This window comes from Variovorax sp. P4_B11, from assembly GCF_056402355.1.
The window spans coordinates 1-56,465 of record NZ_JBFUHO010000047.1 but is presented as its reverse complement, the minus strand read 5'-3'; the positions used below and the strand labels follow the sequence as shown (position 1 = coordinate 56,465).

Annotated in this window: 46 protein-coding genes; 26 read left to right on the top strand and 20 right to left on the bottom strand. The window is 69.4% G+C overall.

Annotation, left to right across the window (positions count from 1 at the left end):
* Positions 1-931, top strand: a 931-nt coding sequence (locus tag AC1DYD_RS30385) for an MBL fold metallo-hydrolase (RefSeq protein WP_478176467.1), incomplete at its 5' end; no start/stop codon positions are given.
* Here AC1DYD_RS30385 and alkB read toward each other — a convergent pair.
* Genes alkB through ada form a run of 3 tightly spaced genes read right to left on the bottom strand, consistent with a single transcriptional unit; the run spans position 909 to position 3,340 of the window.
* Positions 909-1,553 carry a DNA oxidative demethylase AlkB gene (gene alkB, locus AC1DYD_RS30380; RefSeq protein ID WP_478176466.1) on the bottom strand — a complete coding sequence of 215 codons (645 nt, stop codon included), beginning with the start codon at positions 1,551-1,553 and terminating at the stop codon, positions 909-911. The genes AC1DYD_RS30385 and alkB overlap by 23 nt on opposite strands.
* A 3-nt stretch (positions 1,554-1,556) precedes the next feature.
* Positions 1,557-2,261, bottom strand: a complete 705-nt coding sequence (locus AC1DYD_RS30375; RefSeq protein WP_478176465.1) for a 2OG-Fe(II) oxygenase — start codon at positions 2,259-2,261, stop codon at positions 1,557-1,559.
* Positions 2,258-3,340 carry a bifunctional DNA-binding transcriptional regulator/O6-methylguanine-DNA methyltransferase Ada gene (gene ada, locus AC1DYD_RS30370; RefSeq protein WP_478176464.1) on the bottom strand — a complete coding sequence of 361 codons (1,083 nt, stop codon included), beginning with the start codon at positions 3,338-3,340 and terminating at the stop codon, positions 2,258-2,260. The genes AC1DYD_RS30375 and ada overlap by 4 nt, the downstream gene beginning before the upstream one ends.
* A 171-nt stretch (positions 3,341-3,511) precedes the next feature.
* Here ada and AC1DYD_RS30365 point away from each other — a divergent pair, with 171 nt between their 5' ends.
* On the top strand, positions 3,512-5,107 hold the full coding sequence (locus AC1DYD_RS30365) for an OpgD/OpgG family glucan biosynthesis protein (protein ID WP_478176463.1): 1,596 nt from the start codon (positions 3,512-3,514) through the stop codon (positions 5,105-5,107).
* Between the two features lie 483 nt (positions 5,108-5,590).
* On the opposite strand, the gene AC1DYD_RS30360 is transcribed toward AC1DYD_RS30365, so the two are convergent.
* Positions 5,591-6,001 (bottom strand): FKBP-type peptidyl-prolyl cis-trans isomerase, encoded by a 411-nt coding sequence (locus AC1DYD_RS30360; protein ID WP_478176462.1) that lies wholly within the window; start codon positions 5,999-6,001, stop codon positions 5,591-5,593.
* Positions 6,002-6,114: 113 nt separating this feature from the next.
* On the opposite strand from AC1DYD_RS30360, the gene AC1DYD_RS30355 reads away from it, so the two are divergent.
* The 4 genes from AC1DYD_RS30355 (at position 6,115) to AC1DYD_RS30340 (ending at position 10,518) form a co-directional block, all read left to right on the top strand.
* Positions 6,115-7,509: an ethanolamine ammonia-lyase subunit EutB gene (locus tag AC1DYD_RS30355; RefSeq protein WP_478176461.1), complete on the top strand. Its 1,395-nt coding sequence runs from the start codon at positions 6,115-6,117 to the stop codon at positions 7,507-7,509.
* Positions 7,506-8,264: an ethanolamine ammonia-lyase subunit EutC gene (gene eutC / locus AC1DYD_RS30350; protein WP_478176460.1), complete on the top strand. Its 759-nt coding sequence runs from the start codon at positions 7,506-7,508 to the stop codon at positions 8,262-8,264. Before AC1DYD_RS30355 ends, eutC begins: the two co-directional genes overlap by 4 nt.
* A 209-nt stretch (positions 8,265-8,473) precedes the next feature.
* A complete protein-coding gene (locus AC1DYD_RS30345; protein WP_478176459.1) occupies positions 8,474-9,151 on the top strand; it encodes a response regulator in 678 nt (225 codons plus the stop codon).
* Positions 9,148-10,518 carry a sensor histidine kinase gene (locus tag AC1DYD_RS30340; protein WP_478176458.1) on the top strand — a complete coding sequence of 457 codons (1,371 nt, stop codon included), beginning with the start codon at positions 9,148-9,150 and terminating at the stop codon, positions 10,516-10,518. Before AC1DYD_RS30345 ends, AC1DYD_RS30340 begins: the two co-directional genes overlap by 4 nt.
* 67 nt (positions 10,519-10,585) lie before the next feature.
* On the opposite strand, the gene AC1DYD_RS30335 is transcribed toward AC1DYD_RS30340, so the two are convergent.
* Entirely contained in the window at positions 10,586-11,503 is a 918-nt protein-coding gene (locus AC1DYD_RS30335; protein ID WP_478176469.1) for a LysR family transcriptional regulator, read from the bottom strand.
* Positions 11,504-11,693: 190 nt separating this feature from the next.
* On the opposite strand from AC1DYD_RS30335, the gene AC1DYD_RS30330 reads away from it, so the two are divergent.
* From AC1DYD_RS30330 to AC1DYD_RS30305, 6 genes are read left to right on the top strand one after another with little or no spacing between them, the layout of a single operon-like run.
* The gene (locus tag AC1DYD_RS30330; protein ID WP_478176457.1) at positions 11,694-12,827 is read left to right on the top strand and encodes a C45 family autoproteolytic acyltransferase/hydolase; all 1,134 of its coding nucleotides are present in this window, start codon (positions 11,694-11,696) and stop codon (positions 12,825-12,827) included.
* 23 nt (positions 12,828-12,850) lie between these two features.
* Positions 12,851-13,732, top strand: a complete 882-nt coding sequence (locus AC1DYD_RS30325) for an alpha/beta hydrolase family protein (protein ID WP_478176456.1) — start codon at positions 12,851-12,853, stop codon at positions 13,730-13,732.
* Positions 13,733-13,758: 26 nt separating this feature from the next.
* Positions 13,759-14,703: an ABC transporter permease gene (locus tag AC1DYD_RS30320; protein WP_478176455.1), complete on the top strand. Its 945-nt coding sequence runs from the start codon at positions 13,759-13,761 to the stop codon at positions 14,701-14,703.
* Between the two features lie 5 nt (positions 14,704-14,708).
* Positions 14,709-15,536 carry an ABC transporter permease gene (locus AC1DYD_RS30315; protein ID WP_478176454.1) on the top strand — a complete coding sequence of 276 codons (828 nt, stop codon included), beginning with the start codon at positions 14,709-14,711 and terminating at the stop codon, positions 15,534-15,536.
* Positions 15,533-17,242, top strand: a complete 1,710-nt coding sequence (locus AC1DYD_RS30310; protein ID WP_478176453.1) for an ABC transporter ATP-binding protein — start codon at positions 15,533-15,535, stop codon at positions 17,240-17,242. The genes AC1DYD_RS30315 and AC1DYD_RS30310 overlap by 4 nt, the downstream gene beginning before the upstream one ends.
* Positions 17,243-17,278: 36 nt before the next feature.
* On the top strand, positions 17,279-18,838 hold the full coding sequence (locus AC1DYD_RS30305; protein ID WP_478176452.1) for an ABC transporter substrate-binding protein: 1,560 nt from the start codon (positions 17,279-17,281) through the stop codon (positions 18,836-18,838).
* Between the two features lie 80 nt (positions 18,839-18,918).
* Here AC1DYD_RS30305 and AC1DYD_RS30300 read toward each other — a convergent pair whose 3' ends face one another.
* The gene (locus AC1DYD_RS30300; RefSeq protein WP_478176451.1) at positions 18,919-19,701 is read right to left on the bottom strand and encodes an SDR family oxidoreductase; all 783 of its coding nucleotides are present in this window, start codon (positions 19,699-19,701) and stop codon (positions 18,919-18,921) included.
* A gap of 118 nt (positions 19,702-19,819) precedes the next feature.
* Here AC1DYD_RS30300 and AC1DYD_RS30295 point away from each other — a divergent pair, with 118 nt between their 5' ends.
* A complete protein-coding gene (locus tag AC1DYD_RS30295) occupies positions 19,820-21,514 on the top strand; it encodes an electron transfer flavoprotein-ubiquinone oxidoreductase (protein ID WP_478176450.1) in 1,695 nt (564 codons plus the stop codon).
* A gap of 213 nt (positions 21,515-21,727) precedes the next feature.
* Here the strand turns inward: AC1DYD_RS30295 and cysE are convergent, their stop codons facing one another.
* Together cysE and AC1DYD_RS30285 are read right to left on the bottom strand one after the other, a co-directional pair.
* On the bottom strand, positions 21,728-22,504 hold the full coding sequence (cysE, locus tag AC1DYD_RS30290; protein WP_478176449.1) for a serine O-acetyltransferase: 777 nt from the start codon (positions 22,502-22,504) through the stop codon (positions 21,728-21,730).
* Positions 22,505-22,539: 35 nt separating this feature from the next.
* Positions 22,540-23,310 carry an RNA methyltransferase gene (locus AC1DYD_RS30285; protein WP_478176448.1) on the bottom strand — a complete coding sequence of 257 codons (771 nt, stop codon included), beginning with the start codon at positions 23,308-23,310 and terminating at the stop codon, positions 22,540-22,542.
* Positions 23,311-23,451: 141 nt separating this feature from the next.
* On the opposite strand from AC1DYD_RS30285, the gene AC1DYD_RS30280 reads away from it, so the two are divergent.
* From AC1DYD_RS30280 to AC1DYD_RS30270, 3 genes are read left to right on the top strand one after another with little or no spacing between them, the layout of a single operon-like run.
* The gene (locus tag AC1DYD_RS30280; RefSeq protein ID WP_478176447.1) at positions 23,452-24,480 is read left to right on the top strand and encodes an inositol monophosphatase family protein; all 1,029 of its coding nucleotides are present in this window, start codon (positions 23,452-23,454) and stop codon (positions 24,478-24,480) included.
* The gene (locus tag AC1DYD_RS30275; protein ID WP_478176446.1) at positions 24,480-26,723 is read left to right on the top strand and encodes an FUSC family protein; all 2,244 of its coding nucleotides are present in this window, start codon (positions 24,480-24,482) and stop codon (positions 26,721-26,723) included. Before AC1DYD_RS30280 ends, AC1DYD_RS30275 begins: the two co-directional genes overlap by 1 nt.
* A complete protein-coding gene (locus tag AC1DYD_RS30270) occupies positions 26,720-27,796 on the top strand; it encodes a mechanosensitive ion channel family protein (protein WP_478176445.1) in 1,077 nt (358 codons plus the stop codon). Before AC1DYD_RS30275 ends, AC1DYD_RS30270 begins: the two co-directional genes overlap by 4 nt.
* A gap of 4 nt (positions 27,797-27,800) precedes the next feature.
* Here AC1DYD_RS30270 and AC1DYD_RS30265 read toward each other — a convergent pair whose 3' ends face one another.
* Positions 27,801-28,292: a MarR family winged helix-turn-helix transcriptional regulator gene (locus AC1DYD_RS30265; RefSeq protein WP_478176444.1), complete on the bottom strand. Its 492-nt coding sequence runs from the start codon at positions 28,290-28,292 to the stop codon at positions 27,801-27,803.
* Positions 28,293-28,373: 81 nt separating this feature from the next.
* Between AC1DYD_RS30265 and AC1DYD_RS30260 the strand changes: the two genes are divergently transcribed.
* The 3 genes from AC1DYD_RS30260 to AC1DYD_RS30250 are packed head-to-tail and all read left to right on the top strand — an operon-like array spanning position 28,374 to position 31,671.
* Positions 28,374-29,354, top strand: coding sequence for a Bug family tripartite tricarboxylate transporter substrate binding protein (locus tag AC1DYD_RS30260; RefSeq protein ID WP_478176443.1), 981 nt, complete (start codon positions 28,374-28,376; stop codon positions 29,352-29,354).
* A gap of 23 nt (positions 29,355-29,377) precedes the next feature.
* A complete protein-coding gene (locus tag AC1DYD_RS30255) occupies positions 29,378-30,349 on the top strand; it encodes a Bug family tripartite tricarboxylate transporter substrate binding protein (RefSeq protein ID WP_478176442.1) in 972 nt (323 codons plus the stop codon).
* A gap of 5 nt (positions 30,350-30,354) precedes the next feature.
* Entirely contained in the window at positions 30,355-31,671 is a 1,317-nt protein-coding gene (locus AC1DYD_RS30250) for a sulfatase family protein (RefSeq protein ID WP_478176441.1), read from the top strand.
* 368 nt (positions 31,672-32,039) lie between these two features.
* On the opposite strand, the gene AC1DYD_RS30245 is transcribed toward AC1DYD_RS30250, so the two are convergent.
* Positions 32,040-32,261, bottom strand: a complete 222-nt coding sequence (locus AC1DYD_RS30245; protein ID WP_478176440.1) for a hypothetical protein — start codon at positions 32,259-32,261, stop codon at positions 32,040-32,042.
* A gap of 224 nt (positions 32,262-32,485) precedes the next feature.
* Between AC1DYD_RS30245 and AC1DYD_RS30240 the strand changes: the two genes are divergently transcribed.
* The 3 genes from AC1DYD_RS30240 (at position 32,486) to AC1DYD_RS30230 (ending at position 34,544) form a co-directional block, all read left to right on the top strand.
* Positions 32,486-33,067: a PadR family transcriptional regulator gene (locus tag AC1DYD_RS30240; protein WP_478176439.1), complete on the top strand. Its 582-nt coding sequence runs from the start codon at positions 32,486-32,488 to the stop codon at positions 33,065-33,067.
* A gap of 4 nt (positions 33,068-33,071) precedes the next feature.
* The gene (locus AC1DYD_RS30235; RefSeq protein WP_478176438.1) at positions 33,072-33,905 is read left to right on the top strand and encodes a siderophore-interacting protein; all 834 of its coding nucleotides are present in this window, start codon (positions 33,072-33,074) and stop codon (positions 33,903-33,905) included.
* Positions 33,906-34,031: 126 nt separating this feature from the next.
* Positions 34,032-34,544, top strand: a complete 513-nt coding sequence (locus tag AC1DYD_RS30230; RefSeq protein ID WP_478176437.1) for a hypothetical protein — start codon at positions 34,032-34,034, stop codon at positions 34,542-34,544.
* A gap of 18 nt (positions 34,545-34,562) precedes the next feature.
* On the opposite strand, the gene AC1DYD_RS30225 is transcribed toward AC1DYD_RS30230, so the two are convergent.
* The gene (locus AC1DYD_RS30225) at positions 34,563-36,650 is read right to left on the bottom strand and encodes a tetratricopeptide repeat protein (RefSeq protein ID WP_478176436.1); all 2,088 of its coding nucleotides are present in this window, start codon (positions 36,648-36,650) and stop codon (positions 34,563-34,565) included.
* 352 nt (positions 36,651-37,002) lie between these two features.
* Positions 37,003-37,488, bottom strand: a complete 486-nt coding sequence (locus AC1DYD_RS30220) for a hypothetical protein (RefSeq protein WP_478176435.1) — start codon at positions 37,486-37,488, stop codon at positions 37,003-37,005.
* Between the two features lie 536 nt (positions 37,489-38,024).
* Here AC1DYD_RS30220 and mutS point away from each other — a divergent pair.
* The 3 genes from mutS to AC1DYD_RS30205 are packed head-to-tail and all read left to right on the top strand — an operon-like array spanning position 38,025 to position 42,317.
* Complete coding sequence (gene mutS / locus AC1DYD_RS30215) at positions 38,025-40,616, top strand: DNA mismatch repair protein MutS (RefSeq protein WP_478176434.1); 2,592 nt, start codon at positions 38,025-38,027, stop codon at positions 40,614-40,616.
* A 26-nt stretch (positions 40,617-40,642) separates the two neighbouring features.
* Complete coding sequence (locus tag AC1DYD_RS30210; RefSeq protein ID WP_478176468.1) at positions 40,643-41,482, top strand: proteasome-type protease; 840 nt, start codon at positions 40,643-40,645, stop codon at positions 41,480-41,482.
* 28 nt (positions 41,483-41,510) lie between these two features.
* The gene (locus AC1DYD_RS30205) at positions 41,511-42,317 is read left to right on the top strand and encodes an alpha/beta hydrolase (protein WP_478176433.1); all 807 of its coding nucleotides are present in this window, start codon (positions 41,511-41,513) and stop codon (positions 42,315-42,317) included.
* 37 nt (positions 42,318-42,354) lie between these two features.
* Here AC1DYD_RS30205 and AC1DYD_RS30200 read toward each other — a convergent pair whose 3' ends face one another.
* The 5 genes from AC1DYD_RS30200 to AC1DYD_RS30180 form a co-directional block, all read right to left on the bottom strand.
* The gene (locus tag AC1DYD_RS30200) at positions 42,355-43,179 is read right to left on the bottom strand and encodes an undecaprenyl-diphosphate phosphatase (RefSeq protein WP_478176432.1); all 825 of its coding nucleotides are present in this window, start codon (positions 43,177-43,179) and stop codon (positions 42,355-42,357) included.
* Positions 43,180-43,237: 58 nt separating this feature from the next.
* On the bottom strand, positions 43,238-43,915 hold the full coding sequence (locus AC1DYD_RS30195; RefSeq protein ID WP_478176431.1) for a GNAT family N-acetyltransferase: 678 nt from the start codon (positions 43,913-43,915) through the stop codon (positions 43,238-43,240).
* A gap of 64 nt (positions 43,916-43,979) precedes the next feature.
* Positions 43,980-44,621 carry an aspartate/glutamate racemase family protein gene (locus AC1DYD_RS30190; protein WP_478176430.1) on the bottom strand — a complete coding sequence of 214 codons (642 nt, stop codon included), beginning with the start codon at positions 44,619-44,621 and terminating at the stop codon, positions 43,980-43,982.
* Positions 44,622-44,629: 8 nt separating this feature from the next.
* Entirely contained in the window at positions 44,630-45,538 is a 909-nt protein-coding gene (locus AC1DYD_RS30185) for a transporter substrate-binding domain-containing protein (protein ID WP_478176429.1), read from the bottom strand.
* A gap of 57 nt (positions 45,539-45,595) precedes the next feature.
* Positions 45,596-46,942 (bottom strand): aspartate aminotransferase family protein, encoded by a 1,347-nt coding sequence (locus AC1DYD_RS30180; RefSeq protein WP_478176428.1) that lies wholly within the window; start codon positions 46,940-46,942, stop codon positions 45,596-45,598.
* Positions 46,943-47,066: 124 nt separating this feature from the next.
* Between AC1DYD_RS30180 and AC1DYD_RS30175 the strand changes: the two genes are divergently transcribed.
* Positions 47,067-47,933, top strand: coding sequence for a MurR/RpiR family transcriptional regulator (locus AC1DYD_RS30175; RefSeq protein WP_478176427.1), 867 nt, complete (start codon positions 47,067-47,069; stop codon positions 47,931-47,933).
* Between the two features lies 1 nt (position 47,934).
* On the opposite strand, the gene AC1DYD_RS30170 is transcribed toward AC1DYD_RS30175, so the two are convergent.
* From AC1DYD_RS30170 to AC1DYD_RS30160, 3 genes are all read right to left on the bottom strand, one after another.
* Entirely contained in the window at positions 47,935-49,383 is a 1,449-nt protein-coding gene (locus AC1DYD_RS30170) for an efflux transporter outer membrane subunit (protein ID WP_478176426.1), read from the bottom strand.
* The gene (locus AC1DYD_RS30165; protein ID WP_478176425.1) at positions 49,380-52,670 is read right to left on the bottom strand and encodes an efflux RND transporter permease subunit; all 3,291 of its coding nucleotides are present in this window, start codon (positions 52,668-52,670) and stop codon (positions 49,380-49,382) included. Before AC1DYD_RS30165 ends, AC1DYD_RS30170 begins: the two co-directional genes overlap by 4 nt.
* 502 nt (positions 52,671-53,172) lie before the next feature.
* Complete coding sequence (locus AC1DYD_RS30160) at positions 53,173-56,379, bottom strand: efflux RND transporter permease subunit (protein WP_478176424.1); 3,207 nt, start codon at positions 56,377-56,379, stop codon at positions 53,173-53,175.
* Positions 56,380-56,465: the final 86 nt, after the last annotated feature.

Here is a 56,465-nt window from a genome sequence, read left to right as displayed (position 1 = left end):
GCTGGCACCGACGCCCCGRGTCGCGCCCGAGCTGGCCTGGCTGCGCGCCAACGCCGCCGCCGGCGCCGCGATGCAGCCGGCCGTCACCTGGATCGGCCACGCCACGACGATGGTGCAGCTCGGCGGCCTCACGGTGCTGACCGACCCGATGTTCTCGCATCGGGCCTCGCCGCTGCCGCTGCTCGGCCCGCGGCGCCATGCGGCCCCGGGGCTGTCGCTGGCCGAACTGCCGCGCGTGGACCTGGTGCTGGTCTCGCACAACCACTACGACCATCTCGATGTGGCCTCCGTGCTCGCGTTGAACCGCCAGCCCGGCGGCCCGCCGCTGTTCGTGGTGCCGCTCGGGCTCAAGACCTGGCTGGCGGCGCGCGGCATCACGCGCACGATCGAGCTGGACTGGTGGGACCGGCAGCGCCTCCAAGGCCCGAACGGTGCCGTCGAGGTGGCGCTGGTGCCGGCACAGCACTGGTCCTCGCGCAGCCCGCGCGACGCCCTGGCCACGCTGTGGGGCGGCTTCGCCGTGCTGGCGCCGGACTGCCACCTGCTGTTCACGGGCGACACCGGCTATTCGCGCGACTTCAGCGACATCCGCGCGCACTTCGCCGACCGGCAGAGCGACGAACTGGGCGGCGGCTTCGACATCGCCCTGATCCCGATCGGCTCCTACGCGCCGCGCTGGTTCATGCGCGACCAGCACGTGGATGTCGAGGAAGCGCTGCGCATCCATGTCGATCTCGGCGCCAAGCGCTCCCTCGGCATCCACTGGGGCGTGTTCCAGCTGACCGACGAGGCGCTCGACGAGCCGCCGCGCAGGCTCGCGGAACTGCGCGCCGCGCAGGGCATGGCGGAGGCGCAGTTCTTCGTGACGGCGATCGGCGAGACGCGCCGGTTGCCGCCGCGCGAGCCGATCATCCGGCCTTCCGGAACGTGAGGTTGATGCGACAGTCACCCAGCAGCGGATGCTGCGCGTCCTTCAGCGGCAGCACGCCATGGAAGTTGAGCCGCGCCGGGCCACCCCACACGACCACGTCGCCGTGGGCCAGCGGCACGCGCTGCAGCTTGTCCGTGCGCCGCGTGCCGCCGAACTGGAACATGGCCGGGACGCCGAGCGATACCGAGACGATCGGCTGGCCGTGGTCGCGCTCGTCGCGGTCCTGGTGCAATGACAGCCGCGTGCCGGGCTGGTAGCGGTTGACCAGGCACGCGTCGGGCGCGAAGCCCTCGAAGCCGGCTTCGGCCGCGGCTTCGGCCGCCAGTTGCGAGAACTCGGCCGGCATGCGCGGCCAGGGCCGCCCGCTGTCGGGATCGTTGGCGTCGTAACGGTAGCCGCGGCGGTCGCTGACCCAGCCCAGCGCGCCGCAGTTGGTCATCGCCACCTGCATCCGGAAACCGCCCGGCGTGACCAGGTGGCGAAACGGCGCCGCCTCGACCACCCGTTGCACGGCCGCCAGCAAGGCGGCGTCGCGGCCGATCGCGAATCGCCGCAACACCACCGCGCCTGGCGCGAGCGGCTCGCGCCAGGGGGCTTCGGCCTCGAACAGGTCCAGCGTCATGGTTCAGGTCGCGTCGTGGAAGATGATGCCGAGCGTATGCCGGCGGCCCGAGCGCACCTGGCTCACGCCATGCCGCAGGTTGACCCGGTAGACGCCGCGCGTGCCCTGCACCGGCCGCTGGTGCACCGCGATCACCGCCGCGTCGCCCTGGCGCAGCGGCAGCACCATCGGCCGCGACTGCATGCGCGGCCGCTGCTCGGTCAGGACGAATTCTCCGCCCGTGAAATCGCGGTCGGGCTCGGACAGCAGCAGCACCAGCTGCAGCGGAAAGACATGCTCGCCGTACAGGTCCTGGTGCAGGCAGTTGTAGTCGCCCGGGCCGTACTGCAGCAGCAGCGGCGTCGGCCGCAGCTGCCCTGCCGCATGGCAGCGCGCGATGAACTCGGCATGCTGCGGCGGAAAGCGCACGTCGATGCCCATGGCCTGGTTCCAGCGGTTGGCGATGGGCACGAGCTGCGGGTAGACCGACTCGCGCAGGCCCGCGACCAGCGCCGGCAGCGGATGGTCGAAGTACTTGTACTCGCCGCGGCCGAAGCCGTGGCGCTCCATCACGACGCGGCTGCGAAACGCCGCCGATTCGGCATACAGCGCGGCCATCGAGCGGCATTGGTCGGGCGTCAGCAGGCCCTGGATCACGGCGCTCCCCTGCGCATCGAGATCGTTGTCCACCTGCGCCCAGTCGACGCCATCCAGGTCCCGCGCACTCATGACGGCTGCGCCTCCCGACGCAGCAGCGCACCCTTGCGCTCCACGCCCCAGCGGTAGCCCGAGAGGCTGCCGTCGCTGCGCACCACGCGGTGGCAGGGGATCGCCACCGCCAGGGTGTTGGCTCCGCAGGCCTGGGCCACGGCGCGCGTCGACTTCGGCGCGCCGATGCGCTCGGCGATCTCGCTGTAGCTCGCGGTGGTGCCGGCGGGGATTTCGCGCAGCGCCTGCCAGACGCGCAGCTGGAAGGCCGTGCCGCGCAGGTCCAGCGGCAGGTCGAGCCCGAGGGCCGGGGCCTCGACGAAGCCGACCACCCGGGCGACCAGGGCCTCGAAGCCGGCATCGCCGCCGAGCAGCCGGGCCTTCGGGAACCGGTCCTGCAGCTCGCGCGCCAGCGCATCGGGATCGTCGCCCAGCGCGATCGCGCAGACCCCGCGATCGCTCTGCGCCACCAGGATCGAACCGAGCGCGCACTCGCCGATGGCGAAGCGGATCTCGGTGTCGGCCCCGCCGGCCCGCCAGGCCGTCGGCGTCATGCCGAGCGTCCGGTCGGCATCCTCGTAGAAGCGGCCATTGGAGTTGTAGCCGGCGTTGTAGATCGCGCTCGTCACCGAGTCGCTGCGCACCAGCGCCTCGCGCACACGATGGGCCCGATGCGCCGCTGCGTAGGCCTTCGGGGTGAATCCCGTGATTTCCTTGAAGAGCCGGTGGAGATGGGAGGCGCTGAGGCCGGCGCGCGCCGCCAGTTCGTCGAGCGTGGGCGCCTGCTCGGCCTCTTCGATGAAGCGGCACAGCGCGGCGACCTGGGCGGCCCGCCGTTCGGGCCGCGCCGGCTGGTCGGGCTTGCAGCGCAGACAGGGCCGGAAGCCGGCGCGCTCCGCAGCGGCCGCCGTGGCGTGGAAGTCGACGTTCTCGGGCCGCGCCGCCCGCGCCCCGCACGAAGGCCGGCAGTACACGCCGGTGGTGCGGACCGAATAGAAGAAGCGGCCGTCGGCCGCCGGGTCGCGCGCGGCCACCGCCGCCCAGCGCGGATCGCTGGCCGTGGCGAGGGCCCGCATTTCATTGGCGTTGCTCATGTTCATGTTCGTCCTCTGCGTCGGTGTTGATCGGTGGATCCACTGTAGGAAAGGACGATCCGCTGCGCACTCCGTGTCTTGCTTTCGAATTCGACTGTAGGACCATGCCGGCAAGACGGTTTCTTCCGGCTTCGGCCTACGGCGCCAGTCCTGTCGCTTCGCTAGATTGGAGGCCACATGATGGATCGTCGTTCACTCCTTGCCGCCGGTGGCGCCTCGCTCGCGCTCGCCGCCCTCGGACTGCCCGCGGAGGCCCTGACGGCCAATGGGCTCCAGCTCAGCCAGCCGGCGCCCTTCTCCTTCGAACGTCTTGTTGCACTGTCGAAGTCGCTGGCCGCCAAGCCCTACGCGGCCGACAGCTCGCTGCCGCCCGACGTGCTGCAGCGCATCGACTACGACGCCCACGGCAAGATCAGGTTCGACACCGGCAACGCGCTGTTCCGCGACGGGCCGGGCCCGTTCCCCGTGACCTTCTTCCACCTGGGCCGCTACTTTCCGGCGCCGGTCCACATGTACGTGCTCGAGAACGCTGGCAGCGACGCCTTCGCGCGCGAGATTCTCTACGACCCCGCCTATTTCACGATGCCGGCCGACAGCCCGGCCAGGCAGTTGCCGGGGGGCGCCGGCTTTGCGGGCTTCCGGCTGCAGGAAAGCCGCCTCGGCGATCAAGGCAAGCGGCCCTGGCAGAAGAACGACTGGGTGGCCTTCCTCGGCGCCTCCTACTTCCGCGCCATCGGCGAGCTCTACCAGTACGGCCTGTCGGCGCGCGGCATCGCGCTCGATGCCGCGGTGCCCGACCGGGCCGAGGAATTCCCGAACTTCACGCGCTTCTACTTCGAGCCGCCGGCCCCGGGCTCGGACGCCATGACGGTCTACGCCCTGCTCGAGGGCCCCGGCATCACGGGCGCCTACACCTTCGTCCTGCAGCGTGGCAAAGGCGTGCTGATGGACATCGACTGCCGCCTGTTCCTGCGCCGCGACGTCGCCCGCTTCGGCCTCGCGCCGCTGACCACGATGTACTGGTTCTCCGAGACCGTGAAGCCCACCGGCATCGACTGGCGCCCCGAGGTGCACGATTCGGACGGCCTGGCGATGTGGAGCGGCGGCGGCGAGCGCATCTGGCGGCCGCTCAACAACCCGGCACAGACCCGGGCCTCCGCTTTCACCGACAACAACCCGAAGGGCTTCGGACTGCTGCAGCGCGACCGCGGCTTCGACCACTACCAGGACGGCGTCTACTACGAGAAGCGCCCGAGCCTCTGGGTCGAGCCGATCGGCGCCTGGGGCGAGGGTGCGGTACAGCTGATCGAGATCCCGACCGACGACGAGATCCACGACAACGTGCTGGCCTGCTGGGTGCCCAAGGCACCGGCCGCCGCCGGATCGAGCGTGGCGCTCAAGTACCGGCTCCACTGGAGCGCCGAGGAACCCTTCCCGTCGCCGCTGGCACGCTGTGTCGCCACCCGCATGGGGCGCGGCGGCCAGCCCGGCCAGCCGCGGCCGCGGGGCGTGCGCAAGTTCATGGTCGAGTTCATCGGCAAGCCGCTCGAATCGCTGCCCTTCGGCGTCAAGCCCGAACTGGTGCTGACCGCCGCGCGCGGCAAGTTCTCGTACATCTTCGCGGAGCCGGTGCCGAACGGCGTGCCGGGGCACTGGCGGGCCCAGTTCGACTTCACGCCCGAGGGCACGGAGCCGGTGGACATGCGGCTGTTCCTGAAGAACGGGGATCAGACCTTGTCTGAGACTTGGCTGTATCAGTATCAGCCGTTCTAGGGGCGTCCGGGGGGCTTGAGGCGCTCGTGCGTTGGGAGGGGTGCCCGGCACGCGGTACGGGCCGAGCGACCCCACTGCGCCGGCCCTTCGGGCTGCCTTTCGGTGCAGAGGGGATCGCCCGTCCCGCACCGCATGCCGGGCTCCGTGGGTGTGCGAGGAGTGCGTGCGCCTCCGACGTCGAGAGCCTGCGCGCAGCGAAACCGTCGAAGCGAACTGTGCAACCCCAACGTGTCCGCGGTGGCGGGTGGTATGCCCTGGGCTGGCCGTTGAGGCACCGCCGAGCAGCGCAGCGGTGCGCGGATCAGGGCTCGCGACTGTTTGAGCCGAAGGCGAGTTTGAGCGAGACCCCGCGTACCGCGAGCAGCGCAGGGCAGCCGCGCGGCGGCCGGTGACGTCGGCCGGCCCAGGGCATACCGCCCGCCATCGCCGCACGCCGCTACCGCGCGCCGCCGCGCCGCCCCGCCGCCCTGAAAAGCCCCCGAACTACTTCCCCTTCACCGCAATCAACTCGACCTCGAAGTTCAGCGTTGCATTCGGCGGAATCACCCCGCCTGCCCCGCGCGTGCCGTAGGCGATCGCTGGCGGGCAGGTCAGCTTGGCCTTGCCGCCGACCTTCATCAGTTGCACGCCTTCGGTCCAGCACGGGATCACACCGTTGAGCGGGAATTCGGTCGGCTCGCCGCGCTTGTAGGAGCTGTCGAATTCCTTGCCGTCGGCAGGAAAGGTGCCGCGGTAGTGCACCTTGACCACGTCGGTGGCAGCCGGCGAGGCGCCCTTGCCGTCGACCAGCGATTGGAACACCAGGCCGCTGGGCTTGGTGACCGGCGCCGACTGCGCGAAGGCGCTCGGCAGGACGAACAACGAAACAACGGCGGCACAAAGAACTGATCGCACGGCAAACCCTTGGTTGAATGAAAAAACGGGCTCATTATTGCCGGGTCGGCGCCGGCCTGGCACCGCTCTTGCACAACCTTGCCAACGCCTCACCGATACCTCGCTGTCTCACCATGCGCTACCGCACCACGATCGATTCGCAGGTTTTCGACTTCGACGACCTGAAGCAGGTCATGGCCTGCGCCAGCCCGGCGCGCTCGGGCGACTACCTGGCGGAGATCGGCGCGGCCACCGCCCAGCAGCGCATGGCGGCGCGCCACGTGCTGGCCGAGACCCCGCTGAAACAGTTCCTGACCGAGGCGCTGATCCCCTACGAAACGGACAACATCACGCGCCTGATCATCGACAGCCACGACGCCACGGCCTTCGCGCCGGTGTCGCACCTGACGGTCGGCGACTTCCGCAACTGGCTGCTGTCCGAGCACGCCGACAGCGCGACGCTGACCGCGCTGGCGCCCGGGCTCACGCCCGAGATGGCGGCCGCGGCCTCGAAGCTCATGCGCAACCAGGACCTGGTCGCGGTGGCGCGCAAGTGCAGCGTCGTCACGCGCTTCAGGGACACCATCGGCCTGCCCGGCCATCTCGCGGTCCGGCTGCAGCCCAACCACCCGACCGACGACCTGCGCGGCGTCGCGGCCTCGACGCTCGACGGCCTGCTGATGGGCGCCGGCGATGCGGTGATCGGGCTCAACCCGGTCTCCGACAGCATGCCCGTGCTGGGCGAACTGCTGCGCCTGCTCGACGAGGTGATCCAGCGCTTCGAGATCCCGACGCAAAGCTGCGTCCTGACCCATGTCACCAACACCTTGAAGCTGGCCGAATCCGGGGCCCCGATCGACCTGGTGTTCCAATCCATCGGCGGCACCGAGAAGACCAACCTCTCCTTCGGCGTCACGCCCGAGCTGCTCGACGAGGCCCATGCGGCCGCGCAGGCCCTGAACCGCGGCACCGCGGGCCGCAACTGCATGTACTTCGAGACCGGCCAGGGCAGCGCGCTGTCGGCCAACGCCAATTTCGGCGTCGACCAGCAGACCTGCGAGGCACGCGCCTATGCGCTCGCGCGCCGCTACCAGCCGCTGCTGATCAACACCGTGGTCGGCTTCATCGGGCCCGAGTACCTCTACGACGGCAAGCAGATCATCCGCGCCGGCCTCGAGGATCACTTCTGCGGCAAGCTGCTGGGCCTGCCGATCGGCTGCGACATCTGCTACACGAACCACGCCGAGGCCGACCAGGACGACATGGACACGCTGCTGGTGCTGCTCGGCACGGCCGGCATCAACTTCATCATGGGCGTGCCGGGCGCCGACGACGTGATGCTCAACTACCAGAGCACTTCCTTCCACGACGCGCTGTTCCTGCGCGAAACGCTGGGCTTGAAGCGCGCGCCCGAATTCGAGGCCTGGCTGCAGCGCATGCAGATCAGCGACCGCGCGGGCCGGCTGCAGCCGCCTGCGGGCAACCGCCTGCTGGCCGACATGGGCGCCTTGACGGCGCTGGCTCGATGAAGGACATCGTCACCGCCAGCCCCTGGGGCGACTGGCGCCGGTCGACGCCCGCGCGCCTGGCGCTCGGCCGCGCCGGCGCCGGCATGCCGACCGATGAAGTGCTGCGCTTCGGCTGGGCGCATGCGATGGCACGCGACGCCATTCATGCGGCGCTCGACGTGCCGTCGCTCGCGGCCACGCTGCGCGACGGCGGCTGGGAGGTCGCACAGGCCCGCAGCCGCGCGCCCGACCGCACCGCCTACCTGCGGCGACCCGACCTCGGCCGGCAGCTCGACGCCGCCGACGCCCAGCGGCTGCGCGCCGATGCGCACGCGCCCGTCGACCTGTGCATCGTGGTCGGCGACGGCCTGTCCTCGCTGGCGGTGGCCCGCCATGCCGCACCGCTGCTGGCGGCACTGCGCCGGCAGCTGCCGCCCGACCTGTCGCTGGCGCCCGTGGTGATTGCGACGCAGGCGCGCGTCGCGCTGGCGGACGAGGTCGGCGAGGCCTTCGGGGCGCGCCTGGCGATCATGCTGATCGGCGAGCGGCCGGGCCTGAGTTCGCCCGACAGCCTGGGGATCTACATCACCCATGCGCCGCGGCGCGGCCGCCACGACGCCGAACGCAACTGCATCTCGAACGTGCGGCCCGAAGGCCTGCCGTACGCCACCGCCGCCTTCAAGCTGGCCTGGCTGCTGCGCGAGGCCCTGCGCCGCGGCCTGACGGGTGTCGCGCTGAAGGACGACAGCGAACTCCATCTGCCCCATTCCCCATGATCGGGCCGGTACCCGACACCAAGGAATCAAGGAGCCTAACCCGGAGTTCTTCCTGATGGGGCGGCTGCCGCGCGAGAAGAAGTAGCGACCGCGTCGTGCCCGCGGCATGAGGCCAGGGCGTCGAGCGCAGGCTGGTAGGTCGGCGTCGCGACGTCCATCACGCCGAGCACACAGCATCTAGACTCCTTCCTTTTGGAAAGGACCGCCCCGTGCGCATATTGCTGGTCGAGGACGACGTCGCCCTGGCAGACGCCGTCTGCGGCTATCTCGCGGCCAAGGCCTTCGTGGTCGACGTGGCGCCGGGCCTCGCGCAAGCGCACGCCGCGCTGGCCGCCGTGCAGTACGCGGCCGTGCTGCTCGACCTGCACCTGGGCGACGGCGACGGCCTCTCCCTGCTGCCGACCATCCGCGCCCTGCGCGAACGCCCGATCGTGATCGTGCTGACCGCCCGCGACCAGGTGACGGACCGTATCCGCGGCCTCGACGCCGGCGCCGACGACTACCTGATCAAGCCCTACGACCCGGCCGAACTGCTGGCACGGCTGCGCGCGGTCGAACGCCGGCGCAGCACCCGCAGCGCGCCGGTGCTGAAACTCGGTACGCTGGAGATCGACATCGCGCACGACCTGGTCCGAAAGGACGGCTTTCCGGTCACGCTGACCCAGAAGGAGTGGGCATTGCTGCGCGTCATGGCCACCCGCCCCGAGCGCATCCACACCCGCGAGAACCTGGCCGATGCGCTCTACGGCTTCGGCGACGAGGCCGACAGCAATACGCTGGAAGTCTTCATCAGCCGCCTTCGGCGCAAGCTGGGACGCAAGTACATCCAGACTTTGCGCGGCCTCGGCTACCGGCTCTCGTTCGCGCCGGACGAAGAGGACGAATGAAACCCGGGCTGCTGCAGCAGATCGGCGTCAAGCCAATGGGCCGGCGCGATTCGCTCGCAGGCCGCCTCACGCGAACGCTGATCCTGTGGGTCGGCGGCGCCTGGCTGCTGTGCGTGCTCGGCGTCGCCTGGTACGTGGACCGCGAGATCAACCACAACTTCGACAGCGAGCTGATCGAGGTTTCGCACCGGATGTTCGACATGGCGGTGCAGGAGCTCGACAGGCTGCAGCGCGCGAACCCCGCCGCGCCGCCTCCGCTGATCGCGCCGCCGCAGTTGTATCCGACCGACGCCGTGATCTACCAGGTGGTCAACCTGCACGAGCGCGTGCTGCTGCGCTCGGCCGAGGCGCCGGTCAACGCCTTCGACGTGCCGTTGGCGCCCGGTTTCGCCAACGCCGATGCGTGGCGCGTCTACACGTTGCGGCATCCCACGCGCGAACTGTTCTTCCAGGTCGCCGATCCGCTGGACGAGCGCCGCACCGCGCTCAACCGGACCCTCTTCGGCCTCATCATCCCGCTGGGTGCCGTGCTGCCGCTGCTGGCCCTGGTGCTGCGCAACGTGGCCCGCAAGGAACTGCGGGCGCTGCAGCAGCTGGCCGGCGAGATCGAGCAGCGCAGCGGCGTCGACCTGCGCCCGATCCGGCTGCCAGGCCTGCCGAAGGAGCTGCGTTCGGTGGGCGACCACGTCAACCAGCTGCTGGAGCGGCTGTCTCAATCGCTGGACGTCGAGCGCGCGCTGGCCTCGAACGCGGCGCACGAACTGCGCACACCGCTCGCCGCCGCACGCCTGAGGTTGCAGACCGCCCTCGAGCACGATCTGAAGCGCGAGGACGTGCAGGCCGCATTCGATGCGCTGCAGATGCTCGGCCACCGCACCGAGAAGCTGCTGCAGATGTCGCGGGCCGAATCCGGCGCCTCGCTGACACGGGCGCCGATCGATCTGGTCCAGCTGGCCGGCACGGTGGCGCAGGAGTTCTGGCAGGATCCGCGGGTCAACGAGCGCCTGTCGCTCAAGGTCCCGGACAGCGAGCCTCCGATCGCGCTCGGCGACGTCGATGCGCTTGCGATCGCGCTGCGCAACCTGGTCGAGAACGGCCTGCGGTATGGGCGCGGCCGCGTCGTGATCGAGGTGATGGCGCCCTGCACGCTGGCGGTCCGCGACTTCGGGCCCGGCGTCGACGCGGCTCAGTTGAGCACCTTGCAGCACCGCCATGTGCGCCACTCTTCCGACCGCGCGGGCTACGGCCTCGGGCTGTCGATCGTCGGCGCCATCGTCGAAAAGCTCGGCGCCCGGCTCGACCTCGCTTCGCCGCCGCCAGGTGCAGCCAGCGGCTTCGAGGCGCGCATCGTGCTGCGCCAGGCTTGAATCACCCCGAAGCGCTCTCGGCTGATCACCGCGCCCGTATCAGCTGGAGCCCGGCCGATCAACACAGTCAATGAGACGCCGAGGATGCAGACCTTCCGACGGACTTCATTCGACGAAGGTGGTCCAGCATTTCCTCGCGAACCACGCGGGTAATGTGACTGCGCTTGCCGTTCTCCAGCATGCCCAGCCGGCGCGCAATGGGTCGCCCCGGCAATTGCAACACGCACAGCGCCGGGTCGCTCTCCCAGTCGAAATTCTTCAGCAGCGGCGCCATGGTGAAGCCCACGTTCTTGCGCACCAGCTCGGCAATGGCCAGCAGCGAATTGAGTTCGAGCAACTCCTTCGGCACGAGCTGTAGCCGCCGCATGATGCGATCGATGCGCGCACCCGTCGGCGTGCGCCGGTCGAAGCGGATGAAGGGGTGAGTGGCGAACAGATTCGCGATGTTCGTGTCGGGCGATGCGATGCCCGAGTTGGCGATCACCGTGAGCGCCTCGTCGTAGCAGGGTGTCCACAGCAGGCCCGGCACCTCGGGCCATTGCCGTTCGACGACCACGGCCGCGTCGAGCTCGCCACTCACCACGTCCTGCATCAGCTGCGTTTGATCGCGCACGCGCAGCTCGACCTCCAGGTTCGGATGCAGCGACTTGAGCTGCGCCAGCGTGCTCGACAGCAGGCCCATGGCCGAGATGAGTGAACCGAGCTTGATGGTGCCGGCGATCTGCCGCTGGTCCTGCAGGTCGCGCCGCATCGACTCGTACTGCGCCAGCAGCTGTTCGGCGCGCGGCAGCAGCAGGTGGCCCGCGGGGCTCAGCACCATGGTGCGGCCGGTCTTGTCAAACAGCGTCTTCTTCATTTCCGCTTCGAGCGCACGCATCTGCTGGCCCACGGCGGCCTGCGTCAGCGCCACTTGGTCGGCGGCGGCGGCGAAGGAGCCGCCACGGGCCGCGGCCACGAAGGTGCGAAGAAAGCGGATGGTGCTCATGGGAAGGCCGGGATGCCGCAAACAGGCTGCGAGGAGCCGAAATAGAAACAATTTCTTTATTGATTGTAAATAATTTTTAAATTTATTTTTTCCTGTTCTTGCAAAACAATGCGGGCCATGGTCACTGCCTGGTGCCTTTGCCGCCTTCATGCGGCAGGCAGATGACAGGAACACCTCAGCCCCCTCACTCATGACCTCCCCCCCCTGCTTTCCCCTCGTCGATGTTTCCGGGACACCCCACGCGCGCGGCGTGCAGCACGGCCGCGCCGTGCCCGAGCGCGTTGCCGGCGGCGTCGCGCTCTACCGCGCCCAGCTTGCCCGCCGCGGTTTGGACGACGCCACCATCCGCCGCCTTGCGCAGTCGATGCTGCCGCTGATCGAGGCCTACGACGCGAGCTACCTCGAGGAGATGCGCGGCATCGCCGAGGGCGCCGGCGTGCCGCTCGAAGACATCGTGATGATCAATTGCCGCACCGAGATGCTCTTCGGCTACGCCGACATGAAGCCTGCGCCGGAGCCCGCGGCCGGCGCCGCCCCTTCCGAGGACGGCGACTGCACCGGCGTCGTCGTGCTGCCCGCGCGCTCGGCCACCGGCCGCCTGATGCACGCCCACAACTGGGACTGGCGCCAGGAATGCGTGGACACCGGCATCGTGCTGCGCATCCGCAATGCGAACGGCACCGACATGCTCAGCTTCACCGAAGCCGGTGCGCTGGCGCGGCACGGCTTCAACAGCCACGGCGTGTCGCTCACCGGCAATTCGCTGACCTGCCATGAAGACTTCCAGCAAGGCGCCGGCGTGCCGCTGGTGCTGCTGCGCCGCCGCGTGCTGGAGGCCGTCAACCTGGCGCAGGCGATGAAGACCGTCTGGGCCTCGAAGCGCTATTGCGCCAACAACATGATCCTGGCGCAGGCCGGCGGCAACGACGGCTCGGGCATCAGCCTCGAAACCTCCCCGGGCGAAATCTTCTGGACGTTGCCCGAGAACGACCTGCTGGTGCACGCCAACCACTGGATGTCGCCCGCGGCCGTCATCAAGCTGCGCGACCCGGGCCTGCCGCAGCGCCCCGACAGCATCTACCGCCAGCACCGCGTGGAGAACGCGCTGCGCCGCGTCGAGGGCCGCATCGACTGGACCGACGTCAAGGCCGCGCTGGCCGACGAATTCGGCAAACCCGACGGCGTGCTGCGCACCCCCAAGCCGGCAGACTTCAGCAGCATCTCGGCCACCGTGGCCACCACCCTCATGGACGCCGCCAACCGCGTGATGTGGGTGGCGCGCAAGCCTTACGAGGCCCGCAACTTCCAGGAATACACGCTTTGACCCACGCCGCCATGACCCACCCCATGCCCACCGACACCCCCACTGCGCCGGCCGACCAGCGCGCCCGCGCCATCTACGACCTGGGCCCCAGCACGATCTACGCCTCGCGCAGCGACCCGCGCTTTTCGTATTGCACCTATGTGCCGCACCGCATCGGCAAGCCGGGCGCGCGCCCGATGCAGCTGGTGGTGGTGATGCACGGCACCGGCCGCGCCTTCGTCAACTACCGCGAGGCCTTCAGCGGCTTCGCGAAGTGGAACGACTGCATCGTGCTGTGCCCGCTGTTCCCGGCGGGCGTGCGCGGCGACGGCAACCGCGACGGATTCAAGCACCTGGTCGAGGCCGACATCCACTACGACCGTATCCTGCTCGACATGGTGGCCGAGGTGGCCGAGAAGTTCGAATGCGACTTCAGCCGCTTCGCCCTCTTCGGCTATTCGGGCGGCGGCCAGTTCGCCAACCGCTTCGCCATGCTGCACCCCGAGCGCCTGTGGGCCGTGTCGATCGGCGCGCCGGGCTCCGTGACGCAGCTGGACCCATCGCAGGGCTGGTGGGTGGGCACGAAGGACTTCGAGGCGCGCTTCGGCAAGCCCATCGACCTCGACGCACTGCGCCGGGTGCCGGTGCAGATGATTGCCGGCAAGGCCGACATCGAGACCTGGGAGATCACGCACCGCGAAGGCGGCAAGTACTACATGCCGGGCGCCAACGATGCGGGCCGCACCCGACCCGAGCGGCTGGACACGCTGCGCCGCTCCTTCGAGGCGGCCGGCGTGAAAGTCACGTTCGACCTGCTCGACAACGTGCCGCACAACGGCCTGGCCTGCGTGGGTCGCGTGCAGGACTTCCTGGCCGACGCGCTCTACGCGTTGCGCGAGCCTCGTGCCGTGTCATCGCCGGCCTGACGGCCACTTCGAGAAGGAAAAGGCCCATGTTTCGTTTCGCTGCGGCCCGCATCGCGATGGCGATCCCCACACTGCTCATCGTGGCGGTGTCGGTGTTCGTGCTGATACGGCTGATTCCCGGCGACCCCGCGCAGTTGCTGCTGGGCGACCTCGCCACGCCCGCCAGCCTGGCCGAGATGCGCGCGCGCCTCGGACTCGACCGTCCGGTGCCGGCGCAGTTCGGCATCTGGTTCGGTCACGTGCTGCAGGGCGACCTGGGCAGCTCGATCAACAGCGGCCAGGACGTGCTCTCGCTGGTGACCGACCGCTTCCTGATCAGCGGCCGCATCGTGCTGGCGGCCGTGGCGCTGGCCGTCATGGTGGCGGTGCCCGCCGGCATGATCGCCGCGTGGAAGCAGAACCGCGCGCCCGACCTGCTGCTGGTCGGCTCGGCGACGCTGTTGGTGTCCATTCCCACCTTCTGGCTCGGCCTGCTGCTGCTGCTGCTGTTCGGCCTCAAGCTTGGCTGGCTGCCGGTGGTGGGGTACGTGGGCATCGCCGAAGACTGGAAGAACGGCCTGCTCTACCTTGTGCTGCCGGTGCTCACGCTGTTCCTGCACGAGATCGGCGTGCTCATGCGCATGGCGCGCGCCAGCACGCTCGAGGTGCTGCGGCTGGACTACATCACGCATGCGCGCGCCAAGGGCTTGTCGGAACGCGCGGTGCTCATGCGCCATGCCTTCAAGAACGCCTTCGGCCCGACCTGGACGCTCATCGGCCTCGTGCTCGGCAACCTGCTCGGCGGCATCGCGGTGGTCGAGACGGTGTTCACCATTCCCGGCCTGGGCCGGCTGCTGGTCGATGCGATCTTCGCGCGCGACTACCCGGTGATCCAGGGCTGCCTGTTGTTCGTGGCGGTGATCTACGTGCTGGTGAACCTCGTCATCGACCTTTGCTATCCCCTCTTCGACCCCCGCGTCGCCGTCGAGTGAGCCCGATGAATCGCAAGAAACGCATTCCCCTGAACGCCCTGGTCGGCATTGTCATCGTCGGCTTGATCGTGGCCGCGGCACTCGTCAGCCTCGTGTGGACGCCGCATGACCCGCTGCGCATCAACTTCGGCTCCCGCCTGAAGCTGCCGGGCGGAGCCTATCTGCTGGGCACCGACGAGTTCGGCCGCGACGAACTCTCGCGCCTGATGGCCGGCGCCTCCACCAGCGTCTGGATCAGCGTGCTGACCGTGAGCTTCTCGATCGTAGTGGGCAGCATCGTCGGCGTGCTGACGGGCTTCCTGCGCGGCTGGACCGACCGCGTCGTGATGGCCTTCAACAACGCGCTGCTGGCCTTCCCCGGCCTGCTGCTGGCGCTGGGCCTGCTCGCGGTGGTGGGCGCGAACCCGTACGGCATCATCCTGGCGCTCGGGCTGGCCTACACGCCCTCGGTGACGCGCATCGTGCGTGGCACGGTGCTTTCGCTGCGCGAGAAGGAGTTCATCGAATCCTCGCGCGTGCTCGGCAACTCCGAGCTCTACACCATGGTGCGCCACGTGCTGCCCAACTGCACCGCCCCGCTCACGGTGCTGGCCACCTCGATGTTCGGCTGGGTAATCCTGGCCGAGAGCGCGCTGTCGTTCCTCGGCCTGGGCGTGCCGCCGCCGGCGCCCACCTGGGGCAACATGCTCGCGTCGGCCCGCCCGTTCATGGCGCAGGCCAGCTACCTTTCGATTCTTCCGGGCCTGTGCATCGCGCTGACGCTGCTGGGCATCAACCTGCTGGGCGACGCACTGCGCGACTGGCTCGATCCACGCATGAAGGGCGTGCAATGACGACGACGAACAACGCCCTGGTCAGCGTGGAAGGCCTGACGCTCGCCGTCGGCATGGGCGGCCGGGAGATCGTGCGCAACGTGTCGTTCGACATCGCCCCGGGCGAGATGGTCGGCATCGTCGGCGAATCGGGCAGCGGCAAGACGCAGGCCGCGCGCGCCGTCATGGGCCTTACGCCGCCGCCGCTGGTGCGCACCGCCGGACGCATCCTTTTCGAGGGCGAAGACCTGGCGCAGGCCGGACCGGCGCGGCTGCGCGAGCTGCGCGGCGCGCGCGTGGGCATGGTGTTCCAGGAGCCCATGACCTCTCTCAATCCGTCGATGACCCTCGGCAAGCAACTGGGCGAGGCCCTGGCGCTGCACCGGCGCGACCTGTCGCCGGCCGCGCGGCAGACGCGCATCCTCGACATGCTGGCGCGCGTCGGCATCCGCGATCCCAAGGGCACCCTCGATGCATGGCCGCACGAGTTCTCGGGCGGCATGCGCCAGCGGATGATGCTGGCCTCGGTGATGCTGCTGGAGCCCGCGCTGCTGATCGCCGACGAGCCGACCACCGCGCTCGACGCCGTGGTGCAGCGCGACGTGCTGGAGCTCATGGTGGGCCTCACGCGCGAACACCGTACGGCCGTGCTGATGATCAGCCACGACCTGCCGATGGTGGCGCGCTTCACCCAGCGCATGGTCGTGATGCGGCACGGCGAGGTGCAGGAAACCGGCCGCACCGACGACATGCTCGAACACCCGAAGCACGCCTACACGCGCGAGTTGCTGCAGGCCATGCCGCGCCGCCTGCCCGCGCGGCAGGTGGCCGAGGAGGCACCCATGGTCGAGGTACGCAAGCTGGTGGTCGACTACGCGGGCCACCGGCGCCTGTTCGCCAAGGCGGCGCCCAAGCGCGCGCTGCACGGCATCGACCTGGTGGTGCGGCCGCGCGAGGTGGTCGCCGTGGTCGGCGGCTCGGGCTCCGGCAAGACGACACTGGGCCGCACCATCGCGGGCCTGCTCAAGCCCAGCGGCGGCGACATCCTGTTTCGCGGGCGCCCCATCCTGCGCTCCGACGCCGGCTGGTCCGACTACCGGCTGCAATGCCAGATGGTGTTCCAGGATCCGTATGCCTCGCTCGACCCGCGCATGACCATCGGCCAGCTGGTGGGCGAAGGCCTGCGCCTGGTCAAGGGCACGTCGACGGTCGACAAGGCGCGGCGCGTGCAAGAGGTGCTCGACGAAGTCGGCCTGGGCACCGGCTTCGCGCCGCGCTACGTGCACGAGCTGTCGGGCGGCCAGCGCCAGYGCGTGGCGATTGCTCGCGCCATCGTGCGCCGTCCGGCCTTCGTGATCGCCGACGAGCCGGTGTCGGCGCTCGACGTGACGGTGCGCGCACAGGTGCTCGAACTGTTCGCCGAGCTGCAGAAGCGCCACGGCTTCTCGTGCCTGTTCATCAGCCACGACCTCGGCGTGGTCGAGCAGGTGGCTGACCGCGTGGTCGTGATGCAGGACGGCCGCATCGTCGAGCAAGGCCCGCGCGACGCCGTGTTCGACGCACCCCAGCACGACTACACGCGCAGACTGCTGTCGGCCATTCCGGCGCTCGAGCCGACCGCTGGCGGCGGCGTGCGGCTGCGCTGGCGCTTCGGCGGCCAAGCGGAGGTCGACGCCCCCAGCGGTACCGGCGCCGGCGCCACGACCGAAGCCCCCGCCTTCGCCTGAAACTTTCATTTGTACTTGCCCCGCAGGAGTCCCTTCATGTCCCGTTCTCTCTTCCGCCACGCCGCCATCGCCGGCGCCTGCCTGGCCACCTCGGGCGCGTTCGCCCAGACCACCGTCACCGTGGCACAGCCCGCCGACATCCGTTCCACCAACCCCGGCGTGAACCGCGACAACACCACCGACGGCGTGCTGCTGAACATCGTCGAGGGGCTGGTCGGCTACCGGGCGGACGGCAGCGTTGGCCCTCTGCTCGCGCAGTCGGTCGACGTGTCGAAGGACGGCCTGACCTACACCTTCAAGCTTCGCAAGGGCGTGAAGTTCCACAACGACGCGCCGATGACCGCGGCCGACGTGGCGTGGAACTGGAAGCGCTACATGGACCCGAAGACCGACTGGCGCTGCACCAGCGAGTACGACGGCCGCAATGGGCTCAAGGTGGTCGAGACCGCCACGCCCGACGACAGCACCTTCGTGATGAAGATCAACAAGCCGTCGGCCGTGTTCCTCGACACCCTCGCGCGCACCGACTGCGGCATGACGGCCATCCTGCACAAGAGCTCGGTGAAGGCCGACGGCAGCTGGGACAAGCCCGTGGCCACCGGCCCCTTCAAGTTCGGCGAATGGAAGCGCGGCGAGTACGTGACGCTCACCGCCTTCAAGGGCTACACCTCGCCCGCCGGCGCCACCCAGGTGGACGGCTACGTCGGCCTGAAGGCGCCGCTGGTGGACACGGTGAAGTTCCTGGTCGTGCCCGATGCGGCCACCGCCGCGGCCGGCCTGAAGTCGGGCGCCATCGACGCCGGGCAGATCACGTCGAGCGATGCGCAGGAGCTCAAGAGCGACCACAACCTCGTGGTGCAGGCGCCGCCCGAGGCCATCAAGAACGTACTGCTGATCCAGACGCGCGACCCGCTGCTGAAGAACCAGAAGCTGCGCCAGGCCATCGCGGCCTCGCTGGACATCGAGCAGATCGTGGCCGCCGCCTCCGAGGGGCTGGGCTCGGTGAACAATTCGGCCATCCACAAGGGTTCGGCCTTCTACAGTGCCGCGCAGAAGAAGGGTTGGCACTACGACCCCGCGCAGGCCGCGAAGCTCCTGCGCGAGGCCGGCTACAAGGGCGAGAAGATCACCATCCAGACCAACAAGCGCGCCCATGTGCCCAGCTACACGGTGGCGGTGCTGGCGCAGGCCATGATGCAGTCGGTGGGCATCAACGCCCAGATCGAGGTGCTCGAGTGGGCCACGCAACTGGACCGCTACAACAGCGGCAACTACCAGATGAGCTCGTTCAGCTATTCCTCGCGACTCGACCCGGCGCTGAGCTACGAGCAGTTCTCGGGGCCGAAGGACAAGCAGGCGCGCAAGGTGTGGGAAGACCCGCAAGCGCTGAAACTGATCGACGACAGCTTCGCCGAATCGGACCCGAAGAAACGCCAGGTGCTCTTCGACCAGATCCACGCGCAAATGATCCAGCAGGTGCCGATGGTGATGCTGTTCAACGGCATCGACGCGTGGGCGGTGCGCAAACGCCTCAGTGGCTTCGCGGTGTGGGAAGGAAAGCCGCGCCTCTGGGGTGTGTCTGCAAAGGCGAACTGATCACTGGATCGGGATCGACATCTCGTCCACGAGCTTCCAGCCACGACGCGACGAGCCGATGCCGCCGGCCCTCCGTGGCGTCAGAGCGCGAACCCGTCGTCGGCCGCGATCACCGCGCCGTTGACGAAGTGGCTCTGGCCGCTGGCCAGCAGCACGATCAGGCCGTCGAGGTCCTCGGGCTTGCCGACGCGCTTGCGCGGCAGCATGCCGACCAGCTTCTGGCCGCCGTCCGTGACCCAGTGCTCCTCGTTGAGCTCGGTGGCGATGTAGCCGGGACACAGCGCATTGACGTTGATGCCGAAGCGGCCCCACTCGAGCGCCATGGCCTTGGTCATCTGCACCAGCGCGGCCTTGCTCATGCAGTAGACGCCGATCTGCGGCAGCACCTTGAGCGCCGCCACCGAGGCGATATTGATGATGCGCCCGCCGATGTAGGTGCCCGGCGCCGCCCCCCTGGCGCGCGCCAGCATCCGCTTGCCGACCTCCTGCGCGACGAAGAAGGAGCCCTTGACGTTGGTGTCGAAGATGAAATCGTAGTCCTCGCTCGAGACATCCTTCAGGCGCCGCGTGTTGCTGACGCCGGAGTTGTTGACCAGCACGTCGATCGGCCCGACCTCGGTCTCGGCGCGCGCCACCGCGGCCTTGATGCTGCCGAGGTCGGTGACGTCGAGCTCGACCACATGGGCATCGCCGCCCTCGCCTTCGATGCGGGCGCGCAGTTCCTTGAGCTTGTCGGTGTTGCGGCTGGCCAGTACCACCGCGGCGCCGGCCCGGGCGAGCGTCTTGGCGAACTGGGCGCCGAGGCCACTCGATGCGCCGGTGACGAAAGCCACGCGGCCGGAAAGATCGATGCTGTAAGCCATGAAAAAGATCCAGTTGGAGTCTCCGAGGCGACGCCCCGAAAGGCACGCAGGCGACGCATAAAATGGCCCGGCCCGCCGCGGTGCCTCGCACCTTCAAATCATTATCGACGAGACCCACATGACGCATGACGAAATACTCGCCCAGTTCGGCCCCCGCGAAGCCATGGAATACGACGTGGTCGTGGTCGGCGCAGGCCCGGGCGGCCTCGCGACCGCCATCCGCCTGAAGCAGCTGGCCGCTTCGCACGGCAAGGACATCTCGGTCGTCGTGCTCGAAAAGGGCTCGGAACCCGGCGCCCACATCCTGTCGGGCGCGATCATGGATCCGCGCGCGCTGTACGAACTGCTGCCCGACTGGGAAGAGCTCGGCGCACCGCTGAACCAGCCGGTCACGCGCGACACCTTCCTGATGATGACCGAGACCGGCGCCACCCGGACGCCGAACTTCATGCTGCCCAAGAACTTCCACAACGAAGGCAACTACATCGTCAGCCTGGGCAACGTGGTGCGCTGGCTGGCGCAGCAGGCCGAAGGGCTCGGCGTCGAGATCTTCCCCGGCTTTCCGGCCGCGGAGGTGCTCTACACCGACGACGGCAAGGTCCGCGGCGTCGCCACGGGCAACCTCGGCATCGGCAAGGACGGCGAGCCGACCGAGAACTTCCAGCTCGGCATGGAGCTGCACGCCAAGTACACGATCTTTGCCGAAGGCGCGCGCGGCCACCTGGGCCGCCAGCTGATCGCCAAGTACAAGCTCGACGACGGCAAGGACCCGCAAAGCTACGGCATCGGCATCAAGGAGCTGTGGGAAATCGACCCGGCACGCCACGAGCCGGGCCTGGCGGTGCACACGGCCGGCTGGCCGCTGCCTTCGGACACCTATGGCGGCTCGTTCCTGTACCACGCCGAGAACAACCAGCTGATCATCGGCTATGTCGTCGGCCTGGACTATCAGAACCCCTACATGAGCCCGTTCGAGGAGTTCCAGCGTTTCAAGACGCACCCCAACATCCGCTGGTACTTCGAGGGCCAGGACAAGGGCCTGAAGGCGCCCAAGCGGCTCAGCTACGGCGCCCGCGCGATCACCGCGGGCGGGCTGCTGTCGCTGCCCAAGACCGTGTTTCCGGGCGGCGCGCTGGTCGGCTGCGAGGCCGGCTACCTCAACGCCAGCCGCATCAAGGGCAGCCACGCCGCCATCAAGACCGGCATGCTGGCCGCCGAAGCCGCCTACGAAGCGGTGATGGCCGGCCGCCAGCACGACGAGCTCACGGCCTATCCGGCCGCCTTCGAGAAGAGCTGGCTGCACACCGAGCTCAACAAGGCGCGCAATTTCAAGCAATGGTTCAAGAAGGGCCTGGCGGTCGGCACCGTGATGACCGGCATCGAGCAGCTGGTGCTGCGCGGCCACATCCCGTGGACCGTGCACCGCCACCAGCCCGACCACGAGCGGCTCAAGCCGGCGGCCGCGTGCAAGACGATCGCCTACCCCAAGCCCGACGGCAAGCTCACCTTCGACCGGCTCTCCTCGGTGTTCATCAGCAACACCAACCACGAGGAGAACCAGCCGGCGCACCTGACGCTCAAGAACGCTGCGGTGCCGACCACCATCAACCTGCCCGAGTACGCCGGCCCCGAGAGCCGCTACTGCCCGGCCGGCGTGTACGAGTTCGTGCCGGACGCCGAGGGCAAGGAAAGGCTGCAGATCAACGCCCAGAACTGCGTGCACTGCAAGACCTGCGACATCAAGGACCCGACGCAGAACATCGTCTGGGTCACGCCAGAAGGCGGCGGCGGCCCGAACTACGTCGGGATGTAGAAAGGACCCATCCCCTCTTGGCGAGCGTTGGGGGCCAGGCCGGCGCCGGGCCGCCCCAAGGCGGCCTGCGGCCCCCTCGGGGGGCAGCGACCCACACGCAGTGGGGGAGCGTGGGGGCCAGTCCAGGCCGGCGCCGGGCCGCCCCAAGGCGGCCTGCGGCCCCCTCGGGGGGCAGCGACCCACACGCAGTGGGGGAGCGTGGGGGCCCTTCCTCTACTTGCCGATCAGCTGCGTCAGCCGTTCGGCCTCGAACGACTCATCCTTCGCCGCATCGCCCGGCACGCAATCCTTCTTGCCGGGCTGCGCCGACAGCGACTCGATCGCCTTCCAGAGCAGCGCGATCTGGTGGTCCTGGCTCGAGGCGCTGTCGATCAGGCCCTTCATGGCCTGGCTCAGCGGGTCGTCCTCCAGCGTGATGCCGTAGGCCGAGAACTTGGGGGCGGCCGGGCTGGCCAGGTCGGCGCTCTCGCCGGTCTTGGACGGGATGATCCGGGCCGGGATGCCGACCGCCGTGGCGCCGGGCGGCACCGGCTTGATCACCACCGCATTGCTGCCGATCTTGGCGCCGTCGCCGACCACGAAGCCGCCCAGCACCTTGGCGCCGGCACTGACAACCACGTTCCTGCCCAGCGTCGGGTGCCGCTTGGCGCCCTTGTAGAGCGAGGTGCCGCCCAGGGTCACGCCCTGGTAGATGGTGCAGCCGTCGCCGATCTCGGCCGTCTCGCCGACCACCACGCCCATCGCATGGTCGAAGAAGACGCGGTCGCCGACGATCGCCCCAGGGTGGATCTCGATGCCGGTCAGCCAGCGCGAGGCCTGGGAAATGAAGCGGCCGAACCACTTGAGGCCGTGGACCCAGCACCAGTGCGCGAGCCGGTGCAGCGCCACGGCATGCAGGCCGGGATAGAGGGTCAGCACCTCCCAGCGCGTGCGGGCCGCCGGGTCGCGGTCGAGGATGCACTGGATGTCGGAACGCAGCCGCGAGAACATGCTTGTTGTCGTTATATGGAGTTCGGATCGGCAGTCTAAGGCCGCGGCTCTTCGCGCACGGCGGATGGGGTTTTCGGCCCGCCCGGGGCCCCATGCGCCGCTTCCGCCATCGCCTTGGCGATGCCGCGCAGGATGTGGATCTCCTCGGGCGTCGGCTGGGCCCGGTTGAACAGCTGCTGCAGCCGCGGCATCAGCTTCTTGGGCGCGCCGGGGTCGAGGAAGCCGATGTCGACCAGCGAACGCTCCCAGTGGTCGAGCATGCCGGCCACCGCCTTGGCGTCGGCCGCGGCCGGCGCCGACGTGGCGTCGCGCACCGCGTAGCCGCCCAGGGCCAGCCGCCATTCGTAGGCGATCACCTGGATCGCGGCGCCCAGGTTCAGCGAGCCGAAAGTCGGTTCGGTGGGGATGCTGAGCGCGACATTGCAGCGGTAGACATCCTCGTTGCGCATCCCGAAGCGCTCCGAGCCGAACAGGAAGGCGACATGCTGCGTCTCGCCGCTGGCGAGCGGTTCGAGGTGCTCGCGCGGCGTCCGCGTCGGCGGGCCGAAGTCGCGCGGGATCATCGCGGTGGCGCACAGGTGGGTGACGCCGTCGAGCGCCTCGTCCAGCGTGTCGACGATGCGGGCGTTATTGAGCACGTCGAGCGCCCCGCTGGCGCGCTGGATGGTTTCCTCGCGCCGCAGCACGTTGGCCCAGCGCGGGGCCACCAGGACCAGGTCGCCGAAGCCCATGGTCTTCATGGCGCGGGCGGCGGCGCCGACATTGCCGGCATGGCTGGTCTGGATCAGGATGAAACGGGTACGCATGGGGGGCTCGGCCAAGGGTTCGGGACGCCGGCTTCGCGGAGCCGGTAAAATCCCCCGATTCTCGCCGCCCGCATCGCCGGGCCGCTTTCCAGGGGGCCGCCGCATCAACCGATCGTCCCTTTTCCGTTCTTCTCACAATTCATGTCGTCCCCCAACCTGCACCCCATGCTCAATGTGGCCGTCAAGGCCGCCCGCGCCGCCGGCGCCATCATCAATCGCGCCGCGCTCGACGTCGAAGCGGTGCGCATTTCGCAAAAGCAGGTGAACGACTTCGTCACCGAAGTCGATCATGCGAGCGAGCGAGCGATCATCGAGACGCTGCTCACCGCCTACCCGGGGCACGGCATCCTGGCCGAGGAATCGGGCACCGAGCACGGCGCCAAGGATTCGGAATTCGTCTGGATCATCGATCCGCTCGACGGCACCACCAACTTCATCCACGGCTTCCCGGTCTATTGCGTGTCGATCGCGCTGGCGGTCCGCGGCAAGGTCGAGCAGGCGGTCATCTACGACCCGAGCCGCAACGACCTGTTCACCGCCACCAAGGGCCGCGGCGCCTACATGAACGACCGGCGCCTGCGCGTCAGCAAGCGAACCCGCCTGAACGAATGCCTGGTCTCGACCGGCTTCCCGTTCCGCACCGGCGACAACTTCAAGCAGTACCTGGCGATCATGGCCGACCTGATGCCGCGCATGGCCGGCCTGCGCCGCCCGGGCGCCGCGGCGCTCGACCTGGCCTATGTCGCGGCCGGCTTCACCGACGGCTTCTTCGAGACCGGCCTCAACATCTGGGACGTGGCGGCCGGTTCGCTGCTGGTCACCGAAGCCGGCGGCCTGATCGGCAACTTCACCGGCGAACCCGAGTTCCTCGACCAGCGCGAGTGCCTGGCCGGCGCGCCCCGCATCTACGGGCAGCTGGTGCCGCTCCTGGCCAAGTACTCCAAGTTCGCGGGCATCGACGACAAGCTGCGCGCCAGCGACCGCATCCGCGCGGTCGATCCGTCGGCGCACGCCGGCGACACCTACGCCCGCAGCACGATCGAGGCCGCGCCGGCGCCCCCCGCCGGCGACGAGCCCGCGGCCGACGCGCCGCCGGCGCCACGCAAGCTCACGCGGATCCGCCGCGAGGCCCCCGTGACGCCCGCCGAGGGCGACGCCGCCGCCAAGTGATGGAGGCGCAGCGCGCGGCCGCCGTCCGCAGCCGCGCCGCGATGCGCGTGGCGCTGGGGCACTACATCGCCAACGGTGTCTCGGTGGCGCTCGGGCTGCTGCTGATCTCCGGCGGCGTGCACCTGGTGCTGGGGACGCTCGCGGCGTCGGCCGCCTCGGTCGGCGTGATCGTCACGGCGCCGCCCGACCTGCCCGCTCCACGCCGCGGCAAGCTGCTGCAGATGCTGCCGGCGCCGCTGATCGGGCTGCCGCTGTTCTTCCTCGTGCAGCTGCTGCACACGGCCCCCCTCCAGCTCGGCCTGGTGCTGGTGCCGGCCACCTTCCTGGCCTTCCTGGCGATGGCCTGGGGCAAGCGAGGCATCCCGATCGCGATCGCGGTGATGTTCTCGATGATCTTCTCGATGGCCACGCAGAAGCCGGCCGACATGGCCGAAGCGGTGCAGCGCACGCTGCATTTCGGCCTCGGCGCCGGGCTCTACGTGATCTACGCGGTGCTCGCCAACCTGGCGCTCAACGCCCGCTACCGGGTGCAGGTGATGGCCGACCTGCTGCTATCGCTGGCGGCGCTGATGCGCACCGAGGCGCGCCAGTTCACGCCGCTCGATGAATCCGGCGATGTCCGCGAGGTGCCGGCCTCGCTGCTCGGCCTGCTGCTGGGCCAGCAGGCGGCGCTGGCCGACCAGCTGCAGGCGGCCCGCGACATCGTGCTCGAATCGCCGCGCACCCCGTCCCGGCAGCGGCTCGCCGGCATGCTGATGACGGTGCTCGAGCTGCGCGACCTGCTGCTGGCCAGCGAACTCGACCTCGATGCGCTCAAGGCCCACCCGGGCCATGCGGCGGCGCTGGTCGAGATGCGGCGCATCCTCGAAGCCCTGGCCGGCGACACCGCCGCGCTGGCCGACGCCCTGCTGCTCGGGCGCCGGCCCGGGACGGTGCCCGACCGCCGCCACGAACTGACCGCGATCCACCTCGACGAGGAGGCCACGCCTGCGCGCGGCTACACCGGCCCGACGCCGGCGATGCTGGCGCGCGGGCTGGCCAGCCGCATCGGCCACATCAACGACGAAGTGCTGCGCCTGTCGGCCCTGGCCCGCGGCGACCGCGAGCCCGACCTGGCGGTGGTCCGGGCCAGCTGGCAGATGTTCGTCAGCCCGACCGAATGGTCGCTGCGGCCTTTCCTCGCGCTCTGGCGCTGGGACGCGCCCCCGCTGCGCCACGCGATCCGCGCCGCGCTGGCGATCGCCGCCGGCTACGGCATCGCGCTCGCCCTGCCCTGGGGCTCGCACGACTACTGGATCCTGCTGACCATCGTGGTGGTGCTGCGCGGCAGCCTGTCGCAGACGCTGGAGCGGCGCAACAGCCGCGTCGCCGGCACCTTGCTGGGCTGCGTCTTCGCGGTCGCCCTGCTGGCGGCGCACCCCACCCCGCTGGGCCTGCTGGCCGCGATGACGCTGGCCCAGGCGATCGCCCACGGCTTCGCGGTGCGGCGCTACCTGATCACCTCGGTCGCCGCCACGGTGCTGGGACTGGTCCAGGCCCACATGCTGAACACCGGCATGAGCACCACCTTCGCGCTGTTCGAGCGCGTCGCCGACACCCTGATCGGCGCCGCGCTGGCCTGGGCCTTCTGCTACGTGCTGCCCTCCTGGGAGCGCGGCCAGATCCCGTCGCTGGTGGCGCGGGTGCTGAAAGCCCAGGCCCGCCATGCGCGGCTCGCGCTCGGGCTGGGCCAGCTGCGCTCGGTCGGCGTCAGCCCCGAGCTCGAATGGCGGCTGGCCCGCCGCGAGGCCTACGACAGCCTCTCGGCCCTGGTGCAGGCGACGCAGCGCTCGCTGTCGGAGCCGCGTGCCGTGCGCCCGCCGCTCGAACCGCTGGAACACCTGCAGGCCCACAGCTACCAGTTGCTGGCCCAGCTGAGCGCGGTGAAGTCGATGCTGGTGCTGCGCCGCGACCGCCTGACGCCGGCCGAGATCGAAGGCCCGCTGGCGCGCACGGCCCAGCGCATCGAGGCCGCCATCGGCGCCGCGCCCACCAGCGGCCCGGTGATGCCCGAGGGCGCGCCTGCCACCACGCTGTCCGGCCCGATCCCGCTGCCCGACCCCTTCGACAACGACATCACGCCCTGGCTGCTGCGCCGGCTCGACATGGCCACGGGCATCGCGGCGCAGCTGCGCGACGACGCGGCACGCATCCTGCAGCCGCTTGCGGAAGCCAGGCAAGACAGCCCCCAGGCCGCCCGATGATCCTGGAACTGCTCGCCTACCCGTGGTCGGCCCCCCTGCTCGCCGCGCTGCTCGCGCTGCCGCTGGCGCTGCTGGCGCACCGGGTGGCCGCGCTGGTGCTCGACCGCGTCACGCGCTCGGTGCCGACGCTCCACGCGACGCTGCTGGCGATCAAGCGGCCGGCGCGCTTCGTGCTGCCGCTGATCGCACTGCAGCTGGTCTGGCAGGCCGCACCCGAAGACCTGCGCTTCATCGGCAACGTCCGCCACCTCAATGGCCTGCTGCTGATCGCGGCAGCGACCTGGCTCGCGGCGCAGGCGATCAACGGCTTCGCCGACGGCATGGTCAGGCAGCACCCCTCGGACGTGCGCGACAACCTGCAGTCGCGCCGCATCCTGACCCAGACGCGGGTGCTGGCCCGCACCGCCAATTCGGTGCTGCTGGTGGCGGGCGCCGCGCTGATGCTGATGACCTTCCCGGGCGCGCGCCAGGTCGGCGCCAGCCTGCTGGCCTCGGCCGGCGTGATCGGCATCGTCGCGGGCCTGGCGGCCAAGCCGGTGTTCAGCAACCTGATCGCCGGGCTGCAGATCGCGCTGGCGCAGCCGATCCGGATCGACGACGTGCTGGTGGTCGAAGGCGAGTGGGGGCGGGTCGAGGAGATCACCGGAACCTTCGTGGTGCTGCGGATCTGGGACGACCGCCGGCTGATCCTGCCGCTCACCTACTTCATCGAGAAGCCGTTCCAGAACTGGACCCGGCACGACTCGCAGCTGCTCGGCTCGGTCTTCGTCTACGCCGACTACGGCATGCCGCTGGCGCCGCTGCGCGCCGAGGTCGAGCGCATCGTCAAGGCGGCGCCCGAATGGGACGGCCGCTTCTTCAACCTGCGGGTCACCGATGCCACCGAGCGCACGATGCAGATCCGCGTGCTGTGCACCGCGGCCTCGTCGGCGCTGGCCTTCGACCTGCGCTGCACGGTGCGCGAGGGGCTGATCGAATTCATGCAGCGCGAGTACCCGCAGTTCCTGCCGCGGATGCGGATCGAGGGAGAAGGCGGGCGGGCTGCCGCGGCAGCGGAGACGGCGCAGCCCTGAACAGTCAAGCGCCGCGCCGCCCGCGGTCGGCCTTGGGCAGCACGGCTTCGGCGGCCATGCGCTCGGCGCGTGCCTGCAGCAGCCGCAGCGCATCGTCCAGCCGGGCCACCGATTCGGCATCCAGCGCCCCCACCAGTTCGCCATTGATCTGCGTCACCAGCGGGAACAATTCGTCGTACAAGGCCTGCCCGCGCGCCGTGAGCCCCAGCAGCACCCGGCGCCGATCACCGGCCGGATGCTCGCGCGACAGCAGCCCCTTGGCCACCATCGAGCCCACCGCCTTCGAGGTCCGCGCCCGATCGAGCTGCGCATGCTCGGCCAACTGCGAGGAACTCAGTTCGCCGCGGCTGGCCAGCGTGGCGATCAGCCGCCACTCGCGCCGCGTGATGCCGAAGCGCCCCTCGCACAAGCGGATGACCATGCTGCCGCCGACCGCGAGCAGGCGCGACAGGCGGTACAGCAGCAGGTCGTCCAGGGGTCGGCGTGGCGCGCTCATCTCGTGGTAAGTCCTTGGAATGGTTGATTTGATCAATCGAATGCCGCGACTCTAAAGTCAATCCAAAGGAGACAAGACCCCATGCACCACGGAATCGACCGCCGCCACGTCCTGGCGGCCCTCGGCGGCCTCGCGCTGTCGCCGCTGGCGCGCGCCCAGGCCTTCACGCCGGGCCAGCCCATCAAGGTGCTGATCGGCGTCCCGGCCGGCGGCACCCAGGACGTGCTCACGCGCGCCATCGCGCATGAAGTGCGCGACTCGCTCGGCCCGCTGATCATCGACAACCGGTCCGGCGCCGCCGGCCGCATCGCGGTCGAGGCGGTGAAGACCGCGGCGCCCGACGGCCGCACGCTGCTGCTGGGCACGGCCAGCATGATGACCATGTTCCCGGGCGCCTACCGCAACCTCTCCTACGACCCGATCAAGGACTTCGTGCCGATCATCAATGCGGCCCGCTTCGAACTGGCGCTGGTGGTCGGCAAGGACGTGCCCGCCAACACGCTGCCCGAATTCCTGGCCTGGGCCAAGGCGCAGGGCGACAAGCTGAGCTTCGCTTCCTACGGCGCCGGCACGCCCTCCCACTTCCTCGGCGAGATGCTCAATCGCGCCGCCGGCCTGCAGATGGTCCACGTGCCCTACCGCGGCTCGACGCCGGCGCGGCAGGACGTCATGGGCGGCACCATCCCGGTGTACTTCGACACCGTCGGCGGCGCGCTGCAGATGCTGCCCACCGGCCGCGTGAAGGTGCTGGCCACCAGCGGCGACAAGCGCTCGCCGCTGATGCCCGACCTGCCGACAATCACCGAGGCCGGGCTCAAGGGCGTGGTCGCGACCGCCTGGTTCGCGTACTACGCGCCATTGAAGACGCCGCAGCCGATCGTCGACAGGCTGCGCGCCGAGTTCACGCGCGCCGTCAATTCGCGCGAGGTGCGCCAGCAACTGGTGCAGAACGGCATGTACCCGGTGGGCGACAGCCCCGAGGTGCTGTTGAAGACAATGCGCGAGGACACCGCCCGCTGGGGCGGCATCATGAAGGCCGTGAATTTCCAGGCCAACGACTGACCTTTCCTCGCATCGGAGCCCCCATGTTTTCTCGTCGATTCATCCCCCGCCTCGCCGCCGCGCTCGTCCTCGGCGCAGCCACCCTGGGAGCCCAGGCCCAGACGCTCGAGGGCGGCCCGCTTCGCATCGTGGTCGGCTATGCCGCCGGCGGCGCCACCGACCGCGTGGCGCGCATCGTCGGCGACAAGCTGCAGGCCAAGCTGGGCGTCCCGGTGGTGGTCGACAACAAGCCCGGCGCCGGCGGCCGGCTGGCGGCGCAGCAGGTCAAGGCCACGCCGGCCGGCCAGAACGTGCTGATGCTCGCCAACCCGGCCGTGATGGTGGTCGCGCCGCTGGTCTTCAAGGACAACGGCTACGACGCCGAGCGCGACTTCGTGCCGGTCTCGCACGTCAACGACTACGAGTTCGCGCTGGCGGTGTCGACCGCGGTGCCGGTGCGCGAACTGTCGCACCTGCTGGCCTGGATGCGCGCCAACCCCGAGAAGGCCAACTTCGGCGTGCCGGCGACCGGCAGCCTGCCGCACTTCTTCGGCCTCATGATGGGCGAGAAGGCCAAGGTGCGGGCCGAGGTCGTGGGCTACCGCGGCTCGGGCCCGTTGCTGACCGACCTGATCGGCGGCCAGGTGCCGATCGCCTTCGACACCTTCGACGTCGACTTGCCGCAGCATCAGGCCGGCAAGATCCGCATCCTGGCGGTGTCGGGCGCGAAACGCTCGGCCTTTGCGCCCGAGATCCCGACCTTCAGGGAAGCCGGCCTCGACCTGGTCGCCACCGGCTGGAACACCTTCTTCGCCCCGGCCAGCATGCCGAAGGACAAGGTCGCGCGCCTCTCGCAGGCGATCCGCGAAGTCATGCAGGACCCCGACACCCAGCGCCGCTTCAAGGACACGCTGATGACGCCGGTGGTCAGCACCCAGGCCCAGACCGAGGCCATGCTCACGGCCTACCGCGCGCAGTGGGCGCCGGTGGTGCAGAAGTCCGGCTACCAGCCCTGAAAACCATGCAGCGACCCAACATCATCTTCATCGTCGCCGACGACCTCGGCCATGCCGACCTCGGCTGCTATGGCGGCCGCGACGCGGCCTTCGGGCCGGTCTCGCCGGTGCTCGACGGCCTGGCCGCGAACGGCATCCGCTTCACGCAGGGCTATGCGAACTCGCCGGTGTGCTCGCCGACCCGCTTCGCGATGATCACCGCACGCTACCAGTACCGGCTGCGCGGCGCCGCCGAGGAGCCGATCAACAGCAAGAGCCGCGGCAGCAACACGCTCGGCCTGCCGACCGATCACCCGACCCTGCCCTCGCTGCTGCGCGGCGCCGGCTACCGCACGGCGCTGGTCGGCAAGTGGCACCTGGGCTATCCGCCCGCCTTCGGTCCGCTGCGTTCGGGCTACGAGGAGTTCTTCGGCCCGATGTCGGGCGGCGTCGACTACTTCACGCACTGCGATTCGAGCGGCCGGCACGACCTCTGGTCGGGCGAGGAGGACTGCCCGCAGGAGGGCTACCTGACCGACCTGCTGTCGCGCCGCGCGGCCGACTACGTCGAACGGATGGCGCAGCAGGAGGCGCCCTTCTTCCTGAGCCTGCACTACACGGCGCCGCACTGGCCCTGGGAAACGCGCGACGACGCGGCCAAGGCGCCGGCGGTGAAGGACAACTTGTTCGACCTCACGGGCGGCAACATCCACACCTACCGCCGCATGATCCACCACATGGACGAAGGCATCGGCTGGATCATGGCGGCGCTCGAGAAGCACGGCATGGCCGACAACACGCTGGTGGTGTTCACCAGCGACAACGGCGGCGAGCGCTTCTCCGACAACTGGCCGCTGGTCGGCGGCAAGATGGACCTGACCGAGGGCGGGATCCGGGTGCCCTGGATCGCACACTGGCCGCAGGGCATCGCCGCCGGCTCGGTCAGCGAGCAGCAGTGCATGACGATGGACTGGTCGGCCACGATGCTCGACGCCGCCGGCGTCCCGGCCGATCCTCGGTACCCGCTCGACGGCGTGTCGCTGCTGCCGGTGCTGCGCGACCCGGGCAAGACCTTCGCGCGGCCGCTGCACTGGCGCATGAACCACCGCGGCCAGCGCGCGCTGCGCGACGGCGACTGGAAGTACCTGCAGGTGGACGGCAACGAGTACCTGTTCAACATCCCGGCCGACGAGCGCGAGCGGGCGAACCTGGCGCGCAAGGAGCCGGAACGCCTGGCCGCCATGCGCGAGGGCTGGCTGGCCTGGAATGCGACGATGCCGCCGATTCCGGAGGATGCGACCGTGAGCCTTGGCTACTCGATCAAGGACATGCCGGGGAGATAGGCTCGCCCCCAGGTTGCCCCGCACTGCGTGTCGGGGCGCCCACCCCCTGCCGGGGGCAACACCAGCGGCCCGGCAGAGCCGGTTCCGCGGTGTCACTGTTGCTCGCCCCCAGGTTGCCCCGCACTGCGTGTCGGGGCGCCCACCCCCTACCGGGGGCAACACCAGCGGCCCGGCAGAGCCGGTTCCGCGGTGTCACTGTTGCTCGCCCCCAGGTTGCCCCGCACTGCGTGTCGGGGCGCCCACCCCCTGCCGGGGGCAACACCAGCGGCCCGGCAGAGCCGGTTCCGCGGTGTTTTCACCAGCGGGCCGGGCTGCGCCGGCCGTGAAAAAGCCCGCCGAAGCGGGCTTTGCCGTTTGTACCGCCTGGGTCAGCTGGCTTGCAGGGGCTGCGGGGGGCGCTGGGCCGAGGCGCGCAGGAAGTGGACCGTGCGGACCAGCGCCCAAAAGGCGGCACGCAGGCTCTCCAGGGCCGGGGCGAACACCGAAGGCTCGTTGCGGCCAAGGTGGCTGGCTTCGTCGTTGGCCAGGTCGCGCTCGAAGGTGTCGGTGAACTTGGGGTTACGGGAGAAATAGGCAGTGGAAGCGGTCATGGTGTCTATTTTAGGGGTTTACCCTAGTTTTCAAGCCCCCGCGACGCCATGACCACGCACAAGGAATGGGATTTCGTCACGCTTTGCACCGTGTAGGCGCAGATCGCTCTCGAAGGCCCCGGATGCGCGCGACATAGGCGCGACGTGGGTCATCCAAGATTTGACTTTGATGCGATTTAGATATATCTTTATCGAATCAGATATCAAACAGAAAGACATCTTCCATGCGAGTTCACAGAAGCTTCCTGCACGGCCATCCGCGCGGCGAACACGGCGATGGGCTGGGCGGCGGGCGGGCCGGCGCGATCGAGCACCGCGGCGGACGCGGCGTTGGCGGCGGCGGCCGGATCTTCGGCCACGGCGGCCTGCGCTTCGTGCTGCTGCAGCTGATCGCCGACAAGCCGAGCCACGGCTACGAGCTGATCAAGGCCATCGAGGAGCGCCTCGGCGGCCGCTACAGCCCGAGCCCGGGCATCGTCTACCCCACCCTCACACTGCTCGAGGAACTGGGCTATGTCAGCGTCGATGCCGCCGATGGCGGCGGGCGCAAGCGCTACAGCGTCACTGCGGGCGGCCTGGAATTCCTGGCCGCCAACCGCGCGACCACCGACGAGTTGATGGCCCGCATGGCCGGCGGCGTCGACGGTGCCGGCCCGCGCGCCGGCCGGCCGCCGCAGGTGGTCCGCGCCATCGAGAACCTCAAGCTCGCGATGCGCCTGCGCCTGGCGGCGCCCCTCACCGAACAACAAGCCCACGAATTCGCCGCAGTGCTCGACAGCGCCGCCCAGCAACTGGAACGCGTTTGACCCCATGACCGATACCTCCACCGCCTCCTCCACCCCCGACCGCCTGCCGCGCCGGGTGCGCCACGAACTTCGCTTTCGCAAGCTCGAGGTGCGGGCCGTGCGGCGCATCACACCGCATCTGATCCGCATCACGCTCGGCGGCGACGAACTGGCGGGCTTCAACAGCCCCGGCTTCGACGACCACGCGAAGATCTTCTTCCCGGACGCAGTGACCGGACAACTCACGGTACCGACGACAGGGCCCGAAGGCCCGGTCTGGCCGCCCGGCCCGAAGCCGGCGATGCGCGACTACACGCCGCGCCGCCATGACGCCGCCGCGGGCACGCTCGAGATCGACTTCGCCCTGCACGATGCCGGTCCGGCCACGCAATGGGCCGAGTCGGCCCGTCCCGGCGAGAGGGTCGGCGTGGGCGGACCCCGCGGCTCCTTCATCATCCCGACCGCCTTCGACTGGCATCTGCTGATCGGCGACGACACCGCCCTGCCGGCGATCTCGCGGCGCCTGGCCGAACTGCCAGTCGGCGCGCGTGCCGTGGTGCTGGCTGAAGTCGATAGCGAAGCCGACGAAATCGCCTTCGACACGCAGGCATCGCTGGACCTCCAGTGGGTGCATCGCCGCGGCACAGCGCCCGGCACCGGCTCGCCGCTGCTCGACGCGCTGCGCCAGCTGACACTGCCCGAGGGCGATTTCCACGCCTGGGTGGCCTGCGAATCCACCGCCGCCAAGGCGATCCGCGCCCACCTGGTGGGAGAACGCGGCGCCCATCCGAAGTGGGTCAAGGCGGCCGGCTACTGGCGCCGCGGCGCCGCCGCCACCCACGACACCCACGACGACTGAGCGCGCGTCCACCCCCCAAACGCGCTATGCCGCGCGGCCGTTTGACTGTCGGCCGACAGCGCTCGAAAATCCCCCCTTCTCTGAGTACTTATGCCTTAGACGTCGATTGAACCAAGGGGGCAAGAGATGAGCACCGGACCTGCACACTGGCAGTACTTGTTTGCCGTGTTGACCGGGGCGCTGCTGCTTTTCGGCGCCATGTGGGCATGGCGGCGCATGGCGATGCGCCGCGAGGCGGAGCGGCGCATCGAAGCCGCAAGGGTGCGTTCGGGCCATGTGCCGCTGGAGATCCCGACCGTGCGCGGCGGGCTCGGTGCCTCGGGGGACTCGGTCCCCGACACCCTGCCCGAGTGGTTCATCCAGGGCAAGGGCGAACACGCGATCGTCGACGAAACGCCACGCATCCGGGTCCGCTACGTCGACGGCCACGACCGAAAGGTCGAATGCACGCTGCAGGTCGATCACCTGGACCTGCAGAAGAAGCTCGTCATCGGCCACGGGGAACTCCCCGGCGACATGCGGCGGCTGCCGCTGCATCGCATCACGTCCGCCCGCATCGCCGACTCCGGCCAGCGTTTCAACATCGACACCTGGGTCGACGCCGTGCGGGTCGCCCGGCGGCGGCGCGGCCAGGCCTGAGGCGCTCTCGTCCTCGGCTCAGCCCGCGACCCGGATGTGATCCGGTGCCAGGCCTTGGCGATGCCGCTGCCACATCGCATCGAAGGCGGATTCGAGCCGACGCGCGAAACGCTCCGAATCGAACAGCGGCGAGTTCGTCCGCTGATGCTGCAGCCGCTCGCGCAGCGCGGCCAGGCGGGCCGGCGAGGTCGCCAGTTCGAGTGCGAGACCTTCGTACGCCGCCACGCTGCGGGTCACGAGTTCGGGCAGCCCGACCGCCGCCAGCAGGCTGGCGCCGACACGCGCCGGAAAGGTGGCGCCGGCCAGCGTCAACACCGGGACGCCGCCCCACAGCGCGTCGCTGCAGGTCGTGTGCGCGTTGTAGTGGAAGGTGTCAAGGAACAGGTCCGCGTGCCGGTGGCGCGCCAGATGGTCGGCCAGCGGCATGCGCGCGGCCCAGACGATGCGCTGCGGATCGACGCCGCGCCGGGCGGCCTCGGCGCCGAGCGCGCGCTGGGCTTCGTCGTTGCTCTCGAGCAGCCACAACACGCTGCCGGGCACGGCGTGCAGCAGGCGCATCCAGACATCGAACACATCGGGCGTGATCTTGTGAATGTTGTTGAAGCAGGCGAACACCAGCGCGTCCGGTGGCAGGCCCAGTTCGGCGCGGCTGCCCGGATCGCTGCCGATCGCCTTGGTGTCGTCGTTTGGGAAATAACTGTCCGGCAGCCACACCACCTTTTCGGCGTAGTGGCAGAACTCGTCCTCGGGGATGAGGGTCGCGTCGGCCAGGATGTAGTCCATGAAGTCGCAGCCCATCGATCCCGGAAAGCCGAGATAGTTGACCTGCAACGGTGCTGCGCGGCCGGCGAAGATGTTCGAGCGGAAGCCCTCGGTGAAGCCGTTGAGATCCACCGCGATGTCGATGCCGGCGGCTCGCGCCAGCGCCGCGATCTCGGCGTCGCTGCGCCCGGAGACATTGCTGAAGTGCTCGAGCGCCTCGGCGACGCGCGCGCCAACGGCGTCCTGAGGATGCGACCCGAGCGCGAAGCCGAAAGTCTCGAAACGGCTCCGGTCATGGCATTCGAACACGCGGGCGATCAACTGCGACGTCGGATGGTTGCGGAAGTCGGACGAGAAGTAGCCCACCCGCAGGCGCCGGGCCGGATCTCGAGCCTCGACGGCGCGCTCGACCGCCGGCTGCGGCGGACACTGGTCCTGCGCATAGATCCGGGCCGAGCGCAGCAGGGTGGCGGGGCCGGCGGGCACCGGCATCAGGGTGAAGGGGGTCGCCGCCTTTTCGCCGGCATCGACCCGGGCCACCACCCGGCTCACCTGCTGCGCCCAGTCGTCCCACCGGCACACCGCCATCGCGGCGTGCAGCCGTTGGCCGGCCAGATAGTCCCTTTGCGGCGCCAGCTGTTCGACCCGGTCGTAGCACGCCAGCGCCTCGGCCGGCCGCTTGAGCAGGGTCAGCGTGATGGCCTGGTTCATCCAGGCCGGGACGTCCTCTGGGGCGAGCGACAACGCGCGACGATAGCTTTCGAGCGCTTCGGCGCCGCGGCCGAGTTCGGTCAGCGCGGCGCCGCGATCGCTCCAGTCGTTCACGCGCCCAGGATCGAGCACCAGCGCGCGCTCATAGTGCTGCACGGCGGCGCCGAAGCGATGCAGGGTGGCCAGCGTGCCGGCCAGGTTGGATTGCAGCTCGGGAGAGCGGGGATTCAGGCGCTCGGCGCGGCGAAAGGCATCGAGCGCCTGCTCGTGTTCCGACAGCGCGCCGTGCGCCACGCCCAGTTCGTGCAGTCCCTCGAAGTACGGGCCGGCCAGCTTGAGCGAACGGCCGAAGGAAGCGATGGCCTCGCGCGCCCGGCCGCGCTGCGCCTGGACCCGGCCCAGGTAGAACAGCGCCTCCGGGGAGCAAGAGGGCAGCGCGGCGGCCTGCTGCAGGAAATCCTCGCAGGCGGCGAACTCCTGGCGATTGCCGCAGATGTAGGCCAGGAGCTCGCAGGCCCGGCCATTGCGGGGATCGCGCTCGACCGCCTGCCGCAGCAGGCTCTCCGCCTGGGCGATCTGCCCGGTTCGGAAATGTTGTTCGGCCTGGGCCACCAGTTGCATCGTCGTCTGCATCCAGCGCTGCGAGAGCCACGGAACGGGCCGCCGCAGCGCGAGGCGGCCCTTCCACCATGAATGACGCCCATCGGGCGGCGCCATTGTGCGGCCCCGTCCCCCTTCAAGACAACCACAGGTCTCCCAGGATGGAACCTGGACCGCGCAGAGCCAAGGCCGACGACGACCCTGCGGTGGACGAGCTGCCACGAACATCGATGCAGCGCTGCTTTTCCTCCTCCAGCGCGAAGGGGGGCGCAGGAATCCCGCTCGCCTTCAGAGCGTCTTCCGCATACTTGTGACAAAGTGCGCGAGGGCAAGTGCAGATCCGACAAAGGGCGCTTGTTCGGGGCGCCCCTCTATGTCCCAACGCTCACGCGGGCGGGCGGCGCGCCTTCTGAAGTGTTCGACCATAAAACCGCTTGCGACGCATGCGCAGCCGGTAGCCGATCGCCAAGGTCGCAGCCAACACGCCCCATTTGACGTATGCGCCGCTCCACCAAGTGACCGCGATGTCTCCCCCTCGCATCGACGATGGGTAGGACGCAGCACCCCAGTAGCTCAGCGCCGGCCAGAAGCAGACCCAAAGGCCGGCGAACATCAGCCAGATCAGGGCACCGGGCTCAAGCAGTTCGACCTTCCAAATGAAATACCCGGCTCCGAGGAGCGCGATGAGGCCGGAAAATACCCTGGTGCCGGTCGCGAAGTCCAGCCCAAGCAGCCTGGAAAACCACCACATGACGAAGGCCGCCAGAGCCATCGCCGCCAGCAATCCGAGCAAGATCCAGCCGTCGCTGTCGCCGCGTTCCCTCATCAAATCTCCCTGAATGAATCGTTGATCGCCAACGGCAGCCAGCATCTATCGAAACGCGTGCGTGCAAAGCGAACCATGTCTGGTTAAAGCCGAGAACTTTCCGAGCCGATTGCAAGCAATTCGCCAATCCGATCCATTGGCGAACCCATGGAGCACATGAGGCCGCCGTCCACCAGGCGATGAGCCCGTGGACCCAGGTCGATGGATCAGGCGGGCTTGCAGTTGTCGAACGGGCTTGCTGGCCTCGGATGCCGGAGGCCTCGAGCCAAGGCCCCGGACAGCCGTCCACCATAATGTGCTGGCCCGCGTGCAAGCGCTTTGCGGCGCGCGCGTCGAAGCGCAAATGAATCGGCTGCCGGCGCAGCTTTCCTGATGACCCGTTCAGCCCCTCCGCGCAACTTTCAGAATCAGCAGGTCAAAACCTACGCTTTTCGCGCAAGCGCAGCCAAATCTTGTTAGGTACCCGCAAGTTGAATCAGACCGTCATGAATCGCGACATCCCCAATGAAATCAACGGGATAGCTCAAAAAGGCCTTTCCGCTCAAGCAGCTGCGAAGCCTGACCTTTCGGGCCATACGCCCATGATGGCCCAGTACCTCGGCCTCAAGGCGGACCACCCGGACACCCTGCTGTTCTACCGGATGGGTGACTTCTACGAACTCTTCTACGCCGACGCCGAAAAGGCAGCCCGCCTGCTCGACATCACGCTGACCCAGCGCGGCCAGTCGGCCGGCCAGCCGGTCGTCATGTGCGGCGTGCCCTTTCATTCGGTCGACACCTACCTCGGACGGCTGATCAAGCTCGGCGAATCGGTCGCGATCTGCGAGCAGGTCGGCGAGGTCGGTGCCGCCAAGGGCCCGGTCGAGCGCAAGGTGGTGCGCGTGGTGACGCCCGGCACCCTGACCGACGCCGAACTGCTCAACGACAAGAGCGAGTCGCTGCTGCTCGCGGTGCATGCCGGCTCGCGCAACTTCTGCGGGCTCGCCTGGCTCAGCGTCACCGGCGCCGAGCTGCGGCTGGCCGAGTGCCCGGCCGATGCGCTCGAAGCCTGGATCGCGCGCATCGCGCCGAGCGAGCTGCTCTACAGCGCCGAGGTCACACCGGCCTTCGAGCAGCGCCTGAAGGCCGCCCGCAGTGCCACGCCCTTCACGCTCTCGCTGCGGCCGGCCTGGCAGTTCGACGGCGGCCTCGGCGAGCGCAAGCTCTGCGAGCAGATGGGCAGCGTCAACCTGGCGGCCTGGAATGCCGAGTCGCTGACCAACGCGCACGCCGCCGCCGCCGCCCTGCTGGGCTACGCCGAGCACACCCAGGGCCGGGCGCTCGCACACGTGCAGCGGCTCACGGTGGAACGCGATGGCGAGCTGATCGAGCTGCCGCCGACCACCCGGCGCAACCTCGAGCTGGTCCAGACCCTGCGCGGCGAAGACTCGCCGACCCTGTTCTCGCTGCTCGACACCTGCATGACCGGGATGGGCAGCCGGCTGCTCAAGCGCTGGCTGCTGGCGCCGCGGCGCGACCGCATCGCCGCACAGGCCCGGCTCGAAGCCATCGCCGCGCTGCAGGCGCCGCCGCCCGGCGGCACGGCCGCGCCCTGGCGCACCCTGCGCGAGCAGCTCAAGAACACCAGCGACGTCGAACGGATCGCGGCCCGTATCTCGCTGCGGCAAGTGCGCCCGCGCGAGCTGGTGGCATTGCGGATGGCGCTGGCCAAGGCCGAAAAGCTGGCGCCCGCCCTGCCCGGCTCGGCCGCGCTGCTGGCGCAGATGGCCGGCCAGCTCGCGCCACCGGCCGGCTGCGTCGAACTGCTGGTCGCCGCGATCACCCCCGAACCCTCGGCGCTGATCCGCGACGGCGGCGTGATCGCCAACGGCCACGATGCCGAACTCGACGAGCTGCGCGCGATCAGCGAGAACTGCGACGACTTCCTGCTCCAGCTCGAAGCCAGCGAGCGCGAACGCACCGGCATCAGCAACCTGCGGGTGCAGTTCAACCGCGTGCACGGCTTCTACATCGAGGTCACGCAAAGCGCGCTGGCGAAGGTGCCCGACAACTACCGCCGCCGCCAGACGCTGAAGAATGCCGAGCGCTACATCACGCCGGAGCTCAAGGCCTTCGAGGACAAGGCGCTGTCGGCCCAGGACCGCGCGCTGGCACGCGAGAAGTGGCTCTACGAGCAGCTGCTCGACGCCCTGCAGCCCTCGGTCGCGGCGCTGGCCCGGCTGGCCGGCGCGATCGCGACCCTCGACGGGCTCTGCGCGCTGGCCGAACGCTCGCACACGCTGCACTGGCGCGCGCCCGGTTTCGTCTCCCATCCCTGCATCGAGATCGAGCAGGGCCGCCACCCGGTGGTCGAGGCCCGCCTGGCCGAAAAATCGTCGGGAGCGTTCATCGCCAACGACACCCGCATGGGCCCGCAGCAGCGCATGCAGGTCATCACCGGCCCCAACATGGGCGGCAAGTCGACCTACATGCGGCAGGTGGCGATCATCGTGCTGCTGGCCTCGATCGGCTCGCACGTGCCGGCCGCGGCCTGCCGCCTGGGGCCGATCGACGCCATCCACACGCGCATCGGCGCCGCCGACGACCTGGCCAATGCGCAATCGACCTTCATGCTCGAGATGACCGAGGCGGCGCAGATCCTGCACGGCGCCACCGCCCATTCGCTGGTGCTGATGGACGAGATCGGCCGCGGCACCAGCACCTTCGACGGCCTGGCGCTGGCCGCCGGCATCGCCGCCCAGCTGCACGACCGCACGCGCGCCTTCACCCTCTTCGCGACCCATTACTTCGAGCTCACCGAGTTCCCGGCGACGCACCACGGCGCGGTCAACATGCACGTGAGCGCCACCGAGGCCGGCCGCGACATCGTCTTCCTGCACGAGATGCAGCCCGGCCCGGCCAGCAAGAGCTACGGCATCCAGGTGGCGCGGCTGGCCGGCATGCCGGCCGCGGTGGTCAACCATGCGCGGCAGGCGCTCGAGGCGCTGGAGGCGCAGCAGACGCATACCCGCGCCCAGGTCGACCTGTTCGCACCGCCGCCGGCCGCCGAGGCGCCATTGGCGAGCGCCGTAGAATCCGCCCTGACCGCGATCGATCCGGATGCGTTGAGCCCCCGCGAGGCGCTCGAAGCCCTCTACACACTGAAAAAACTCCAGGCGCGCGAACAGGGCTGATGGTCCGATTCGTGCAAGACGACCTCATGACCTACTGCGTCGGCATCAAACTCAACGCCGGACTGGTGTTCCTGTCCGATTCGCGCACCAATGCGGGCGTGGATCACATCAGCACCTTCCGCAAGATGATCGTCTACGAGCAGCCGGGCGACCGCGTCATGGTGCTGCTGTCGGCCGGCAACCTGAGCATCTCGCAGTCGGTGCGCGAGATCCTCCAGATCGAGGAACTGCGCGAGACCCGCGAGGACGGCGAGGAAAGTCCGCCGATCACGATCTGGAACGCCAGGAGCATGTTCGACGCCGCCCGCGTGCTGGGCTCGGCCGTGCGCCACGTCTACGACCGGGATGCCGAGGCGCTCAAGCACGCCGGGCTGGACTTCAACGTGTCCTTCGTCTTCGGCGGCCAGGTCAAGGGCGAAGGCATGCGCCTGTTCCTGGTCTACGCGGCCGGCAACTTCATCGAGGCGACCACCGAGACGCCCTACTTCCAGGTCGGCGAGTCGAAATACGGCAAGCCGGTGCTCGACCGCGTGCTGACGCCCGATACGCCGCTCGACGAAGCCGCGAAATGCGCGCTGGTGTCGATGGACTCGACCATGAAGTCGAACCTGTCGGTCGGACTGCCGCTCGACCTGGTGGTGTACGAAGCCAACGCCCTGCGCACCGACAAGGTGGTCTGCATCGACGCCGACAACCCCTACTACCGGATGATGCACAACAGCTGGGGCCAGAAGCTGCGCGAGGTGTTCGACAGCATCGAGGACCCGGTCTGGGACGACGCCTACACCGAGCACCCGCTGAAGATGCCCGCCACGCGGCACAGCCCGCTGCGCAAGATCTCCACGCCCGAAGAAAAGCTCATCTAGCAGCGCAGCGGGGCGGCCCGCATTTCCCATGCTTCCTCCCCTCATCTTCTCCCACGGGAACAGCTTTCCCGCGAGCACCTACCGCGTGATGCTCGACAGCCTGCGCAACCGCGGCTTCGACATCGAGGCGATCGAGAAATTCGGCCACGACCCGAAGTACCCCGTCACCGACAACTGGCCGCACCTGGTGCAGCAGCTGGCCGACTTCGCGCAAGCCCGTGCCGATCGCGCCGGGGCGCCGGTGCTGCTGGTCGGCCATTCGCTCGGCGGCTTCCTGAGCCTGATGTGCGCCGCCCTGCACCCGGCGCTCGCCAAGGGCGTGGTGCTGCTCGATTCGCCGCTGATCGGCGGCTGGCGCGCCGGCACCATCAACCTCATGAAGCGCACGCCGCTCATGAAGAGCGTCTCGCCCGGCATGATCAGCCGCAAGCGCAAGAACAGCTGGGAGCACCGCGAGGCGGTGTTCGAGCACTTCCGCAGCAAGAAGGCCTTTGCGAAGTGGGACGAGCGCGTGCTGCGCGACTACATCGAGCACGGCACCTTCGACCTCGATGACGCGCGAGCCTTGAGTTTTGATCGCGACGTCGAGACCGCGATCTACGACACCATCCCGCACAACCTGGGCGCCCTCTTGCGCGCCCATCCGCTCAAGTGCCGCGCAGCCTTCATCGGCGGCCGCCAGTCGGTGGAGATGAAACGCGTCGGCATGGCGATGACCCTGCAGGTCACCAAGGGCCGCATCATGATGCTCGACGGCACCCACCTGTACCCGATGGAAAAGCCGATCGCTACAGCGGCGGCGGTCGAGGCGGCGTTGCGCAACCTGCTGGTCTAGACATCATGGTCGCCGTCCCAGGGTAGACGGCCGGCGATCAGTCGGCCCAGGTGACGACCCCGCTCCACGCGGTCGCCAGCACCACGATGCCGAAGGCGATCCGGTACCAGGCGAAGGGCATGAAGTCGTGGGTGCTGATGTAGCGCAGCAGCCAGCGCACGCACAGCCAGGCGCTCAGGAACGAGAACACCAGGCCGACCGCGAACAGCGGGATGTCGGCCGCCGACAACAGCGCGCGCTCCTTGTAGAGGCTGTAGACGCCGGCGCCGATCAGGGTCGGAATGGCGAGGAAGAAGGAGAAATCGGTCGCCGCCTTGCGCGACAGTCCCAGCAGCATGCCACCGATGATGGTCGAGCCGCTGCGGCTGGTGCCCGGAATCATCGCGAAGCACTGCACCAGGCCGACCTTGAGCGCGTCCCAGGGCGTCATGTCGTCGACGTGCTCGATGCGCACCGAGCCGGGCGGCCGCCGCTCGGCCCACAGGATGATGAAGCCGCCGATGATGAAGGTACTGGCCACCACGGACGGCGTGAACAGATGCGCCTTGATCGCCTTGCCGAACAGCAGGCCCAGCACCACCGCGGGAAGGAAGCCTACAGCGACGTTGAGCGCGAAGCGCCGCGCCTTGGGCTGGCGCGGCAGCGTGACGATGGTCGAATGGATCTTCTGCCAATAGACCAGGATCACCGCGAAGATCGCACCGGTCTGGATCGCGATGTCGAAGACCTTGGCCTTGTCGTCGTCGAAGCCGAGCAGCGAGCCCGCAAGAATCAGGTGGCCGGTCGACGAGATCGGCAGAAATTCGGTCAGCCCCTCGACGATCCCCATGACGGCGGCCTTGACCAGCAATACGATATCCACGCGCACTCCTTGAAAGAGCGTCGATTATCGCGATCGCGGCGGTCAGGCTCCGTTCAGATCAGGACGGTGAGATCACGCGCACGACCACCTCGCGATGGTCGCGGAAACCCATGCGTGCGTAGAGCCGGTGGGCGCTCTCGTTGTCCCGCATGACATGGAGGAAGGGCGTCTCGCCGCGCTGCAATTGGCGGCGAATCAGTGTTGCGGCCAGCCGGCGCGCAAGGCCGCGGCCCTGGAAATCGGGATGCGTGCACACGCCGCTGATCTCGCGCAAGGTGCCGGCGCACATGCGCTCGCCGGCCATGGCGATCAGGCGATCACCTTCGAAACAGCCGAAGTAGTCGCCGAGTTCGGGCGTTCTCGGTCCGAAGGGCCCCGGACGGGTCAGCACGGCGAGTTCGACCGCCTGCGCGGCATGTTCCGGCCGCAATGGCATGGCACCGAGTGCCCCGTCATCGTCGGGCATCGCGCCCTGCCACACCATCCGGAACATGGTCGCGTCCAGGTCGATCCGCCAGCCCGCGGGTGCGCTGCCGGACCAGTCCATGCAATAGAAGCGGTCGCCCGGCTCGCAGAAGGGCGTCAGGTCGTCGAGATCGGGCCTTTCGGCATTCGCGAAGCCGACGATCGGGGAAAAGCCCGGGGCGTAGCGGCGGGCGCGACCGGTGCCCGTCGCGTAGCGCGCGTGCGGGCCGGCGAGCGTGTTCCAGGCGATGTTGTCGAGCAGTGGGTGCATCGTGGCTGCGATCCTAACGGCTCGCACCGGGGAAGCGACCTGCTCGACGCCATCCGCCGCGAAATCAGACCGATCGCCGCCGCAATGCGCGCACCGCGCTGTCGACCGTGGTCAGGACCGGCAGCCCCGTCGCCGCTTCGCAGGCCGCCCGGGCCCGCGCCATGCTGAACTGGGCCAGCGCGATGCGGGTGCAGCCGCGCGCGCGCAGTGCCCGGGCCTGGGCGGCCACCAGCGCATCGTGCCGTTCGCCATCGCCGGCATTCAAGGCCTCGAGCGCACCTTCGGCGAGCGCCGGCTCGAGCACGACGCCGGGCGGGAATTCGGGCGGCATCGATGCCAGCGTCGGCCCGAAGCTCGCGATCAGTCCGAGCCGCCCGGCACCGGCCGCGGCCTCCTCGACCATCGCCTCGTTGGGCTTCAGCACGGGCATGCCCGCATGCCGCCGCGCCACCGCCTCGATGCACGGTCCGAAAGCCGAGCAGGTGAAGAGGATGCCCTGGGCGCCGCAATCGACCGCGTACTGCGCCAGCCGCTGGAAGCGTTCGTGCATCGCCTCGTCGAGCCCTCGCCCGGTGCGTGCGAGGTCGGCCGAGAGGCTGTCGTCCAGCAGGTTCATGCGGACGGCTTCGGGCCAGTCGCGGGCCATCGCTTCGTTGATGGGGGCGACGGAATGCGCCAGGGCGTGGATGAGTGCGATGCGGGTCATGGCAGTGCTCAGATCCCCTTCGACGAAGGGTTCACGAAAGCGTCCCGGGTCTCTGCATTGAGCGGATAGTTGATGTTGATGTTCTTGGGCGGGATGGGGGCCATGAACCAGCGGTTGTAGAGCTTCTCCATCTCGCCCGATTTCATCATGCCGCCGACCACGCGGTCCACCAGCGCCTTGAACTCGGGGTCGTCCTTGCGCAGCATCAGCGACTGGTTCTCGGTGCGCAGGCTTTCGCCGGTGATCAGGAAGTCCTTCGGATTGCGCGCATTGGCGATCTGTCCCGCCAGCAGGATGTCGTCCAGCACGAAGGCCTGGGCGCGGCCGTTCTCGACCAGCAGGAAGGACTCGGTGTGGTCCTTCGCCGCCACATTGACCACCTCGAGGTTCTTGCCCTTGTCGGCCTCGCGCAGCAGCCGGAACGAGGTGGTGCCGGTGGTCGTGACCACGGTCTTGCCCTGCAGGTCGGCGACGCTCCGGATGCCCGAATCGGCCTTGACCAGCATGCGCACGTTGTAGCGGAAGATGTCCGGCGAGAACGCCACCTGCTTCTGCCGCTCGACCAGGTTGGTGGTGGAGCCGCATTCGATGTCGACCGTGCCGTTGGCCACCAGCGGAATGCGGTTGGCGGAGGTCACGGCCTGGTAGCGGACCTCGATGGCCGGCATCCGGAGTTCGGTCTTGAGGGCCTCGACGATCCGGTTGCAGATGTCGATGCTGTAGCCGATCGGCTTCAGGTTGCCGTCGAGGTAGGAAAAGCCGAAGGACGATTCACGGTAGCCGAAGGTGATGGCGCCGCTGGCCTTGACCTTGGCCAGCGTGCCGCCCTCCTGGGCCTGGGCGGAGGTGAGCGGAACCAGCGCGCAGCCCGCGATCAGGGCGGCGCAGGCAAGGGTGGACAGACGAGCGAAGGCCATGGAGCAACTCCTCGAAGCGGGTTGAAGAACGAAAACAGGGGAGGTTCGGTCGGCGCTTCAGCGCGCCTGTGGTGCATCGACCGCGCGCGTGACGGTGTCGATCGCGGCGGCCAGCCGGGTCGCGATTTCCTGCAGGTCCTGCCGCGTGGCGATGAAGGGCGGCGCCAGCAGCACGTGGTCGCCCTGCCGGCCATCGACCGTGCCACCGAAGGGATAGCACAGCAGGCCCCGCGCCATCGCCTCCCTCTTGATCCAGGCATGCAGCTGCAGCCCGGGCGCGAACGGCGTCTTGGCGGTCCGTTCGGCCACCAGCTCGATACCCCAGAAGAAGCCGCGGCCGCGGATGTCGCCCACGTGCGGATGGTTGCCGAGCGCCGCGCGCAGCATGGCGCCGAACGCCTCGCCGTCGTCGCGTACCTTGGCCAGCAGGCCGTCGCGGCGGATCACCCGCTGCACCGCGAGCGCGGCCGCACAGGCCACCGGATGGCCGAGGTAGGTATGGCCGTGCTGGAAGAAGCCGCTGCCCTGCGACATCGCCTCGACGATCCGGCGCTGCGCGAGCACCGCACCGATCGGCTGGTAGCCGCCGCCGAGCCCCTTGGCGACCGTGACCAGGTCGGGCACCACGCCCTCCTGCTCGCAGGCGTAGAGCGTGCCGCAGCGGCCCATGCCGCACATCACCTCGTCGAGGATCAGCAGCACGCCATGGCGGTCGCAGACCTCTCGCACGGCCTTGAAATAGCCCGGCACCGGCGTCAGCACGCCGGCCGTGGCGCCGCCGACGGTCTCGGCCACGAAGGCGATCACGCGGCCGGCGCCTTGCGCCAGGATCGCCGCCTCGAGCTCGGCCGCGAGCCGCAGGCCGTACTGCGCGGCGCTCTCGCCCTCGCGCTGTTCGCGGTAGGGATAGCACGGAGCAATGTGGGTGGCCGGCACCAGGATCGGCGCGAAAGGCTCGCGCCGCCAGGCATTGCCGCCGACCGCCAGCGCGCCCAGCGTGTTGCCGTGGTAGCTCTGGCGGCGGGCGATGAAGTGGGTGCGCTGCGGCTGCCCGATCTCGACGAAGTACTGCCGCGCCATCTTGAGCGCCGACTCGACGGCCTCGGAGCCCCCGCTCACCAGGTAGACATGGCTCATGCCTTCGGGTGCGCTTCCAGCGAGCTCGTCCGCGAGCTGCTCGGCGACCTCGCTGGTGAAGAAGCTGGTGTGGGCGTAGGCCAGTTGGTCGATCTGCGCATGCATGGCCGCGATCACGTCCGGATGCCCGTGCCCCAGCGACGAGACCGCGGCACCGCCCGAGGCGTCGAGGTAGTCGCGGCCGGCGGCATCGCGGATCGTCATGCCGCTGGCGGCAACGGCGACCGGCGGCGTGTGGCGGAGATGGCGGTGGAAGACGTGCGTCATGGCGTTCTGTGACTGGAACTAATGCACCGATATTATTATTGTTTGGAACATTTGTTCCGTCAAGCGATTCTGGAACACATCTGTTCGATCCGGTACATTTGTTCCAAACCAAGAGAGGAATCCCATGGGCGTCAAGGACGATCTCCGCCAGCGCTTTGCCGGCCTGAGCCCTGCGCTGCAGCAGGTGGCCCGGTACGTGCTCGACCATCCGAACGACGTGGTCACGCACTCGATGCGCACCGTCGGCACGCGGGCCGGGGGCACCCCGGCCACGCTGGTTCGCTTCGCGCAGCACCTGGGCTATGCGGGCTGGCCGCAGTTCAAGGAGGCGGTGGCGTCGGACATGGGGCTCGGGCCCGAGGCCTACGGCGAGCGGGCCCGCACGCTGGTCGGCCGGGCGACCGACCGCGGCCTGGTCGAGGAGATGTTCGAGGTGCAGCGCCACAACCTCGAGGCCACGCAGCGCCAGAGCGCCGCCACGCTGCAGAAGGCCTGTGCCCTGCTCGAGAAGGCGAATACCGTGCACGCGGCGGGCTTCAGGGCCTGCTTCCCGATCGCCTTCGCCTTCGTCTACGTGTACCGCATGTTCCGCAGCAGCGTGCAGCTGATCGACGGCCAGGGCGGCTCGCTAGAGATGCAGCAGCGGGCGATGGCCAAGGGCGATGCGCTGGTCGTCGCCAGCTTCGCGCCCTACTCGCGCGAAGCGCTGCAGGTGGCCGAAGCGGCCAAGGCCGCCGGCTGCAAGCTGCTGGCGCTGACCGACAGCGCGGCCTCTCCATTGTCGCTGCTGGCGGACGAGACGCTGCTGTTCGCGATCCAGAGCCCCTCTTTCTTTCCTTCGGTCGCCGCCGGCACGGCACTGGCCGAAGCCTTGCTCGAGCTGCTGGCCAGTCGCGCCGGCAAGCCGGTGGTCAAGCGCATCGACCAGGCCGAGACGCAGCTGTTCGAGTCGGGGGCCTACCTGCAGGCGCCGAGGCTGCGCGGGGGCTGACTCAGGAACTGGCCGCTGCTACCGGCTTCGGCGACGGCGCCAGCCACTCGGCATGCCAGCCGCCGCCCAGCGACTGGATCAACGTCACCGCCGCGAGCTGGCGATTGGCCTGCACCTGCAGCAGGGTCCGCCGCGAATTGAGCGCGGACACCTGCGCCACCACCACGCTGGTGTAGTCGATGGTGCCGGCGCGATAGCGGTTCAGGAACTGCTGTTCGGTGCGGTCGGCCGCAGCCGAGCTCTGGCGGCGCAGCACCTCCTGCTGCGCCAGGCTGGTGCCGGCGGTGAGCTGGTCCTCGACGCTCAGGAAGGCCGCCAGCACCGTCTGGCGATAGCGCGCCACCGAGGCTTCGTGCCCGGCCTTGGCGGCATCGACGCTGGCGCCGATCGCGCCGGCGTCGAACACCACCTGCGCCACCGAGAGGCCCAGCGACCACAGCGTGTTCGAGGCATTGAACAGGTCGCCCAGGCGGGACGCGCTGGTGCTGATGCCGCCGCTCAGGCTGAAGTTCGGGTAGTAGGCCGAGCGCGCGATGCCGATCTGCGCATTGGCCGCCGCCACCTGCCGCTCGGCCGATGCGATGTCGGGCCGGCGCTCCAGCAGTGTCGAGGGCAACTCGGCCGGCACACCGGGCACCGCCATCTTCCACTCGGCCACGGGCAGGCTGAAGTCGGCCGGCGCCACGCCGACCAGCACCGCGATCGCATGCTCGAGCGCATCGCGGTTGCGCTGGAGCGCGGCGCGCTCGGCCTGGGTATTGGCGTACAGCGTCTCGGCCTGCAGCACGTCGCTCTGGGCCGCGATGCTGGCCGCATAGCGGTTGCGCGTGATCTGCAGGCTGCGCTCGTAGCCTTCCAGCGTGTCGTCGAGGATGCGCAGCTCGGCGTCGGCCTCGCGCAGCGAGAAGTAGTTGGTGGCCAGTTCGCCGACCGAAGACAGGCGGGCCCCTGCGAGGTCGGCTTCGCTGGCCTGGGCCGTGGCCTGCGCGCTGTCGACCGCCTGGCGCAGGCGGCCCCAGACGTCCGGTTGCCAGTCGACGCCCAGCACGGCCGCGGAGGCGGTGGCGGCCGAGATGTCGCGGCCCCCGGTACGGCGCGCGCTGGCGTCGAGCGTGACCTGCGGGAACAAGGCCGCGCGCTGGCCGCGCACCAGCGCCTGCGCCTGCGCGTAGTTGGCGACCGCGGCGGCGATGTTCTGGTTCGAGACCTGCACGCGTGAGGCCAGGTCGTCCAGCGTGGCGTCGCCGAAGAGCTTCCACCATTCGCCGCGGTCGAAGGCATCGGCCGGCGCGGCAGGCTGCCAACCCGCTTCGGCGGGCGCCGACTTCCAGGCCGCCGGCGCGGCCACCGGCGGCCGCTCATAGGTCGGGCCGACGGCACAGCCGGCCAGCAGTGCCGCCAGGGCCAGTGCCACGGGAAGACGGGGGAAAGGACGTTTGGCTGCAGTCATGGATTCGATGCGATCTCGGGCGCGCCGGTCAGGGAGGATCCGGCGCCGCGGCTCAGGGATTTTTCGTTGGCGGGCCGCCGGCGCAGCTTGTCGAGCAGCACGTAGACGACCGGCGTGGTCAGCAGGGTCAGCAGCTGGCTGGCGATCAGCCCGCCGATGATGGCGACGCCCAGCGGCTGGCGCAGCTCCGAGCCGAGGCCGAAGCCGATCGCCAGCGGCAGTGCGCCGAGCGCGGCCGCCAGCGTCGTCATCAGGATCGGGCGGAAGCGCAGCAGGCAGGCCTCGCGTACCGCCTCGACGGCGCTGAGCCCGCGCGAGCGCTCGGCCTCGAGCGCGAAGTCGATGATCAGGATCGCGTTCTTCTTGACGATGCCGATCAGCAGGAAGACGCCGATCAACGCGATGATCGAGAACTCCATCCGGAACAGCAGCAGCGCCAGCACCGCGCCGACGCCGGCCGAGGGCAGCGTGGTCAGCACCGTGATCGGATGCACCAGGCTCTCGTAGAGCACGCCCAGCACGATGTAGATCACGATCAACGCCGCGACGATCAGGAACCACTGCTGCCCCTGCGACTGCTGCGCCGCCAGCGCCGTACCCTGGAAGCTGCCGCGCACGTTGATCGGCATCGCGATGTCGGCCTCGGCCTGGGCCACGATGCGCTTGGCGTCCGACAGGCTGACGCCGTCGGCCAGGCTGAACGAGACCGTGCTCGCGAGCTCGGTGTCCTGGTGGTCGATCGAGGTCGGCACCGCCCGCTCGCTGAGCTTGGCGAAGGCCGAGAGCGGCACCATGCGCGTGGTGTCGGTGGCGATCTGCTGGCCGGTGGAGGCGGTGCGCAGGGCCGGATTGGCCGACACCGTGGTCGAGGTGCCGGTGTTGGCGTCGGTCGTGTTCTCGACCGAACTGGTCGTCGACTGGCCACTGGCGTCGGTGGTCGTCTTCAACGTCGAGGGCACGTACAGGTCCTTCAGGACGATCGGCGAGCGCTGGAAGCGCGGCGCCCATTCCATCACCACCGAGTACTGGTTGAGCTCGTCGTAGATGGTCGCCACCGCGCGCTGGCCGTAGGCGTTGTAGAGCGCGTTGTCGACCGCGGCCGAGGTCACGCCGAGCCGCGCGGCGGCCTCGCGGTCGACGTCGACGAAGGTCTCGACGCCGTTGTCGGCATCGTCGCTGTCGACGTCGGTCAGCGCGGTCTCGTCGCGCAGCCGGTTGGCCAGCTTGGTCGACCAGGCGCGCAGATCGGCCAGGTTGTCGCTCTTGAGCGTGTACTGGTAGCTCGAGTTGCTCGAGCGTCCGCCCATGCGCAGGTCCTGAACCGGGCTCAGGAACACGCGCAGGCCGGTCAGCTGGTTGAGCTGGGGCCGCAGGCGGTCGATCACGGCCTGCGTCTTCTCGCTGCGCTGCGCCACCGGCTTGAGGTTGACGAACATGAAGCCGCCGCCCGAGCGGCCGCCGCCCGAGAAGCCGACCACGGTGTCGACCGCCGGGTCCTTGCGGATGATGTCCACCGCCTGGCGCAGCTTGTCGGCGATCGCGCCCGAGGAGATGCTCTGGTCGGCGCGCAGCCCGGCGTTGAGCTGGCCGTTGTCCTGCTGCGGAAAGTAGCCCTTGGGGATCGCGTTGAAGAGATAGACGTTGAGCCCGATCACGGCCAGCAGCACCGCGATCACCACGCCCTTGCTGGCCAGCGCCCAGTCGAGGCTGTGGGCGTAGGTGCGCAGCGTGCCGTTCCAGGCCCGCTCGGCCAGCCGGCCGAAGCCGGCGCGCAGGCGCCCGGGCGGCTTGCGATCGCCCTCCTCGGCCTTGCTGCGCAACAACATCGCGCACAGCATCGGCGTGGTGGTGAGCGAGATCACCAGCGAGATCAGCACCGAGGCCGACAGCGTGACCGCGAACTCGCGGAACAGCCGCCCGACCTGCCCGCCCATGAACAGCAGCGGGATGAACACCGCCACCAGCGACAGGCTGATCGACAGCACCGTGAAGCCGACCTCGCGGGCGCCGCGCAGCGCCGCCTCGATGCGGTTCATGCCGGCCTCGACGTGGCGCGTGGTGTTCTCGAGCACCACGATCGCATCGTCGACCACGAAGCCGGTGGCGACGGTCAGCGCCATCAGGCTCAGGTTGTTGAGGCTGTAGCCCAGCAGGTACATGACGCCGAAGGTGCCGAGCAGCGAGACGACGGTGGCGACCGCGGGCACGATGGTGGCGCGCGCCTTGCGCAGGAACAGGCCGACCACCAGCACCACCAGCACCACCGAGATCATCAAGGTGGCCTCGATCTCGCGCAGCGAGGCACGGATGGAGTTGGTGCGGTCGGAGGCGACCTGGACTTCGATGTCCTGCGGCAATTGCGCGCGCAGCTCGGGCAGCAGCTCGCGCACGCCGTCGACGGTCTCGATGATGTTGGCGCCGGGCGACTGCGTCACCAGCACGATCACCGCCGGCTCGCCGTTGAAGAGGCCCAGGGTGCGGGTGTTCTCGACGCTGTCGATCACGCGCGCGACGTCGCCCAGGCGCACTGCGGCATTGTTGCGCCAGGCGATCACCATGTCGCGGTACTCGGCGGCATGGCGGCCCGGTGCCGGCGTGTAGATCTGGAGCCGGCGGTCGGCGCTCTCGATGGCGCCCTTGGGCCGGTTGGCGTTGTTGGCCTGAATAGCGGCCCGCACGTCCTCGGTGCTGATGCCGAAGCGGTTGAGCGCGAAGGGCTCGAGCTCGACCCGCACCGCGGGCAGCGAGCCGCCGCCGATCTCGACCTCGCCGACGCCTTCGACCTGCGACAGGCGCTGGCTCACGATGTTGGACACTGCCTCGTAGATCTGACCCGGCGTGCGGGTCTTCGAGGTCAGCGCGAGGATGATGACCGGCGCCGCGGTCGGGTTGCGCTTGCGGTAGGTCGGGTTGCTGCGCAAGGTGGCCGGCAGGTCGGCGCGGGCGGCGTTGATCGCGGCCTGCACCTCGCGCGCGGCGCTGTCGATGTTGCGGCTCAGGTCGAACTGCAGCGTGACCCGGGCCGAGCCGTTGGAGCTGGTCGAGGTCAGCTCGTTGACGCCGGGGATGATGCCGAGCCGCCGCTCCAGCGGCGTGGCGACACTCGAGGCCATGGTGCTGGGGCTGGCGCCAGCCAGGCTGGCCTGCACCGAGATCGTCGGGTAGTCCACCTGCGGCAGCGGCGACACCGGCAGCACGAAGAAGGCGACGATGCCGGCCAGCGCGATGCCGATGGTGAGCAGCATCGTGGCGATCGGGCGCTCTACGAAAGGTTTGGAGAGGTTCATGTGGCCTCTCTTGGCTGCCTTGCGCCGGGACAGGGGGCGCGGCGGCGGGCGGTATGCCCCGGACCGGCCGACGTCACCGGCCCTTCGGGCTTCCCTGCGCTGCTCGCGGTACGCGGGGTCTCGCTCAAACTCGCCTTCGGCTCAAACAGTCGCGAGCCCTGATCCGCGTACCGCTGCGCTGCTCGGCGGTGCCTCAACGGCCGGTCCGGGGCATACCGCCCACCACCGCGGACAGGTCGGGGTTGCATCGGCGTTGGAGACGTAGGCATTGCTCGCACACCCCCAAGCCCGGCATGCGGTGCGGGTCGGGCGATCCCCTCTGCGCCGCTGAGCAGCGCAGCCTTTCGCGGATCAGGGCTCGCGACTGTTTGAGCGAGACCCCGCGAAAGGCGAGCAGCGCAAGGCAGCCCGAAGGGCCGGCGCAGTGGGGTCGCTCGGCCCGTACCGCGTGCCGGGCGCACTTCCAGGGGGAACGCGTCCTTGATCGAAAGTTGACCACAAGTCATCCCGCTGCCCTCTGCCCAAACCGCCGCCCCAACCGATCGAAGGCCAGGTAGATCACCGGCGTGGTGAACAGCGTCAGCACCTGGCTCACCACCAGCCCACCAAAAATCGCCAGGCCCAGCGGCCGCCGCAGCTCGGCGCCCTCGCCCCAGCCCAGCATCAGCGGCAGCGCTGCGAACAACGCCGCCAGCGTGGTCATGAGGATCGGCCGGAAGCGCAGCAGCGCCGCCTGGTGGATCGCCTCCAGCGGCCCCTTGCCCTGGTGGCGCTCGGCGTCGATCGCGAAGTCGATCATCATGATCGCGTTCTTCTTCACGATGCCGATCAGGAGGATGATGCCGATGATGCCGATCACCCCGAGGTCGTTGCCGGTCAGCATCAGCGCCAGCAGCGCACCGACACCGGCCGAAGGCAGGGTCGACAGGATGGTCAGCGGATGGATGTAGCTCTCGTAGAGCACGCCCAGCACGATGTAGACGCAGACCACCGCGGCCAGGATCAGCCACAGCTGGTTGGTCAGCGACTTCTCGTAGGCGCCGGCGGCACCGAGGAAGGTCATGCTCACGCTCGGCGGCAGCGCGATCTCCTTCGCCGCGGCGCGGATCGCCGCCACCGACTTGCCGAGCGACACGCCCGGCGGCGTGTCGAAGCCGACGGTCGCGCCCGGGTACTGCGCCACGCGCGTGACCTGCAGCGGCGCGAACTGCTCGCGCACCGAGGCCAGCGCCGACAGCGGCGTCGCCGTGCCGGCGCCGGTGCGCAGCTGCAGCGTGCCCAGGCCCTCCGGCGAGGACAGCGCCTCGCGCTGGGCCTCGAGGATCACGCGGTACTGGTTGGTCTCGGTGAAGATGGTCGACACGATGCGCTGGCCGAAGGCGCTGTAGAGCGCATCGTCGACCGAGCTCGCCGTCACCGACAGCCGCGACGCCGTGTTGCGGTCGATGTCGACATAGGCCGACAGGCCCTTGGCGCCGGCGTCGGTGGTCGGATTGCGCACCTGCGGCACGCTGCGCAGGCGCTCGACCAGCTTCTGCGCCCACTCGTTCACTGTCGTCGTGTCGGCACCTTCGAGCGAGACGCGGAACTCGGTCGGGCCGGTCTCGGCATCGATGGTCAGGTCCTGCGTCGGCTGCAGGTAGAGCGACACGCCGGCCACGCCGTCGCGCACCCGCTCGCGCAGCCGCTGCATCACCACGGCCTGGTCGCCGTGGCCGCCGCGCAGGTTGATCAGCATGCTGCCGGTGTTGAGCGCCATGTTGTTGGCCGCGTCGACGCCGACCACCGAGCTCAGGCTCTGCACGTCCGGATCGGCCAGGATGATGTTGGCGGCGGACTGCTGCAGCTCGGCCATCCGCACATAGGACACTTCCTGGGCGGCCTGCACGCGGGCCTTGAGCTGGCCGGTGTCCTGGGTCGGGAACAGGCCCTTGGGAATCCACACGTAGAGCGCCACCGTCAGCGCCAGCGTCAGCAGCGCCACCACGAGCGTCAGCGGCTGGTGGCGGAACACCCACTGCAGCCAGATGTCGTAGCGCGCGATCACGCGGTCGAAGAAGCGCTGCACCGCGGCCCCGAAGCGCCCGCCCTCCTCGGCCTGCGGCCTGAGCCAGCGCGCCGACATCATCGGCACCAGCGTCAGCGAGACCACCGCCGAGATCAGGATCGTGATCGCCAGCGTCACCGCGAACTCGCGGAACAGGCGCCCGACCACGTCGCCCATGAACAGCAGCGGGATCAGCACCGCGACCAGCGACACCGTCAGCGAGATGATGGTGAAGCCGATCTGGGTCGCGCCCTTCAGCGCGGCCTGGAACGGCGGCTCGCCCTCTTCGAGGTAGCGCGCGATGTTCTCGATCATCACGATCGCGTCGTCGACCACGAAGCCGGTCGCGATGGTCAGCGCCATCAGGCTCAGGTTGTTGAGGCTGTAGCCCAGCAGGTACATCAGCCCGCAGGTGCCGATCAGCGAGATCGGCACCGCGATGCTGGCGATCACCGTGGCGCGCACGCTGTGCAGGAAGAAGAAGATCACCAGCACCACCATCACCACCGCCAGCGCGAGCTCGAGCTGCACGTGGTTGACCGAGGCGCGGATGCCGGTGGTGCGGTCGCTCAGCACCTCGACCTTCAGCGCGCCGGGCAGCGAGGCCTCCAGCTCGGGCAGCAGCTTCTTGATGCCGTCGACCGTTCCGATCACGTTGGCGCCGGGCTGGCGCTGCACGTTGAGGATGATGGCGGGGTACAAACGCTCACCCCCAGGCTTCGCGCACTGCGTGTCGCTCTCGCCTCCCCCCTCTCCGGGGGCGATACCAGCAGCCCGGCAAAGCCGGTTCTGCGGTATCTCTGGAAGAGAACCGGCCTTCCCGTCGGGCTGTACCCCGGCCCAGGCGCCGAGCTGGGTGTTCTCGGCGCCGTCGATGACGCGCGCGACGTCGCTCATGCGCACCGGCGCGCCGTTCTTCCAGGCGACGATCAGGTTCTTGTAGTCGGCCGCCGTGACCAGCTGGTCGTTGGCGTTGATGGTGTAGGCCCGCTTCGGGCCGTCGAAGCCGCCCTTGGCGCTGTTGGCGTTGGCCGCAGCGATAGCGGTGCGCAGCGTGTCCAGGCCGATGCCGACCGCGGCCAGCGCGTTGGTGTTGGCCTGGATCCGAACCGCCGGGCGCTGGCCGCCCGAGAGCGACACCAGCCCGACGCCGCCGACCTGGCTGATCTTCTGCGCCAGCCGCGTGTTGACGAGGTTCTGCACCTCGGTCAGCGGCATGGTCTCGGAGCTCACGGCCAGGGTCAGGATCGGCGCATCGGCCGGGTTGACCTTGGCGTACACCGGCGGCGCCGGCAGGTCGGCCGGCAGCAGCGAGCCGCCGGCGTTGATCGCCGCCTGCACCTGCTGCTCGGCGACGTCCAGGGTCTGGTCGAGCGCGAACTGCAGCGTGACGATCGAGACACCGGTGGCGCTGGTCGAGCTCATGCGGTCCAGTCCCGCCATCTGGCCGAACTGGCGCTCCAGCGGCGCGGTCACGGTGCGGCTCATGACCTCGGGGCTGGCGCCCGGATAGAGCGTCTGCACCTGGATCGTCGGATAGTCGACCTGCGGCAGCGCCGCCAGCGGCAGGAAGCGGAAGCCAACCAGGCCCGCGAGCACGATCGCAAGCATCAGCAGCGCGGTCGCGACGGGCCGCTCGATGAAGGGACGCGAGGGACTCACCACGCCCCCTTACTGCGGGGCAGGCCGCTGCCTGCGGCCCTCGCCACCCGGCCCGCCGGGCGTGCGCGGCCCGCGCGGGCCGGAGG

Bases quoted from the DNA above. Each gene is read 5' to 3' on its own strand.
- alkB (WP_478176466.1), bottom strand. From the start codon at position 1,553: ATGACGCTGGACCTGTTCGAGGCCGAAGCCCCCTGGCGCGAGCCGCTC.
- AC1DYD_RS30375 (WP_478176465.1), bottom strand. From the start codon at position 2,261: ATGAGTGCGCGGGACCTGGATGGCGTCGACTGGGCGCAGGTGGACAAC.
- ada (WP_478176464.1), bottom strand. From the start codon at position 3,340: ATGAACATGAGCAACGCCAATGAAATGCGGGCCCTCGCCACGGCCAGC.
- AC1DYD_RS30365 (WP_478176463.1), top strand. From the start codon at position 3,512: ATGATGGATCGTCGTTCACTCCTTGCCGCCGGTGGCGCCTCGCTCGCG.
- AC1DYD_RS30355 (WP_478176461.1), top strand. From the start codon at position 6,115: ATGCGCTACCGCACCACGATCGATTCGCAGGTTTTCGACTTCGACGAC.
- eutC (WP_478176460.1), top strand. From the start codon at position 7,506: ATGAAGGACATCGTCACCGCCAGCCCCTGGGGCGACTGGCGCCGGTCG.
- AC1DYD_RS30340 (WP_478176458.1), top strand. From the start codon at position 9,148: ATGAAACCCGGGCTGCTGCAGCAGATCGGCGTCAAGCCAATGGGCCGG.
- AC1DYD_RS30335 (WP_478176469.1), bottom strand. From the start codon at position 11,503: ATGAGCACCATCCGCTTTCTTCGCACCTTCGTGGCCGCGGCCCGTGGC.
- AC1DYD_RS30330 (WP_478176457.1), top strand. From the start codon at position 11,694: ATGACCTCCCCCCCCTGCTTTCCCCTCGTCGATGTTTCCGGGACACCC.
- AC1DYD_RS30325 (WP_478176456.1), top strand. From the start codon at position 12,851: ATGCCCACCGACACCCCCACTGCGCCGGCCGACCAGCGCGCCCGCGCC.
- AC1DYD_RS30320 (WP_478176455.1), top strand. From the start codon at position 13,759: ATGTTTCGTTTCGCTGCGGCCCGCATCGCGATGGCGATCCCCACACTG.
- AC1DYD_RS30315 (WP_478176454.1), top strand. From the start codon at position 14,709: ATGAATCGCAAGAAACGCATTCCCCTGAACGCCCTGGTCGGCATTGTC.
- AC1DYD_RS30305 (WP_478176452.1), top strand. From the start codon at position 17,279: ATGTCCCGTTCTCTCTTCCGCCACGCCGCCATCGCCGGCGCCTGCCTG.
- AC1DYD_RS30300 (WP_478176451.1), bottom strand. From the start codon at position 19,701: ATGGCTTACAGCATCGATCTTTCCGGCCGCGTGGCTTTCGTCACCGGC.
- AC1DYD_RS30295 (WP_478176450.1), top strand. From the start codon at position 19,820: ATGACGCATGACGAAATACTCGCCCAGTTCGGCCCCCGCGAAGCCATG.
- cysE (WP_478176449.1), bottom strand. From the start codon at position 22,504: ATGTTCTCGCGGCTGCGTTCCGACATCCAGTGCATCCTCGACCGCGAC.
- AC1DYD_RS30285 (WP_478176448.1), bottom strand. From the start codon at position 23,310: ATGCGTACCCGTTTCATCCTGATCCAGACCAGCCATGCCGGCAATGTC.
- AC1DYD_RS30280 (WP_478176447.1), top strand. From the start codon at position 23,452: ATGTCGTCCCCCAACCTGCACCCCATGCTCAATGTGGCCGTCAAGGCC.
- AC1DYD_RS30275 (WP_478176446.1), top strand. From the start codon at position 24,480: ATGGAGGCGCAGCGCGCGGCCGCCGTCCGCAGCCGCGCCGCGATGCGC.
- AC1DYD_RS30270 (WP_478176445.1), top strand. From the start codon at position 26,720: ATGATCCTGGAACTGCTCGCCTACCCGTGGTCGGCCCCCCTGCTCGCC.
- AC1DYD_RS30265 (WP_478176444.1), bottom strand. From the start codon at position 28,292: ATGAGCGCGCCACGCCGACCCCTGGACGACCTGCTGCTGTACCGCCTG.
- AC1DYD_RS30260 (WP_478176443.1), top strand. From the start codon at position 28,374: ATGCACCACGGAATCGACCGCCGCCACGTCCTGGCGGCCCTCGGCGGC.
- AC1DYD_RS30255 (WP_478176442.1), top strand. From the start codon at position 29,378: ATGTTTTCTCGTCGATTCATCCCCCGCCTCGCCGCCGCGCTCGTCCTC.
- AC1DYD_RS30250 (WP_478176441.1), top strand. From the start codon at position 30,355: ATGCAGCGACCCAACATCATCTTCATCGTCGCCGACGACCTCGGCCAT.
- AC1DYD_RS30245 (WP_478176440.1), bottom strand. From the start codon at position 32,261: ATGACCGCTTCCACTGCCTATTTCTCCCGTAACCCCAAGTTCACCGAC.
- AC1DYD_RS30240 (WP_478176439.1), top strand. From the start codon at position 32,486: ATGCGAGTTCACAGAAGCTTCCTGCACGGCCATCCGCGCGGCGAACAC.
- AC1DYD_RS30235 (WP_478176438.1), top strand. From the start codon at position 33,072: ATGACCGATACCTCCACCGCCTCCTCCACCCCCGACCGCCTGCCGCGC.
- AC1DYD_RS30230 (WP_478176437.1), top strand. From the start codon at position 34,032: ATGAGCACCGGACCTGCACACTGGCAGTACTTGTTTGCCGTGTTGACC.
- AC1DYD_RS30225 (WP_478176436.1), bottom strand. From the start codon at position 36,650: ATGCAGACGACGATGCAACTGGTGGCCCAGGCCGAACAACATTTCCGA.
- AC1DYD_RS30220 (WP_478176435.1), bottom strand. From the start codon at position 37,488: ATGCTGGCTGCCGTTGGCGATCAACGATTCATTCAGGGAGATTTGATG.
- mutS (WP_478176434.1), top strand. From the start codon at position 38,025: ATGATGGCCCAGTACCTCGGCCTCAAGGCGGACCACCCGGACACCCTG.
- AC1DYD_RS30210 (WP_478176468.1), top strand. From the start codon at position 40,643: ATGACCTACTGCGTCGGCATCAAACTCAACGCCGGACTGGTGTTCCTG.
- AC1DYD_RS30205 (WP_478176433.1), top strand. From the start codon at position 41,511: ATGCTTCCTCCCCTCATCTTCTCCCACGGGAACAGCTTTCCCGCGAGC.
- AC1DYD_RS30195 (WP_478176431.1), bottom strand. From the start codon at position 43,915: ATGCACCCACTGCTCGACAACATCGCCTGGAACACGCTCGCCGGCCCG.
- AC1DYD_RS30190 (WP_478176430.1), bottom strand. From the start codon at position 44,621: ATGACCCGCATCGCACTCATCCACGCCCTGGCGCATTCCGTCGCCCCC.
- AC1DYD_RS30185 (WP_478176429.1), bottom strand. From the start codon at position 45,538: ATGGCCTTCGCTCGTCTGTCCACCCTTGCCTGCGCCGCCCTGATCGCG.
- AC1DYD_RS30180 (WP_478176428.1), bottom strand. From the start codon at position 46,942: ATGACGCACGTCTTCCACCGCCATCTCCGCCACACGCCGCCGGTCGCC.
- AC1DYD_RS30175 (WP_478176427.1), top strand. From the start codon at position 47,067: ATGGGCGTCAAGGACGATCTCCGCCAGCGCTTTGCCGGCCTGAGCCCT.
- AC1DYD_RS30170 (WP_478176426.1), bottom strand. From the start codon at position 49,383: ATGACTGCAGCCAAACGTCCTTTCCCCCGTCTTCCCGTGGCACTGGCC.
- AC1DYD_RS30165 (WP_478176425.1), bottom strand. From the start codon at position 52,670: ATGAACCTCTCCAAACCTTTCGTAGAGCGCCCGATCGCCACGATGCTG.